Source organism: Rhizobium laguerreae (assembly GCF_002008165.1).
In the GTDB taxonomy this organism is placed as follows: domain Bacteria; phylum Pseudomonadota; class Alphaproteobacteria; order Rhizobiales; family Rhizobiaceae; genus Rhizobium; species Rhizobium laguerreae.
This window is the reverse complement of the sequence record NZ_MRDM01000012.1, coordinates 1-57,671: the sequence shown is the minus strand read 5'-3', so window position 1 is coordinate 57,671 and position 57,671 is coordinate 1. Positions and strand designations below refer to the sequence as shown.

Here is a 57,671-nt window from a genome sequence, read left to right as displayed (position 1 = left end):
CATGCCGATCTCCATCAAGGCATGGACGACCGACCAGGATTTCACGCCGCCTGTATTTAGAAGCACGCGCTTGCCCTCAAGGCGAGGTCGGTACGCTTCCAGCCTCTTCCACACCTTTTCCTCTTCTTCCGCTACAAGGATTTCCGCGCGATGCAAAAGCGAGGGGGCAGCACCCTTCTTTACAAGCAGATCGGCGATCCGCCGGAGCGCCTCCGAGGTGCCGGAGATGCCATAGAAGGAGCCCTCGAAAAACGGAATGTCCCAGCGTTCCTGCATCTTACGTGCCAACGTAACGAACGCTGTCGAACACACCGTCATCGCCGCGCGTGAGCGGTGGGCGGAGGCGACTTGCAGATATCGCGCGTCTCCGGGAATACAGGCACGGACGCGAATGCCGAGCTTATCCAAGAGCGGCTTCACCTGCCAGAACTCACCCGAGAGGTTAAATTCGCCGAGTATGTTGATGTCGCAAAGGCCCGGTTCATCGGGCTCCACGGTACCTATGACATGCTTGAGCAGCGCCTCGCCCGCTAGCTTGTTGCCGAGGTTTTTAGATCCGACAAAACCTGGCGCATCGACCGGCACCACTGGAAAGGCGAATTCGTCCGTCGCTCGCTTGCAAACAACGTCGATGTCGTCACCGATCATCGCTGTAACGCAGGTTGAATAGACAAAGATTGCCGCGGGCGCATACCCATCCTTGATTTCCCGGATCGCTTTAAAGAGCTTCCGTTCACTGTGTCCCATTATGATGTCGATTTCCGTAAGATCAGTCGTGAAGCTCGTGCGCCAAAGCGTTGGACCTGACGAGGCAGCGCCACGGTTGTCCCAGGAATTTCCCTCGCAGGCGAGTGGCCCGTGAATCAGATGTGCGACATCGGTGATCGGCTGCAGTGCGACCTTGGCGCCGTCGAAAGCGCAACCGCCGACGGCCGTTCCCGGGGCCATTGGCCTCGCGCAATTCCTTCGGCGCGCCTTAGGACCCTTGCTGCCGCTCCTTTCACTCGCTAGCTCGTGGAAGGCATCTTTGATTTTGGCGTTGAGCGAGGACATTCGTCTGCCTTCATATCTGGTTGAGAGATAGGCCGCCTGGCCGACCGCCGCTCCTAGCGAGTGAGGTCATACGAATAATCTGTCACACCCGCGTGCATTGTTTCGCGATCGAGGTTGTCGAAGATCTTGTCGAGGATCGACGTTAGAAGACGCAGTCCGCCTTGGTAGCCCATGAGGGGGAATCGATGATGATGGTGCCGGTCGAAAATTGGAAACATCAGCCGAACCAGTGGGGTACCGGTGTCCCGTTCAAGATACTTCCCATAAGAATTTCCGATCAGGAGATCCACCGGCTCTGTGAACAGTAGCGAGCGCAGTGCCCAGAGATCTTTGCCTGGCCAGACCTGTGCATTCTTCCCGAAGGGCGAGGATGCGAGGAGTTCCTTCATCTCGTCCTCCCAAGCTGAGGTGCCATTTGTGGCGAGGCAGTGGGTTGGCTCGCCGCCGGTCTCCATGATGAAGCGCGCCATCGCATAGACGAAATCTGGATCGCCATAGATCGCGTATTTCTTTCCGTATAGCCAAGCTTGGCTGTCCGCCATCGCATCGATGAGTCGGCCGCGCTCCAGACGGATCGCCTCGGGAATCTCTCTGCTGGAAATTTCCGATATCACCATCAGAAGTTCGTCGGTAGCTTCGACGCCGAGAGGGTAGTGGAAGGAGGTCGCCGCTTGTCCAACGTCTCTGCAGTAATCTAACGTCTTGCGAGTGTTGTAATATTGCAGGGACAATGTCCACTCCGCGTTCAACGCCGCCTTCACGTCATTGATGCTGGTCCCGCCGTCATACATCCGAAATTTGCCATCGGAAGGCGTATCGAACTGATCTGATGCGTCCTGGATGAACATGTAAGTCACTTGCATCAGGTCGAGCAGGCGTTTTAGTTCGCGATTGTTCCCAACGCAGAAGCCATCAAATCCAGGAATGATGTTGATAGTAGCGGTGGCTTCATTTCGCGCGGTGCCCTTCCAGAAATTCTCCAGCACACCTTTTACCATGCTGTCATAGCCATCGACATGGCTGCCGACAAAGGCAGGTGTGTGGGCGAAGGGGACATCGAAATCTCGCGGGACAGAACCTTCACTTTTGGCGTTTTCGATAAAACCATGCAGGTCATCTCCGATGACCTCGGCCATACATGTGGTCGATACCGCGATCATGTTCGGGTTATAGAGCTTGTACGTGTTGGCGAGGCCGTCGACCATATTCTTCAGGCCACCAAATACAGCGGCGTCTTCTGTCATTGATGACGAGACCACCGATGACGGCTCCTTGAAATGGCGCGATAGGTGCGACCTGTAGTAGGCAACGCAACCTTGGCTGCCATGGACGAACGACATCGTTCGTTCGAATCCCGCCGCTGCGAAAACCGCGCCGAGTGGCTGGCAGGCTTTGGCTGGATTAACGACAAGGGCTTTACGGGCCAAGTTTTTCTCGCGGTATTCCCAAGTCTTCGTGAATTCGCGCTGGTCTGACACGACCTTTTCCGGGTGTGGGCGTTCGAAGTTCAGCTTTTTCTCGGCCAACATTTGCCTGTATTCCGGCTCGCAGAACAAAGGCGCATGGTCGAGAGCTTTCTCAGCTGATTGCGGCATAGGGTCACCTCTTTCGGTCTGGCTGCGACGACATGGTGGCGATCAGAGACCTTCGGCGCGTAAGGCCTCCCGCATTTTTCTTCGAGAATATTAGGTCCTCATGCTACTGCCATCCGCCGAGGCGCGGTCATTCTTCCACGGCGCGTCGTAAAGACCCCAAACGGGATTGTTGATGGCCATGTCCATGTCTCGGGCGAAAATCGAAAAGCCGTCATAACCGTGATACGGACCAGAATAGTCCCATGAGTGCATCTGACGGAATGGAATGCCCATTTTCTGCACCGGGTATTTTTCTTTAACGCCGGACCCGACGAGATCGGGCCGAATTCCCTCAATGAATTTCTCAAGTTCATAGCCAGTCACATCGTCGTAGATCAGCGTGCCTTCTTTTACATAATGGCCAGTGCGCTGATAGTCGTCGCCGTGACCGAATTCGTAGCCGGTTCCTACGATTTCCATCCCGAGGTCCTCATAGGCGGTGACGACGTGACGAGGACGCAATCCCCCGACGTAGAGCATCACCCGTTTGCCGGAAAGGCGCTGCCAGTATTTGTCGATTACGGCCCAAACGAGGGGTTGGTATTTGGCTATGACCTTTTCGGCTTTTTCTTGGATCTCCGGCCCGAAGTGCTTGGCTATGTCGCGCAGCGAGGCATCGATTTGGGAGTGTCCAAAGAAATTGTACTCCATCCAAGGGATGCCATATTTTTCCTCCATGTGCCTGGAGATGTAATTCATCGACCGATAGCAGTGAATGAGGTTGAGTGCCGCTCTCGGCGCGCGCTCCACTTCGGCGAGAGTTGCATCTCCGGACCAGTTGCCGACCACGCGCAATCCGATCTCCTCGAGCAGGATGCGCGAGGCCCATGCGTCGCCGCCAATGTTATAGTCGCCTATGACATTTACGTCGTAGGGACCTGGATCGAATTTTATGTCTTTCTTGTCGAAGACCCAATCTCGAATTGCGTCGTTGGCGATGTGGTGGCCAAGCGATTGCGACACGCCACGGAAGCCTTCGCAGCGTACCGGCACGACGGTCGTCGCGTGTTCTTTGGCCTTTTTTCGAGCTACGGCCTCGATATCGTCGCCAATCAGGCCGATCGGACATTCTGATTGCAGGGTGACGCCATTGCTTAGCGGGAAAAGTTCAGCGATCTCATCGATGACATTTTCCAGTTTCTTGTCACCGCCGAAAACGATGTCCTTCTCCTGGAAATCGGAGGTAAATTGCATCGTCACGAAAGTGTCGATGCCTGTCAGACCGACGTAATAGTTGCGACGTTGCGACCAGGAGTATTGACCACAGCCGACCGGCCCGTGTGAAATGTGAACCATATCCTTGATTGGTCCCCAGACGACACCTTTTGAACCGGCGTAAGCGCAGCCGCGGATCGTCATCACGCCTGGAACAGACTTGATATTCGACTTTACCTCGCATTCGCTAATCGCGTTTGGGTCCTCGCCGGCGTCCTTTTCGCTCGTTGCCAGGCTAAGGTGTTTACTTCGGCGCTTCGCTGCTTTGTCCGGATATTGCGACAGCACATCCGCTATAAGCTTCGCATGTAAATCACTGTCATTGGCGTATTTGAAGGTCATTAACCCAACCCCTTGGAAAATCCGGCTGAAGCCACATCGGCGAAACCTCCCTCACGGGATGGCGGGTGCTTTGCGTGTCGCTGCGCGCTCGTGTCAGTGTGATCACTGGGCAGCTTTCAACTTGGCATCCCTGGCTTGAAGTTCGGCAAGCATCTGCTCGTCGGTCTTCATGATCCCGAAATCGAGAAGCATGTCCTCAAGCTCTTCCATGGTGATGGGGGTCGGGATGGTGCCTTTGCCAGAATTGTCATGTATTCTCTGGGCAAGTGTTCGGTACTCGGCCGCTTGCTGAGAGTCCGGCGCATATTGGATCACCGTCATCTTTCTAAGCTCGGCGTGTTGGACAATGTTGTCGCGTGGCACGAAATGGATGAGCTTAGAATTGAGTTTGGCAGCCAGCGCTTCGGCGAGGTCGAGTTCGCGATCGGTTTGACGCTCGTTACAAATGAGGCCGCCCAGGCGTACGCTGCCGCCTGCAGCATATTTCAGGATGCCCCTGGCGATATTGTTGGCGGCATAGAGCGCCATCATCTCGCCGGACATGACGATATAAATTTCCTGAGCTTTGTTTTCACGGATCGGCATCGCGAAGCCGCCGCACACAACGTCACCGAGCACGTCATAAGACACGTAGTCGACATCGTTGTAGGCGCCGTTCTCCTCGAGAAAGTTGATCGACGTGATAACGCCGCGTCCCGCGCAGCCGACGCCTGGCTCCGGGCCGCCAGACTCCACGCATTTGATACCTTTATAGCCTACCTTGAGCACGTCTTCGAGTTCAAGATCTTCAACCGAACCTCTCGTTGCAGCGAGATCAAGAACCGTATCCTGGGCCTTCGAGTTCAAGATCAGGCGCGTAGAATCGGCCTTAGGGTCACAGCCGACGATGAGGATCTTCTGCCCATGGTCCACAAGGGCGGCTAGCGTGTTTTGGGATGTAGTGGACTTGCCAATGCCGCCCTTTCCATAGAATGCGATCTGACGCAGAGCTGCCATGTTTGGCGTTCCTTCATGTGTTCGAGGCAATGCGGTTATCCCGCAACGTGGATGCGGAGGCCGTTCCGCTGCCTCGCTATAGCTCACAAGATTCGTGCCAAGCAGGCCGATAGAGATGACGAACAATAATTTACTGCGATTCCAGTTATGTGGGCGCAAAGATGCGGGATTGAGAACAGGAACGCTTGTCACGTAACCGACAAAGGTGATGACAATGTCGAATATCTGACCAGCCGACAGGATGTCTCATTTATCCATGTGTAGCTTCTAGGACCATTGTTCGAACAGCCTGTATCCCATCACCAGACCAGCAGTAACGAATTCTGATCACTTGCCGCAAAGGGCTGTTTCCGGCGATGATCAAGCGCCATGTCACTCGACTACGCCACGGCTAGCGATCCACTTCACGAGGAAGACGTCATTGACGCGGCGTCTGGGCGCGAGCGATGGCAAATGTTCATATAAGTCTCGCTCCAGAAGCACGACATTTCAAAGTGGCAGCGAACCCATCGGCCTCGTTCCGCGGCGATGCACGGGTTACCAGTTGCAGGCGTGTTGAAGTCCCCGCTGCGATAGCGGGTGATCTCCTTCAAGTTCCGTCAATTCGCCGAAGCATGTGTTCAACGTTAATCGCGTGGAAGATAAAGCCGAGATCGCTAAGCGGAGAATCGTATCGGATGTCGTCTATTGTGGCGATCAGGCGGTCAGCATCGATCAGTCCCCTTCATGCAGCAGGCAACGACGGGATAATTGATTAGTGATCTCGCTAGCACCGATAATCAGCGAGCCGGTCAGATAGTGTTCGAAATTTTCTCTTATAGAAACTCCGAAGAACCGTTTGGGATATCCAAGCCGTTCCAACATCCGGCGATGCAGCGCCTTTTCGTGCCTCCAGGCTAAAGGCAAACTCCGATAAAATCGTACGGCTTCTGGCTGGGCGAATGGGCTAATTGGCCATATGCCATGGCTCGCAAACAAAGGAGCCCGCGCGGCGTGTGCCTCCAGTACCGAGATCGGCAGAATAGGAAAGGGTGCTCGATCGCAGCTTACTGCATAGTCGGGCAATCAGTTTTTGAGTACCAGTGTCATGGCGGAGGGAAGGATCGCAGGAAGGAATGCATCGCTAATATTACGAGCGAATTGCTCGTGATTTTGCTCGAAAGCATGGGCCATTAGCAATTCATCATCGCCTGTACCAGTTGCGACCGCCCGTGGGGCTGAGGCAGTTGCGAGCGACTTCAATAGTTGATGGAGAGGCCGCTGCAGATCGGCATTGTAGGGCGCGGGGACGTAGTCGCTACTCACCTCGAACCCACACGGAACCATTGGTACCGTGTCAACACGCAGCGTTTGGTCGTGGAAGCCAAAGTGCTCGATTGCTATTTCGCGCCGCGAAGTCTGTTGACTTCGAGCTGGCCCCTCGACCTCCAAGGCATAGGTTTGCAGGGCGTCAGGATGCTGCCCCGCCAAAATGGCGGCAACGACTGCCGAATCCAATCCTCCGCTGAATTCGCTAGCCGTGAGGGCCGGCGTGAGGGGCCAGCGACGCAGCAGGGTGTCGATCAAACGGCATGCTGCGGCTGCAACATCGGCCTCATCCACAAGCGGAGTCGGGATGAAATACGGTGCCGGAGGGGGATATTTCGTCTCGATGGCTCCCGTCCTGCTGATGCAAAGTGACGCGCGCTCCGTCAGCATGAAAACACAGCGAAACATCGTGGTTGTTGCATAGGGGAGCGTCCCCACAAGACGCAGGCCGGTTCGATCCGTGTCGACGTCGGGGAGAGTCATGCCCGAATAAAAGTCCGCTATCGACCAGGAGAGCTCGATGCGCTCGCCGCTGACCTTCAGATAAAGTGGCGCAACACCTCCATGTCCGGCGCTGAAGGTCACCGTGCCGGAATGGCGATTGATCGAAATTGTCTGATAGTCCAATGGCCATTGCCCAAAAGCACAGAAATCCTGCGCTCGTTCTATCGGCCAATCCCTGAGTGCCACAAGGTGCCCATTCGCTTCGGCAGAACGCTCGCGGCAGATCAGGATGATTTGATCACTGGTGTCCCACCGGAAGCTTTCGAGCAAAGGATGGTCTAGGATCTTGATAGAGATGTTGGGGTAGGGCGGGTACATCGGGGGTTCAGCCACGTACGAGATGACCTCGGTCAATCGTTCCCTTGAACATGGTGATCGCTTAGTTGATGAAAATCTAAAGGGCCAGTGACCGCCGCCTTGGCGACGGTCACACGGATGAAACTTAAACGTCCAGTTTGTCCATGTCGCCTGGCTTGCCCCCCTTGATCATGGCAGCAATTTCTGCGGTCGAAGGGGTCGGTCCGACGCGCGGCGCCTTGGCAAACACGCTCAACTCGCTACCGATGAGATTAACGGGCTTGCGGCTAGTTGTCGTTTCCATGTTATGACTCTCCGTTGGTTGCTCTCCTCGCCGTCCCCCTAAAGGGATGCCAATTACGCGAGTGACTGAGGTACACTGACTGTCCCATGCCGTTCTAGGGTGGCATAGGCTGCGGAATCATTAGGCTGCAATCGATCCGGGCGGCTACGTGACTGGCTCTCTGACCTAAGCATTGATTGCGATGTAGCACCGCTTGTGCAAAAGAATTCCGGGCGGGGACTTGTGCGCTTCTGAGCCGGACTGGCGGCGAACTGGTGACCAAAAATTCCTGAGCCGTAAGGTTCAAACATCGAGCGGAATTTCCTATGCTAGCTAGTTGCCCTCACGTCTGCGGGGCGGACGATGGGATGACTTCGAGTGGCACGACTAATTCGTTTTCGAAAATGCTGGGCTCTGAGAGGATGTGTGTTTGCCACCCGTTGGCGCGCAAGGAGTTTATCAGCTTTGGGTGCGTCTCGCCGATGAGCGAGGTGATGCCGGCAACGCGGCAAAACTCCATCAACCCGATCATCAAAACCCGCGATACTCGAACCCCGTCAATCCTTTCGTCACCGCTTGCAACCGCCCACCGCGTCCATTCGAAAACGTCGTGCGACCTTGGCCACTTTTGGCCCCGCATGATTTGCGGGTAGACGCTTGAAAGAAGATGCGGCTGCACCGTAGGAAGGAGCCGAGAATACCCGATCACCGCATCGTTCTTGAGAACGCTAAAATGAATAGCGCAATCGTGATCAAACTGATCTATTTCCCGTCTGTCACTCTTGCGTAATGCCTGCCATCCACGTCGTTCCACAAATTGCTGGTGTCGAAACCGCCAGATTTTCTCCATGATTACGGCGTTAGCCCGAGAGTCCCCAATGCAAATCTTCATCATCGCTCCCTGACCCCCGGAGATCACTATGCGCGATCTTTCTGTCCTTGAAAATGAGTAGAAATACTCATTTCTGAGCTAGGCCGTAGTGACGATTTAATGTCTTGGGATTCCCAAGGGCAAGCAAATCAGATTCAACGCTGACTTTTGGAGGTCAGTGATGGATTGCGATGCCCTTCGGGATGATCAATGGGAACGGATCAGAGGTTTTGTGCCGGGACGGACCAAGGGCAAACGCGGTCCGCGCACGAACAATCGATTGTTTCTGGACGCGCTTTTGTGGATGGCCCGTTCCGGCAGCCGCTGGCGCGACCTGCCCGAGCGACTGGGCGACTACCGCTCGGTGAAACGGCGTTACTACCGCTGGATCGAAATGGGTGTGCTCGATGAGATGCTGGCGATGCTTGCCCGAGAAGCAGACCTGGAATGGCTGATGATCGACAGCACCATCGTGCGGGCACACCAGCATGCGGCAGGGGCGCGTAAGGTCAAAGGGGGGCGGATGCCCAGGGCCTGGGCCGGTCTCGGGGCGGATTAAGCACCAAAATCCATGCCGCGACGGAGGCGCTCGGGCTTCCGGTTCGTCTGATCGCATCTCCCGGACAGCGTAACGACATCGCCTTTGCTCACGATCTCGTCGATGGCATCCAGGCTGCCGCTACGATTGCCGACAAGGGCTATGATGCCGATCATTTGTGCGACAAGATCACTGAAACCGGTGCTGACGTCGTCATCCCGCCGAAACGCAACCGCAAGCTCCAGCGCCCCTATGACGCCGATCTCTACAAGGAGCGAAACCGTATCGAACGCTTCTTCAACAAGCTCAAACAGTTCAGACGCGTCGCAACCCGATATGACAAGCTGCTCGCAAACTTCATGGGCTTCGTTAAACTCGCCGCTATCGCTATTTGGCTCAAATAGTTAAATCGTCACTACGGCCTAGGTCGCGGATGATTAACGTCGTTCGTCGCGCTACCATGGTTTGAAATCAAACAATCCCCCGCGGCATGGGAAATGGCGGTAACGGAAAGATCGCCAAAACGGGCTTAAGAATGCCATCATCTCGTACCGCTAGAGTAAATTTGCAGAGCATACGGTGTGCGTCAAAGACGCCAGGGGCTCGATCAAGCCGCCTCTCAGGCCGCTTTTCGTTGATGGGATCACGTTAGAAAGCCATCTCGGCCGGTGCTTATCTGCTACCGACCAAATAGACTTCGGCCGCTCTTACCGTCCCGGGTTTCGGGGGCATGCCTATGGGTTAATCGTGGTCTGTCAGGGAGTAAATCTACTCATTTACGTCACCCGGAAATGATTATAGCTGAATTGGTGTCTCCAATAACACTCGCCTCAGTTGGAGCTGGGCCAAGAAGCGGTCCAAGCGATTGGATCAGTCCTGGCGTGAAGACACAAAATCAATGGAAAAGGGAGAGTTAAATGTCCTTGCATGTCAGCTACGTAGACAAGGAAATGACGGATCATGCCCGTGCATCACAGCCGGGAAGCGCAGCGCTTGCCCAAGGAACGCAATATTCGTTATTGCTGAAGAATCAATCGGCGCAACCTTGGACCTTCTATGTCTATCAAAAGATGCCTCAACCTGTTGCCAATGTCTTCTCCTTGGCATGGTTCTGCTCTCCGTATCAAATTCGGGTTGGCAATCAAATCAAGTTCACTTGGGAGCTCGCCTATAATTTCGTCTGGAGCGACACGGGACAACTGATTCCTGGCGTGGACTTTTTTGCCTCCGGGGTGGAGGACTGCAGCCCCAGCGGGAGAAACACCACTACTTTTTCATTAAGCGATGGACCTGGCCTGACCGCGCCGATCAAGGGGGATCCTGCAGGATCACTGGTCATCAACGATGCTGGCAATGTGCCAAACAACCGGTTCTCCGTGGGCATCGGCATGTCCGGAACAGGGACTTATGTTGCACAAGCGGGCACCAATCTGCTCCACACGTTCACGCCAACTCCGAGCTATTGGATTGCGGCGGGAACGAATGTCACTATCGGGTCGGTGCTCAGCATCGACACGATCACCCAGACCAGGGAAGCCAAGTTTCCCTCTGCCGTCTTCAATCTCGTAGGCGTGCTCCAAGAGGACAATACCTGGGATATCAACCCGGCTTGATGGCAGGGTGAATTGGCTTCAGCTCCGCCCGTCAGGGCGGAACTGATGCATGGGAGTGCCTGTTGTTGCTGATAATTGGCACTCCTTTCCTCACACATCAATATTGCCCGAGGAACCAACGATGTTTGCAGGGCCTCCAATCGGTGCGGTGTGTCCCTTTGCGGGGCAAGTTGCCCCTATCTCGAGCTCGGTCAATACAATCTGGAGCAACACGCCCTGCGCAAGCTCTGGCGAGGCTGCGGGTACAAATGCGGAAGCTCCTATCAGCTACGTCGAAGCCCAGGGATGGATGCTTTGCGATGGACGCTATCTCAGGGCAGCCGTCTATCCAGAACTCTACGCCGTTCTCGGCGGACTCTATGGAGAGCGGAATTCTACGGCCGATCTGGAATTTCGGATTCCAGACTACCGTGGGCTGTTCCTGCGCGGTTTCGATGCCGGTGGCGGTATGGACCCTGACGCGAAACGACGGCTAGATCCAACCGGCAATAATGTTGCGAATGTTGTTGGATCACTCCAATGCGATGCTCTGCAAGTTCACGCGCATCCCTATGAGATAACGACGCCGGCGGGAATTTCGCAGCAGGGCAATGCCGCCGGAACTTCCATCTCAAGCAAATCGACAGGTTCACCCGAAAATCCGGCACGCACAGCTCTTGAGACGCGTCCCAAGAACGTGGCCGTGAACTACCTGATCAAGTTTCGGTAACTTGAAAGGGGTGTAGGTCCTTTCATTCGATTTAGAGACATCGGTCCGGAAGCGACATCTTGCCGGCCGGCAAAAGAGGAGAACCTTAATGACTGCTACTTTGAGAGCTTTCGGATGGCTAGCTGCTTTCGCTCTGACCGTCACGTTCGCGCAGGGTGCCGCGGCTGAGGAGCAGCAAAAAGGCAAGGTGGGGGCGAAGCCCGTAGAAACTGGCGTCGTGATCCGCGGCGTCACGCTTGCCGGTCCGGTTGGAAATCCGGGAACGTCAACCGGGAAAACATGCGACTTCAGCGGTGAGCCCGTGGATCCATCGGGGCGTTTGGAGGGGGCAAGCGTCAACTGCAGGCCAAATGGCAACCAGGCGAATACAACGCCAGGGCTACCCGCACGCTTTAACGCGTATTGCATGATAAATGCGCCGGTTAAAAGTGCGCGGCTGATCCAAGCTGCCCGACCAGAAAATGCCAACCACTGCGATCTGTCGGGGATCACCCCAAAAGACGCGACTGGTCAATTCGGGGGGGCCGTCTGGCGGTAGGCGGTCATTGGACGACTTCTGGGGAAACAAATTCAAAGCACGTCCTCGCAGCCCCCCAATCGATGCTGCCTGCTCGACCTACCGAAAACTGTGTTGCGCCTGTCTATCAATTCAGACGCAGATTTAGCTCTGCATTTCAACGGGGCTACTATCTGATCATGATGGCTGTCGTGATCCAACAGGCCCGATCTTTGAAGTGGCCGAAAACTCCATATGCTTCAGCGAATGATTCTGAGACGAAAGCTTTCGGCAATCATCTGAGGTGTATTAACCACATTGAGCTTTCGCTGGATGTTCAAAATGACATTTTGAATGGTTCGATGGGATCGTCCGAGAATCGTTGCGATCTCTATTGCTGTTTTGCCTGCGGCACACCAATGGATGATTTCGCGCTCTCGCGTTGTGATCATGGGTAAGGCCTGAATTTTTCGACTGGCATCATTCCCAATTTGGGCGCGGAGCAAGCTGTGCGCGTAAGCCGCCATCAGATAGAGCGCGCTTCGGTCGCAGGTTGAGAGCTCTACCTTTTCCGCTCCAAAACTGACAATCGATTGAAACCCAGCGGCAGTGTGTAAAGGAACGCTGAAGCCGTCAATCAACTTGAATTCGCGTGCCTCATCCATGACACGACGGCTCTGCCGATCGAGTTTTTGATCTCGCAGAGCTTCCGACCAAACAAATGCGTGATCGCATGTCTTGCTAAGATGCACTATGGGGTCGGCGTGGACATAATTGTTTTCACGATAACGATCAAACCACCCGACTGACCAATTGCCCAAAACGAAATAGGAATCAATTCGCTCAATAGGCGAGGGGATGCCGGATATCGCGAAATAACTAAACCCGAAATACTGCGAAATTTTTCCAAATAAGAGTAACACATCGTCTTTGCTCTTTGCGCTGGCTGACTCTGACAGGAAATCGAACACCAGATTCGAGACCGCTGAGGATTCTTCCTTCACGACAACCTCCCGGTTCGGTGCAAGATTAACTTCCTCACATCTAAGCAGTGAGTGTCCAGTTCCGTGGGCAGCTAAACTCTGAAAACCATATTATATACCCTTGATGCATACAACCAAAAAGCGCATCTTCAGGCGGGATCGTCCTCGGCAAACCGTTTGGCGCCGCTCGTCTGAAAAACAATTCGAGCCGTCAATTTTAACCGAGTGCGTCAGCCCGATCGCCATAGCTTCGCATTCACTCGGAACCGTACGGCAGACGACTGAGAACTTCAAAGCAGGGCCTGTCGCAAATTTTGGCGCTCAACGGTATGTTGACATGGGAAGATGATTGCCGTTCCGAAAGTTGTGGAGCGAGCCGATGATTCTGAATGCTATTGCCGAAAAGCTGAAGCGGCAATCGATGGATGGTTTCAAGCGCCGGCATTGTTCGAGGCATGGCTGATCGTGCGGGCGGTTGCCTTGTATTTGGGTTTTGCTCAAGGCTTCAGACGAATTCGTCAGAAGCGAAAGTTTAGGCCCGCCTCAATTACATTATCGTTGAGGTCGGACCTTGAGCTGATGCCTCCACTCGTGGTCGGGACGGCGTTGTTAATGACGTAGTTGTACTCGATCTTTGCCGACACGCCGCCCGAAAACGCGTGCTCGACGCCGCCACCAAAGAGGTAGCCGTGTTTCCAGCTATCCGGCCCGGATTTCCATTTGTCCGATCCGGATACGAGGCGGTGGCCCTCGAACTCGGTCGTTGTGACGCCCGCGGTGCCGTAGACGAAAGTGCGATCAAAGCCCAAGCCAGCCTTCGCTTTCGCGGCACCTCGGAAGCGGCTTTCCACGTTGCCGACGGGCACACGTACTTCGTTGTTCAAGTAAGAGCCTTCCAGTTCTGCGCCGAAAACGCCCGATCCAGCCTGGAAATTGTAACCTACCTGAGCGCCCACCGCTGGGGCGCGACCATTGTTGAACGGGTTGAATTTGGAGGCCGCGACACCTCCATGAAGACCGGCGTAAGCCCCGGCCCACGAGAAGGTTCCCGGTGCGTCATAAGAGGGGGCGCTCGGAACGCTGTGGTCAGCTAGATCGGCCGCCGACGCGCCGCATGCCATTAGCATCGAGACGCCCACGGAGAAGATTTTTCTTTTAATTAGCGACATATGTAACTCGATAACGAACGAAACTAACATCCGGTGCTGGGCTGGACGCGCAAGGGTCTGCAAACCACGCCTTACTCGCGGAGAGGGCATCATGAGCTTCCATGAGAAAAGCCAAATCGCTCGACTGGATCAAGTTTCGCCTCGCGTCCGTTGGGTCTTGAGTCGACCCGACGCTCTTCGGGACATAGGAGGCGTTGTCCCTGCTGTGCTGGAGCCTTCCTCCTGGACCATAGCCCCCGACGTTCCTCCCTGCGACAGCCCTTGTTGAATATTTCAGCATTGTCATACCTGCTTTCATAAGCAGACTCTCTACAATTACCTGATTTAAGACAAGAGATGCAGAGGATATATTTAATCGTATATTCGTTTATGTTATATCAAAAATCGGTAATGGATTGATACTTCGCCATTTAAAGCAAACTTATACGTCATATATTTTCAAATATATTATAGTTTAGTGAGGATATTCAGAACATTGACGGCGTCGTCGAGACCAGTATCTCGGCGCTGTTCCTGCTGGTGATCAGCATCGCAATTTGTTCTTCCTGAGCCGTTGCGGAAGCCCAGATCGTTACCGCCGAAGCGAAGATACTCAACGCGCTCGACCCTTGCAGAGCACGGGCTTGATCGCCACTGGCGCAACGCCCGCACCCATACTCTGCACGACCCGTCCGCTGGAAGTACGCCATTTTGGGTAAGTATTTCCTGAACGGCGAGAAGCCACCGCTCCACGCCTGGAGCTGAGGTTTTCGATCTGCAAAGCACCCTGAGATCAGGTGCTCTGCAGATTTGTCTTCAGCGTATACGAGGGAAGAAGTTGTGGCCTTCGTCAACGGCCGCCGATCGTCATAGCCCCCAGTCGTTTTCATATCTGCCGGCCAACTACGAAGGGCGTGCCGTGCGGCCGAGATAAACATTTTCGCATCCGTCATTCAAATAGGTCATATCAAAACAATGGATTTCACTAATTCGCTCTTGGAAAAGATAAGGGGCACAGGCGGCGCCCGTTGCCTAATAAGGAGTATATGCGATGAATATCAAAGGCAGTGATAACGGCAGTTTTATCAAAGGATCCCCTGAAAACGACATAATCGATGGCGGCAAGAAGAACGACTGGATTGATGCCGGCAACGGCGATGATCGGATCAAAGCTGGTGACGGCCAAGACAGCATCACGGCCGGTCCGGGCCATGACATTGTCTGGGCCGGGAAAGGCTCAGACGTAATCCATGCCGACGGTGGTGACGATCTCTTGTACAGCGACGCCTCCTACCCCTTATACGTCACCGACCCTCACCGCGTAATACCGCATAGCGGCGAGGGCGATGACGTGCTCTACGCCGGCCCTGGCAGCGATATACTTGTGGCTGGTGACGGCGCAGATGTTCTGACTGGCGGCGACGACGGCGACGCCTTCGTGTTTCGGTTCCACGACCCTATGGTTGGAACAACGCACTGCTATACGAGTGTGATGGATTTCGACACGAAGCAGGACCGCTTTGTCCTGGACGCCGCAGATTTCGGTGGTGACCGGAATCTGTTTGATGCAAATTTCATCAATCATTCCAAGGGCTTTCCGGGCGAATTTGTGGACACCTTCTACAACGGCGCGGCCGAAGGCGCGCACGGCGAGCACGTCGTGGTAATCACTGATCGAGGCTTTGCGTCTGCCGCTGCCGCCGCGACTGCTATTGATCACGAAGCCCGCGGTGACATCATTGTCTTCCATGATCAAAAAACTCTCGGTCAAGATGGCGAAACTCACGGTGCGACACTAGCCTATGTCGATTCTGCGAACCACGCGCATGCCTTCGCTCATGTCGACAATCTGCACGACATGTCGGATCTTACCTCGCTTACGGCGGAAAATTTCGGCTTCATTTAATTCGATGATCCGAGGAGCGTTCCACCCTTGGGGCGCTTCTCTTTTCCAACATGGCGCAGGGAACTGAAAATAGAAACGACGTGATTTTATTGATCGACTGCACCAGTAAAGGTACGCCATTGAAACAAGTTCTCGTCGCCGATGACGACGCCGCCATGCGCCACCTGCATCCTGGGGCGGTTGCGCAAGCTGACTTTCTTCTCGCTGGCTGAGGCCAATGCCGCTATTGGCACTTGATCGCATCAACGATCACCTCATGCGTCGATTGGGTGTTTACCCGGCGGCAAGTATTTGAACGTGTCGAACGTGCTGCGCTCGCTAGCCTCCCGGGTGAAACTACGAATTCGCCGAATGGCGTCTGCTCCGTGTCTCGACCGATTATCACGTCGAGTTCAAAAGCTTCTTCTATTCCGTCCCTCATGCCCTCATTCGCCAGCAGGTCGATCTTAGAGCAACGGCGCGCACCATCGAGATCTTTTACCGCGGCAAGCGCATCGCCGTCCATCAGCGCCGCTATGGCGGCTGTCGTCATGGAACCGACCCAGATCACATGCCCAGTTCCCACCGGCGATACGCTGAGTGGACACCAGATCGCTTTCGGCGCTGGGCCGCATCCATCGGTCAAAGCATGCCGCGAGGATTTCTCCGTTGCATACCACCGCGTTCCCCGGCTGTTCGCCACGCTCGCGCTTGCAAGGGGTGACGGGCGATACGGCAGAATCCCCAAATCTATCGCCAAGACCGACCTGCTGATCCTCGATGACTAGGGACCGGAAAAACTCAACGATGATCAGCGCCGCGATCTTCTCGAGATCATCGAAGACCGCTACGAGCGTCGCTCGACGATCGTCACAAGCCAGGTGCCCCTGGATCGCTGGTGGGAAATTATTTCAAACCCAACGCCGCCGATGCGATACTGGATCGCCTCGTTCACAACGCCGAGGCATCGATCTCATTGGCGAAAGTATGCGCAAACAGCGTTCACCGATGGCGCTTGAAACACAGCAAAGCTTGACCTGACACAAAACCCGATCCAAACATCAAACAGACCCAGGATCAGCCCGAAAAATAGCCGGCTTCAAATCGGAATCGGTGGCCGGTTTCATCGGAATACGCACCCAATGCAACATCTGAAGATCGACCTGATCGGCTTGCTTAATGCCAACGAAGCGCATCGTCGGTCGCCTTGCAGCTTCTGCGATCGCCGCAGCATCGATGATGTCATTCTTGTTCGATTTTGCGTAGACTTCACTGCGCCGGGATGATGCGGACGGAATGCCCCATCGTCTGCAACTTGGCGCAAGCCATTGGGAACCCGGACGGGATTCCATTCCGACAAGCGTTCTGTTCGCTCGTTCGAAGAACTGCAGTAGCGTCTCGCGCCGGAACTATCCAGGCCGACCACGTGGAAGAGGTTCTTTCCGATATCGATGCCGAAGACGGCGCATTGGCGCAGTTGGTTGCGATCCATAATTTCAGCCCTCCTTTGCCCACCTCCGTTATGCTCTCGGGAGACAGGGCGGACCATCCCATTAGCTCTAAGCCCTGCTCGTAAGCGGGAGGTGGTGAAGGGCATGTGCCGCGATTGGACGACCTCCCGGCCGGCGCCAATACAACTCAGGCGCTGGCGCGCTAATGACTTGATCAGGTTAAACCATCCCGCATCCAGCGCTCGGCTATGGCGAATGTGCGGATTGGATGTTTGCATTTGCGGCTGCAACCGTCGAGGCCTCCCTGGGTGACGCGACTTTGGGAGCCGCAAAACCACCGCGGATTGCTACATTCAACCGCACGTGATCCTTGGCCAGTTGCTGGATCGCCGCAGCGAGGCTCGCCTGAGCGCTGGACACCTGCCTTTGCGCTTCGAGAACATCGAGGAGAGAAGAGGCGCCATCCGTGTACGAGGCCGTCGAAAGCTTCAGTGCTTCTTCGATCGTTTCTACTTGCCTGCGACGTGAGTTCTCTGTGTGAACGTCGCGTCGGACGGCTGTCAAAGCGTCCTCGACTTCCTGCACAGCTGTCAGGACGGTTAATTTCCAGCTTATGTAGGCTGCTGCGGCGTCCGATTTAGAAGTCTCCACGTTTGCCCGCAAACGGCCGCCGTCCAGAATTGGGAGGTCAAGGCTCGGCCCGAAGGACCATTTCAAGATACCCCCGTGACGGCCGCGCTGCTTGATATAGGAAGGGGTGATCGAGCCGGAGAGCGTTATCGCGGGGTAAAGCTGTGCTTCCGCCACGCCGATCTGTGCAGTCGCGGCGGCGAGATCCCGTTCAGCCTGGCGAATATCGAATCGATTGCGAATAAGATCGGCGGGAATGCCGGCATTGATCTTTCCGCGATAGACCGGCTGCCCTTCACTTTTCTGCAGTTGCTTGATCACTGTTTCCGACGGCAAAGCGAGGAGGGCCGCAATGTGATGCGCCGACACGCGAAAATTCAGTTCTAGCCTTGGTATTTCGGCAATCGTCGATCGGACAAGTCCTTCGGCTTGCAAGACATCCTGCCGGGAAGCCGCTCCCGCTTCGACTTGAAGATTCGTGAAATCGTAGGTCTCCTGGCGGGACTTCAGGTTCGCTCGGGAAATCGAGACGCGCTGCTGGTAGTACCGGGCGTCGATGTAGGAGGAAACAAGATCTTTGATTAGAGCTAGCTTTGCGGCGTCGACAGCCGCATGCGCAGAATCAAGAGAAGCCAGTGCGCTTTCAGTGCTGCGCCGGTACTGACCGAATACGTCCAGCAGCCAGGTCAACGATAGTTGCACGCTGGAGATATTCTGTGTGCTCGTGATATCTCCCCCTTTGCCGATCTCGCCGCTTGTCGTGTGTGATGCCTTGGGAAGGCCCCCGGCGCCAGCGATGGTGACGTCCGCGGCGGCGGCATTAACCCTTTCGAGCGCCTGCTGAACACTGAGGTTCTCATCCAGGCCGGAGGCAACGTACTGGTTGAGCGTACGATCTGAAAACGAATCCCACCACGCCGACACCGCAACATCGCCGGCGCTCTGTTTTGCACCCTCGGAAAACTTCTCCGGCAAAGGCGTTTCCGGCGGTGCATGGTCGGGCCCGAGCATGCAAGATGACAAAAGTAGCGGCAACACCGCAGCGGCCAGACGGAACGAATGCAATCAATCAGCCTCCATTACAGCGAAATTCAACTCAAACCCGTTTCGCCTGCCCAAAGGATGATGCCAGCGCGCAATTGCCGACGCAGCAGATCGAGAATTCCGGCGTGACACTACGAAATCGCGTGCAGCCAAAACAACAAGTCGACACCCGCTGGCGCGAGCTGGCGTCAAATCCCTTTAGGCCTGTCGTTCGGATCAAACTGAATGATAGTGATCCAATTAGCAGTGAGTGCCGGTCGGTTCTCGTTCTCGATCTCCACCGTAACCTCGTAGGTAGTCACCAGCATGCTTGCGCCGCGAAATTGACATTCAGAGAGAACGAAGCGACCGCGCACACGGCTGCCGGTCTTAACTGGTGACATGAAACGCACCCGGTCTAAGCCGTAGTTAAGGCCCATGGTCTGCTCGCGGATCTTTGGCATGCCGCTGAAGTTCATCGCCGACAGAAGCGAGAGTGTCAGGAAGCCGTGAGCGATAGTGCCACCAAACGGGCTTTCGACTGCCGCGCGTTCCGGGTGCACGTGGATGAATTGATGATCGTGTGTCGCATCGGCAAAGAGATCGATTGTAGTTTGATCGACGGTGATCCATTCGGATTTACCGAGCTCCTGGCCAATTCGCGACGGCACGTCGGCGAGCGAAAGTTCGTGCATACGACCTCACTTTTTTGATGTCTGATCAAGTCCTGGATTTTCCGGGAGGCGATTTGCGATCTAACCAATCGTCACAATCATTCGACTGTGACCGATTTAGCTAGATTCCGCGGCTGGTCCACATCTGCCCCCATAACGACCGCGGTATGATACGCAAGAAGCTGCAGCGGGAGAGAGAAGATCATCGGCGCGATAATCTCCGCAACATCGGGTAATACGATAGTGTGCATGGTGGGAAGCTTTGACATCGAAGCTCCCGTTTCGTCGGTGATCAGAATGATGCGGCCGCCGCGGGCGGCCACTTCCTGCATATTGGAGACAGTTTTATCGAAGAACCGATCATGTGGCGCGATGACAATGACTGGCATATTTTCATCGATCAGGGCGATCGGACCGTGTTTTAATTCTCCTGCCGCATAACCTTCAGCATGGATATAGGAAACCTCCTTGAGCTTCAGCGCACCTTCCATGGCCAATGGGAAACTCGTGCCGCGGCCGAGATAGAGCACGTCGCGGTAATGCGACAATTCCCGAGACAAGAGTTCGATCTCCGGCGTGATGTCGTTCAGCACCTGTCGCATAACGCCCGGCAAGGTCGCCAAACTTTGGACGAGCACCTGTTCCTCGTCGTCTGTGATCGTGCCCCGCGCCTTGCCTGCGCCGATGGCTAGCGCAGCGAGAACAGCAAGCTGGCAAGTGAATGCCTTGGTAGAAGCAACGCCGATCTCTGGCCCGGCGAGGATCGGAAAGATGGCATCTGCCTCGCGGGCCATAGTTGATTCTCGCGTATTGACGACAGCGCCTATTCTCAGACCATGTGCTTTGCAATAGCGCAGCGATGCAAGCGTGTCAGCCGTCTCACCAGATTGAGAGATGAAGAGCGCTGCCGACCGCGGCGACAACGGGATTTCTCGATAACGGAATTCAGAGGCGACATCAATTTCAACGATTAAGCGTGCGTAGCGCTCGAACCAATATTTGCCAATTAGTCCCGCAAGATATGCCGTGCCGCAGGCGGAGATCGCGAGGCTCTCAACCCCGGCGAAATCGATGTCGGTTGAAGTCGTTGTGACATGACTATCGTTGACATTGATGTAGTGACCAAGAGCACGGGCGATGACCTCCGGTTGCTCGTAGATTTCCTTCTCCATAAAATGCGGGTGATTGCCCTTGCCGACCAGGTCTGCGGTAGCAAGCGATATGTGCCGTGGGCGCGTAACGACATTGCCTTCGATATCGAAAACCTGGACACTCGTTTTGCCTACAACAGCCCAATCGCCATCGTTCAGATATGTGATGTCATTGGTGAACGGAGCAAGAGCGATCGCGTCGGAGCCTAGAAACATCTCACCATCGCCGTGGCCTATCACTAACGGTGGTCCATTGCGCGCCACCATTATGGTCGCGGGATCATCCTCAAACAGGATGGCAAGAGCGAAGGCGCCCTCGACGCACTTCAACATGGCATGCATTGCCTCAAGGCATCCCATGCCATCCCGGCGGAATTTTGTCAGGAGATGCGCAATCACCTCGGTGTCCGTGTCAGTCTGGAACTTGGTCCCTACCTCCGCCAATGCGTCCTTTAGCTTGGAGAAATTTTCGATGATGCCGTTATGAACAACGGCTACACCATCGGTAAAGTGCGGGTGAGCGTTGCATTCTGTCGGTGCGCCATGGGTCGCCCATCGTGTGTGGGCAATGCCGACAGTGCCGCTCAGGGGCGCTTCCTTCAATCTCGTTTTAAGGTTCCCGAGCTTGCCTTCCGCACGGCGCCGGTGCAATTCTCCTTCGAAGATCGTAGCAACGCCGGATGAATCATAGCCGCGATATTCCAGCCGCCCCAAGGCTTCGATCAGCCGCTCCGACACGGGCTTATGTCCCACTATGCCAACAATCCCACACATGCTCGTCACCCATGTCCCAAGAGCCCCCGACAGGTAATCAGGAGGCGGACGCCGCTCGGCGCGTGTCCTCCAGCGCGTGCTAATAAATCCAAACAGATTAGTAAAATTGATTGTTGGGATAGCTATCATCCACGATATGGATGTCGCCCACTCGGGTTGCGTCGATTAGACGCTGTAGGCAGCGCATGATGCCTTCTGCAAAGTGTCGACTGATAAGCTACGACCGGGGCGTGGGGCCTGCCTCTGAAAATGTTCGCGCCAACAGGAATTGTTATTTGCCGACGACATGCCGCCAATTGTTTTTCATCGGCGCACGGGCTGAAAGGCAATTCGTTTTTCTGCAGGTGAAGCGGTATGTGTCTGCGGGCTGACCCTAAGGCGTAGTTGCCCCTTTGCATGCAAACATGATCACGAATCGGTCAGCAGGACTGCGCAGCCGCATTTGCAAAGAGGTTGGCGTCAGAGTGAAAGTGCCGACAGTTGGAACCGAAAGGGCCATGGCGGCCAGAAGTCCGTTCGCAGAAGCAAAGAAACCAGCCCTTTACCGCCGGATTTACCCCAAGGCCTGCTTTTATGATTTCGGCAAGCGTCCACCAGCCTTGACCCGAGCTGGATTTCCCATGGCCGTGCTTCCTGCAGGAACATCTCGCGTGACCACACTACCAGCGCCAATGACAGCGTGATCGCCAATTGTCACGCCCGGGAGAATGATTGCTCCACCGCCAATCCAGGCGTGCCTGCCAATGCTGACAGGTCGTCCCAACTGCAGTCCAGCCTGGCGCTGCTCTGGATCATGTGGATGGTCCGCGGTGTAAATCTGCACAGCAGGGCCTATTGCGGTTCCGTCACCGATAGTTACCGCTGCCACGTCAAGAATGACGCAGTTGTAATTGATGTAAACCCAAGCTCCGATCCGGATGTTGAACCCGTAATCGCAGTGGAACGGAGGACGAATAACCGCTCCAAGCCCGACTGCTCCCAATCGTTCTAAAAGGAGCCCATTCCACCGCTCGGCGGAGTCGCCCAGCGTGTCATTATACCGCTTCAACCAAGCCCCGGTGAGGAGCAACTCGGCTTGGATCTCGGGGTCCGCTGCGTTGTACATTTCGCCTGCTAGCATCTTCTCTTTTTGGCTGCGTGTCATCGTATCTTCTCAGATCTTGTTCGTGGGGGTGGTCGGTGATTGCCGCTGGAATTCAACTAATAACGGCAGAGCTCACAGAGGAGTAAACAGCAATCTTTCCCCTTTGGCGGCCGGTTGAAGTCGTCTGCTCAAGCGAGGCAAATCCTGCACAAGGGGCTGACGGCACCAGCGACCTTGCGTTTCACCAGCTTGGGGAGGGCACAATCAGATGTGCGGATTCAACTTGGCAGGTTCCGTACTCAGCGGCAAGCGCCCCAAAAACACCGGACCAGCGACTAATTCGCGATCAAGCTGGCACCTGGCGGGATATCGGGTGAAGGCAGAGGTGGAATCGAAAGCAACACTCCTTATTCGCGGGCAGAAAAGGTGAGGCCTAAACTTTGGTCGCCGGCGAGCCGCGTGAGAGCTCCCGGCGTCGAAAAATAGCGGGCTCCAGCTCCCCGCGACACGTGGTGAATTCGGTGTAGCGTGAGCTTTCAGATGCCTGAGTATCTGCGGAATTGCAGCGAAGCCTTGCTGAAGGGAATCGGCGGCGCCTGGTTCAGGCATTTGCTGCTGGCCCTACAAGGGGTTCAATCGTGGCGGTCTTAACTTCATGGCACCTGCTTGAACGCAAGGACAGCATTCATGCCGCCCATGGCGAAGGCGTTGCTCATGGCCACGCGCACCTTTCGCTCCCGGGGCACATTAGGGGTCACATCCAGGTCACAATCGGGGTCTGGCTCGCGATAGTTGGCGGTGGGCGGCACGACACCTTCTTGGATCGCCATCACGCAGGCTATCATTTCGAGCGCACTTGCTGCCCCGAGGCAGTGCGCGTGAGTGGATTTGGTAGAAGAGATGGACATCGATCGAGCATGGTCACCAAAGACGCGCTTAATCGCCGTCGTTTCGATCTGATCGTTGGCCTTGGTGCCGGTGCCATGGGCGTTGAGGTAGTCTACATCCTCGGCATTTAAACTCGCATCAACAAGGCAGGCGCGCATCGCCGCCTCCGGCCCATGCACAGCTGGTGCAGCGATGTGGTAGGCATCGGCGGAAAGGCCGATGCCGGCGACCTCGGCAAGCATCGTTGCACCGCGGGCGGCGGCATGCTCATAGCTTTCCAGCACGGCCATGCCCGCACCCTCGCCCAAAACTAGTCCTTTCCTGTCGGCCGAGAATGGCCGGCAAGTATCTGGAGCGAGTACGCGCATTGCTTCCCATGCCTTAAGCACGATCCACACGAGTGGCGCGTCGCTTCCTCCAGCTAGCATAACGTCCGCCCTACCGAGCTTGATCTGATCTACCGCTGAAGCGATCGCATGGTTGGCCGAGGCGCAGGCAGAGGTGGCACCGAAGACTGGCCCCCGCAGCCCGAGGTTCATGCTTACCTGACAGGCAGCCGCGCTAGGCATTGCCTTTACCCCAGTGAATAGCTCAGTGCGAGTCGCGCCGCCCAATAGGAGGGTGCGGTAGGCCTTCTCGGTAGCGTCCCAGCCGCCAAAGCCAACGCCCACTGTCGCGCCGAAACGGTGGGCATTTCCTTCATTGCACGAAAGGCCGGCCTGTAGCATGGCTTGTTTAGCTGCAAGCACGGCTAGCAGGCTGAAGCGGTCCATGGAGATGAGCTGTTTGCGATCAATGTCGTGTTGAGGCAGCACCTTGATCTCGGTCCCGATCATCCCCTTCAGCTCATGAATCTCTGAGTTTGAGATCGGGCCGATGGCGGAGCGGCCTTCGCGCATCTCCGTCCAGATAGAGGAAGCATCGGTGCCCAGTCCGCACAGTCCGCCCAATCCGGTGATAACGACGCGCCTGTCCATTCAGACCTCCTTGGTGAGCAAGCCACGGACGGCTTCCACCACGTCGCCGATATTGTTGAGGTTCGACCAGGCATCGGCCGTATTCATCTCGATCTTAATGCCGTAGAGCTGCTCCAGATCCCAAAGGACATCGGCCAAACCCAGCGAATCGATGCCAAGTGAAGTCAACTCAGTGTCAGTCGTTATTTCGCCGAGGGCTACGCTCGTTCTTTCGCCGTTTTCAGCTTTGACGAGCTTATTGATCGCACTGATAATTTCCAGTGTGAGTTGATCAGCCATTTGTATTCCTCTCCATCATGCCTAATTTCGACAAGCCGACGGCCTTGCGAGAAGGCTCGATCTAATTGCTGCGAACATCGGAAGATGTTCCGGCTCGTCTGCGAAGTGACGACAGAAACCAATAAAACTTACCGGAATCTCGCCGCGCGGCTGCCCTGCTATGGATCATATGGCATCATTGGTAAAATTGATTGTGTGGATCAAAAGCATCCACACTATGGATTGTGGCTCGACATATTGCCGCGGCTAACTTCTCGCGCCGGCGCCGTTGCAAATCCTCAAGAACAAGTATTGCGGGATCGAAAGTAGAGCTTCGGCTACTATCCCGGGTCGGCGCGTTGCTCAATTTCGCGCAGAAGGCATGTGCGGAAGGTCGTGGAAGTCGCCGCAGCTGGATGCTGGTTTCCGCGATGGGCCGAACATAAGTTACAGGAATAAAGTTTTGAATCACTTTTGCATGAGGCCAGGGAAAGCATTACGAATCGCACCTTCTCAGATAGAAACGATCGCTCTCGGCAATAGCTTCGATTGCTAGCTGAGCTGAGGCGGCGGGGGGCCGCCTGTAACGTAATACCTCCTTTGGGAACACAGCCAATGCGTATGGATCTAATTACTGGGGCTGTGAAATGAGCCGACGGTGCCGCTTACGACGTACAACTTTCCATCTCAGATTCCATGCGCAAAGCCTCTTGGATCATAATCTCGCGCATCCAGATGTTTCCAGGATCAGTGTTGTGAAGAGCCGGCCATTGGACAGCCTCAGTGAACGAAACAAGCGGCAAAGGATGCTCAATGATTCTTAGTGGGATAGTTCGTTCGTAATGTTTGACCAGCCGCAGGGGGATGGTTGCTATTCGATTAGTGCCAGACAGCAATGGCGGGATCAAGTTAAACCCCGGGACGACGAGCTCAATACGCCTCTTGAGGCCGTGCTGCATCAATAGCCATTGCTCTACGGAAGGCTTGAGACCACGTCCGAACTTAGCCGCAACATGTCCCATGGACATATATTGCTCCAAGGAGAGCTGCCCTTGTAACTGCTCGTTCGTAGGGCAGCCGACGCACACCAGTCTCTCTTCGAAAAGCCTTGCCTTCGGATGGGCGCCGGACATGAATAAGTCCGGGAGGATCAGAAAATCGACATCACCACGGCGGAGAAGCTCCTCCGGATCGTCGTCAAGTGGCAGCAACTCGAAGCTGACTCCTGGCGCCTCCCGAGCTAAGCGCAGTATTATCTTGTCGAAGAAGACCAGTGCCATGAAGTCTGAGAGGATAATTCTGAATCGGCGGTCGGACTCCGCTGGGTTTATTGGATCCCAAGCGATAACGGAGAGCTGAATATGCAAGAGTGCTTCGCGAACAGCGGGGGCAAGTGCCTCTGCACGCGGGGTCGGAACTAGCTCCCGTCTCTGCATGATAAAAAGGTCGTCGCGGAAATAGTCGCGCAACCTAGAGATGGCAGCGCTCATGGCGGGTTGGCTGAGGTTGATGCTGCGCGCCGCTGCTGTGAGCTTGCGCTCGGTCATTAGAGCGTCGAGTGCTACAAGAAGGTTTAGATCTAGGCCTTTAAAACGCATGGGTTGAATATCCATTCCATAGATGATTGCCATCCAAACAATCAATTTTACCAATCTTTCGGATCACTTATAGAAAACCCGGAACTTGATCAATATCAGGACCAGGAACTAAAAAACGAAGCGCCGGGCAGGGGCCCGATTTGAGACTCTTACATCTCTTAACCGCTCGATTGCCTAACCGGCAATCCAACAAGTATGCGCAACAATATCGCGCAGCTCTGATCGTGGTTGGGCGACGAAACAACTTGGAGCTTTTGCATGTCTTCTGAAGTGCGATGGAAAATATGCTGGGAAAATGAGCTGGAAGCTTCCGACCACGCGGAACTCGCCGATTTTTTTTGCAAGACCTATGGGCCGACGGGAGCGTTCAATGCCAAGCCGTTCGAGACTGGCCGAAGCTGGGGTGGTGCGAGGCCCGAACGCCGCGCAATCGCATATGACTCGCACGGCGTCGCTAGCCACATGGGCTTGTTACGCCGCTTCATAAAAGTCGGTACGACTGATTTGCTTGTGGCCGAGCTAGGCCTGTACGGAGTGCGACCGGATCTAGAAGGATTAGGAATCGCTCACTCGGTCCGCGCTATGTTTCCGATTCTGCGCGAGTTGAGCGTTCCATTTGCTTTCGGAACAGTTCGCCACGCCATGCGGAATCATATGGAAAGATACTGCCGAGACGGTACCGCAAATATCATGACCGGGCTGCGTGTGCGCTCGACGCTTCCAGACGCGCATTCCGACCTGCCAGCCACGCGCACTGAAGATGTCCTCGTATTGGTGGTTCCCGTCGACCGTCCAATGACTGAGTGGCCCGCGGGCTCGTTGATTGAACGAAACGGGTCGGAACTATGAAGCGGCCCGCATATATGAGCGAAGTACCGGTCAATCACACAAGCGGCCAGGAAGCTCGCTGCGTTTACTTGACGTTCGACGACGGTCCTAATCCATTCTGCACGCCGCAAATCCTGGATGTTCTAGCTGAGCACCGCGTTCCGGCGACATTTTTTGCTATCGGCTCATACGTGAAGGATCACCCCGAACTCATTCGGCGTCTTGTGGCGGAAGGTCATGATGTCGCCAATCATACCATGACGCATCCCGACCTCGCCACCTGCGATCCCAAGGATGTGAAACGTGAAATAGACGAGGCGCATCAAGCTATTGTCTCGGCCTGTCCCCAAGCCTTGGTCCGGCACTTACGAGCGCCTTACGGGGTTTGGACTGAAGACGTCCTTTCAGCATCGGTGAGGGCTGGACTTGGAGCCGTTCACTGGTCGGCCGACCCTAGAGACTGGTCTTGCCCGGGCGTCGACGTGATCGTTGATGAGGTGCTTGCTGCTGCTCGGCCTGGGGCAATCGTGCTTTTGCACGACGGGTGTCCTCCCGATGAGGTGGAGCAATGCTCGCTTGCCGGACTCCGTGACCAGACGCTCATAGCACTCTCTCGAATTATTCCGGCACTGCATAGCCGCGGATTCGAGATTCGTTCACTTCCCTGAAACACTGGACAAACGAGAAACCATGACCCTGCTCGCAACAACCAGCATCGCCGCCATCTCGCTTTATGCAATGCTCTCCACCGTTTACAAGAGCGCGCAGGTCTTTCATGCTAGGCGGACAACGATTTCAACAACACCTGCGAAAGACATTGAAACCAACCCCGTGCCAAGCGTTGATGTCATCGTGCCGTGCTTCAACGAGGACCCAATCGTTCTTTCGGAATGCCTCGCGTCGCTTGCGGAGCAAGATTATGCCGGAAAATTGCGCATCTATGTAGTCGACGACGGTTCCAAAAATCGCGACGCGGTTGTGGCTCAGCGCGCTGCCTATGCAGACGATGAGAGATTCAACTTCACAATTCTCCCTAAAAATGTTGGAAAGCGCAAAGCGCAAATCGCCGCTATAACCCAGTCCTCTGGGGATCTCATTTTGAATGTGGACTCAGACACCACGATCGCCCCCGACGTCGTATCTAAGCTTGCCCACAAAATGCGGGATCCAGCAGTCGGTGCGGCGATGGGCCAAATGAAAGCCAGTAACCAGGCGGACACCTGGCTAACTCGCTTGATTGACATGGAGTACTGGCTTGCCTGCAACGAGGAGCGCGCGGCACAAGCTCGCTTCGGTGCAGTTATGTGTTGCTGCGGCCCATGTGCGATGTACCGTCGGTCTGCTATGCTTTCGCTGCTCGATCAGTACGAGACGCAGCTTTATCGCGGCAAGCCGAGTGACTTCGGCGAAGATCGCCATTTGACGATTCTCATGCTGAGCGCAGGCTTTCGAACTGAGTATGTTCCGAGCGCCATCGCGGCGACAGTCGTTCCAGACACGATGGGTGTTTATCTACGCCAACAACTACGGTGGGCACGCAGCACCTTTCGGGATACTTTGCTTGCGCTTCCTGTACTGCCTGGTCTCGATCGGTATCTCACGCTGGACGCAATCGGGCAAAATGTCGGCCTGCTACTTCTTGCGCTGTCGGTATTGACAGGAATTGGCCAGTTTGCGCTGACCGCCACACTGCCCTGGTGGACGATCCTGGTCATTGGATCCATGACTCTTGTACGCTGTAGCGTGGCTGCCTATCGCGCCCGCGAACTTAGGTTTTTGGGTTTTGCTCTCCACACGCTCGTGAACATCTTTCTCTTAATTCCCTTGAAGGCCTATGCCCTTTGTACCCTATCCAATAGCGATTGGCTGTCGCGCGGATCAGTCGCGATTGCGCCCACTGTTGGGCAGCAGGGCGCTACCAAAATGCCAGGGCGGGCTACATCTGAAATTGCCTATAGTGGCGAGTGATGAACGCGTCACTGCAGCTCAAAATCTGGGACAAGAAATGAACGGGCAATTAACGAATTTGAAGACGACGATCGCTGATCGGCACCAGGATCATCTCATCCTATCGGAGCGGCAGCACCAATGGAAATTTAAGGCAATGGATTCGCCTTCTGGCTCATTGTCCCCAGTCGCAATCGACCTGGCCGGCGTTTCGAAATCATATGGTGGTAAAATCGTCGTCAATGACTTGTCGTTTACTATCGCCGCAGGAGAATGTTTTGGTCTTTTAGGACCGAACGGCGCAGGTAAAAGCACGATCACCCGTATGATCCTAGGAATGACGTCGCCGAGTGTAGGCAAGATCACTGTACTCGGAGCGCAGGAGCCGGGCCAGGTTCGCTTGGCGCGCGCGAAAATCGGGATCGTGTCTCAGTTCGATAATCTCGACCTGGAATTCACGGTCCGTGAGAACCTTTTGGTATACGGCCGCTACTTCCGCATGAGCACCCGAGAAATCGAAACGGTCATCCCATCGCTGCTTGAATTTGCGCGACTTGAAAGCAAGGCGAATACGCGTGTGGCAGACCTATCGGGAGGAATGAAGCGGCGCCTCACTTTGGCGCGTGCGCTCATTAATGACCCGCAGCTACTCATTTTGGACGAGCCGACCACCGGTCTCGACCCACACGCGCGCCACTTGATCTGGGAACGACTTCGATCGCTGTTGGCACGCGGCAAGACAATTCTTCTGACGACCCATATCATGGAAGAGGCGGAGCGCTTGTGCGACCGGCTGTGCGTGCTTGAAGCTGGCCGAAAGATCGCCGAAGGCCGACCGCATGCCCTGATCGAGGAGCAGATTGGCTGTCCCGTGATCGAAATTTATGGTGGCGATCCGCAGGAGCTAAGTCTTTTGATCAGGCCAAATGCTAGGCGACTGGAAATCAGCGGAGAGACCCTGTTCTGCTACACGCCTGATCCAGAGCAGGTGCGCGCGCAACTGCGTGCATATTCGAACCTGCGCTTGCTGGAGCGTCCACCAAATCTAGAGGATGTCTTCTTGCGGTTAACCGGACGCGAGATGGAGAAGTAGACGATGGGCGTAGCAACATTACCCGCCGGCGGTTTGAACTGGCTCGCAGTTTGGCGCAGAAACTATCTGGCTTGGAAAAAAGCGGCGCTGGCATCCATTCTCGGAAATCTAGCCGATCCCGTAATATACCTATTCGGGCTCGGCGCTGGATTGGGAGTGATGGTCGGGCGCGTTGACGGCGTATCGTACACTGCATTTTTGGCGGCTGGAATGATCGCGACAAGCGCGATGACTGCTGCAACCTTCGAGACTATCTATGCGGCCTTTGGCCGAATGCAGGGCCAGCGCACCTGGGAAGCAATGTTGTACACACAGCTCACGCTAGGGGATATCGTCGTTGGGGAAATGGCGTGGGCAGCAACCAAGGCGTCGCTCGCAGGCACCGGTATTGGTATCGTCGCCGCCATGTTGGGATACACTCACTGGCTGGCTCTTCTCTATGCTCTTCCGGTCATCGCCATCACGGGCTTAGCCTTTGCGAGCCTTGGAATGGTCGTCACGGCCCTCGCGCCCAGTTACGATTACTTCATATTCTACCAAACCCTTGTCATCACACCGATGTTGTTTTTGTCAGGCGCAGTGTTTCCCGTAGACCAATTGCCCGTAGCATTCCAACAGATAGCCGCCTTCTTGCCCTTGGCACATTCGATAGATCTTATCCGCCCGACAATGCTGGGCCAACCAATCGCCAATGTCTGCCTGCATATCGGTGTTCTCTGCATCTACATAGTCGTACCGTTCCTCGTATCGACCGCATTGCTTCGGCGGCGACTAATGCGGTGATGAATGCTGCTTAACGATTCGAAGGAAAGAATCGCCTCTCCATGCCGTTATCCTATTAGGCCATGGAAACCTCGGCTCCAATGGCATCCAGACCTGCTTTGAAACTATCCCCACGCGCACAAAATTCTGACCGGGCGCGTTTGGTGGAGGAGGCGCTAGGCCGTGTGGACAGTTATCTGAGCCATAGCACGGTTGCGGCGATTGTGACGACAGCTTGGTAGTTTCGGGCGGTTTTCTCGAAGCGCGTGGCGACCCTTCGGAACTGCTTGAGTTTTGAGAAGCAGCATTCGATCAGATGGCGCTGAGCATAGAGGTCCTTGTCCAGCGGATATTTTTTGGCACGAGAAGGATTGTTGGGGATGACGGCGACTGCGCCTTTTCCGGCGATTTCGGCGCGCAGGCGATCGCTGTCATAGGCGGTATCACCCATGACGACCTTGGCGGGAAGTCCCTCGATCAGGGCATCGGCTTGCGGCGCATCTCCTTTCTGGCCTGCGGTGAGTGTGAAGCGAACCGGGCAGCCCAACCCGCGCACCACCATGTGGATCTTGGTGCTCAGGCCGCCGCGAGAGCGACCAAGGGCCTGATCTTCAGCCCCCTTTTTGCGCCGGCAGTTCGTGCTGATGGGCGCGGATGATGGTGGAGTCGATGATCAGATATTCAAAATCTGGATCGTCTGACATCGCCGCAAACATGCGCCACCAGATACCCTTCTGGCTCCAGCGGCTAAAACGGCGGAAGACACTGTTCCACTCGCCGAAGACCTCTGGTAGGTCACGCCAGGGCGAGCCAGTGCGTACGATCCAAAGCACGGCCTCCACAAACATTCGGTTGTCGCGGCCTGACGAACCGCGCGTGCGCTCGTCACCAATGATGTGGGGAGCAATCCGCTCCCACTGTTCATCCCGCAGCACCAATCGATCCAAAACACCCATGACTGCCTCCAAAAGACAGACTTGAATCTGATTTGCTCAAACTTGGGAATCCCAAGAGTCCACGCCTAGTCCATGGTCACTGATAAAACTAGTCGGGACTACGTGCGGCCAGAGCATCGGGTACGGATATCCTCCATTGAGCTTGATTAGGTGAGCATCTGCATCAATTCAGCATGCGGAGGTAGAAAGGTTGGTCGCTCGTCGCCGGGAAGGAGCCGAAGACCTTGGTGATAGTGGCCTGCGTTTGCTTGTTCGAAAGATTCAGCGTCGCCGAAAGTTGGGTCGACGAGATGCTAAATTTCTCCGATTTTCGGCCCTCCGTTACATTCAGGCACGTGAGATAGAGGTGGATTTCAGCCGTGTCGGATTGATCCAGAATGAGGCAGTTGAACGCTGTCGGTTTCCCAAATTTTCCCAAGTAGGAGCCAATGGATTTCGCCAGTGTGGGCCGATGGCTTCCACTGACGGCTCCGGTGCAAAACATCGCAAGGTTGCCCGGCAAACCCCCGAGCGGCATTATGCAGTTCACCGTTTGCGACGTTGTCGCACTTTCTATCTGATCAGGGACCATCTGCACGGCGTTCTGCCAGGTTCGGGCATCCAGATTGCGGGAGGCATCTTCCGACAGTTTCTGGATCAAGCCTGAACAAATCCTCTCTGCGTCGAGGGGGCTATTGCTCTCAGGGCCGACCACGAGGAAAAGACCCGCAACTGTTTTGGCGAATGGGTTCATGTCAGTTCCTTTCCGGAGCGCCGCGGAGATCACGAAATCTGACGACCCGACAGAGCATCCCCGTTGCCCTGTCGCTTCCTTGGAGTCGATGCGTTCGTCCTAAGCCGAACTTTTGTCGGGTGAGCCGCAATGCGCCGACCCGGTGTCAGACTTGCGGCTCGATGTCGTGTTGCGGCGTCGAACCGCCGTTGAAGAAGTTCTGAGCCTTCCTGAACTGCTCGGTGGAATTCTTGTTCACCAGTTCCTGAAATTTCTCGTAATCCGGACCGCCTTTTCGGATGCGCCGGGTTTGAACGATATTGGTGACCTCAGTGTAGCTCATGTCGATGTTGACGTATTGCGTCGACGAGCAGCAGGATTTCAGCTCAAGGAAATGTTCCTTGATCTCGATCTCCCGCAAGACGATGGCGCCGTAGTCGAAGTATCCCCCGCCGCCGTTGCCGAGAAGATAATTCTGATAGGTGCATGTCACCGCTTTGTAATGTGGCGTCTTGCGGTTGGCACTGAAAGTCAGGTTGCTCATCGCGGTCAAGAACGACTGAAAGTCCGTCATCAGAGATGCCCCGTCGGTAACGATGGCCTTTGCGATTAGCGAGAGGAAAGTGCCGGAGACGGATGTGCCGGCAACTTTGTTGGAATAGCTCTTCTGTTTCTGCGGTCCGGCCGAAAGGTTGGGAATGTGGCCGACGACGTTCGTCCAGGTATTAATGTCGAGCTTTTTCGAGCCAATATCAGGATAGTTGGTGTGCATATAATCATGGATGAGACCGCCGATTGCCAGAAGATTGTCCTGGTTTTCATTCATGATGCCGCTGTATTGCGGATCATCGGTCTTCTGGCCGATGAGGTGGAACTGTACCGTCCCCTGATCGTTGGCTACTGTATCGTCGCTTGGGGCAGCGGCATCGATCTGTGCCAGCAACAGCGGCTTAGCGTGAAAAAAGGCACGTGCGATGTCGTAGTCCTTATTTGAGTAGCATTGGTCATGTTCCTGGATACGGGCCATGTCTTTCTCTCCTGCTTGAGATCTGAACATTGCTGCAAGGCAAGTCATGTCAGAACCACTGGGGACGAATGCCGTTACAAGCTGATGATTAGGGCTATTGCTTGGATTACCGATACGGCCCGTGCCGAGGCTCGCCTTGCCGCGTTGGATGAAGATTGAAGAGCGCCCTCCGCCGACTGCTGTGCAATCGCTAGCAACCCAGTTTCTCTTGGATCAGCGAGCATGTCTCCTATCTCCCTGATTTGCATGAAAGCCTGTCCGAGGTTGAAGCGAGTGCTCTGGAATTCAGGAGTGCACTTCACCTTGCTGTCGGGTGTATACGAGGTGCGCATCCCGAGGCATCGGCAAGTTCGTCGGCATTCGCCGGCCCGATCTTCAGTGTCCTGTATAGCCCGAGTGCATCTCCGATCCGTACCAGTGGCACGCTAAACGCTCCGCCAGTATCGTCAAGGATGCGGCCAACGAGGCCTTTGAGCGTTGTTTCGTTGAGTTGCGTCATATCGGATTCCGCCTGATTTACGAGCGGCCTCTTGCCGATGGCCGCCTTCAAGGGATCGGGAACTCGATGCCCCCTATTTGGCGTGTATGCAGCTTGCCCTTCGCATCGACGCTCATCTATCAACCTGCGCACATGCTAACTGGATAGCCTCCTCGCGTCGACAGTAACGGGCAGGCGCCTGTTCTGCGATAGGTCGGGGAGGGCTATCCGCCATCCATTTTTCAGCAAAATTAAGCCGCCCCATAGGTTTTTGTGCTCAACCGAAATGATCGGTTCCTCAAGGTCTTTCTTGTGAATATAGACCGATAAGCCGACGTCAGTTCTGCTGATTGTCACTCTCATGCATGTCCCTTCTCGCTGCGGCGGCTTTGGAGCTCCGGAAGTCGAGCGCTATCAAAGCCTGCTATTTTAGTACGACATATGCGCAGGCCGATATCTCCGGCGTGGCTCTGTCTTTGCGCTTTAGTCCGGTGGCGATCAGGCAGGGACGCAGGTCTTCGGCATCGGACACACCGAAGCGCATTGTTGCGTGTCAAACTCACCCCTGCACTCGGTACATTTTTTTGGATCCACAACATATCCCTCACCTTTGAAACTGATCGCATCTGAGGGACATTCAAATTCGCAAGCGCCGCACTGGGTGCATTGGGATACAATGATCTTGAAGGCCATGTTTTAGCTCCTGATTCAATTAGAGGGGCCTAAAGCCGTCGGCATTGCCGGTTTGCCGCCAAACTCGGCGGCGTATAGCGCGCCAATCGCAGACTCGATGTAATCATAGGAAAATGCGTCACTGGCTCGCACGCCAGTTTCTGCCAACCGCTTTTTTGGGCAATCGCCGATTTTGGAAGAAAGCAGAATGTCGATGCCGTCGAGTGCAACGATGGTGTGATCGAGAGTGGCCTTCTCGCCTATACCACCGAGGCAATACTGCTCGACCTTGCGGTGTCCCACCAAGTTGATCCCCTTTAGTGAGACTGCATACACTTGGAGTTCCCTTGCCTGACCGAAATGTTCGTTGATCCGGCCGCCACCTTTAGTCGCCACGGCAACTGCAAGGGTTCCCGAAGAACCCAGTGACTTGACTGCTTTGTTCGCGTCCAATTTTGCTGCCAGTTGATCCCCTCGCTCATGCTGGACCAGCTTGCGATAGGCCTCGCGCTTGCTGGTGTCGAATTCAACTTTGGTGGAGATCTGGTCGAGGGCAAACTCTCGCTCGCGATCATCGCCCAGCAAACCGATGGCGTCGGCCCGGCATTGTTGGCAGTGGCGCATAAGCTTAATGTTGCCATCGAGACAGTCTTGAAGTGCCTTCAGTTCGAACGGCTCCGGGCAACGTTGACCCGTAAGACCGTAATAAGTACCATGCGAAGGCTTGGAAATCAGGGGCACCACATTGTGCATGAATGCGCCGCGGTCTCTGATCCATCGGTTAACTTCGACGAGGTGCGTGTCATTGACGCCTGGAATCATAACCGAATTGATTTTGGTGAGGATGCCGCGCTTGGTCAGCAATTCCAAACCCAACATTTGGCGCTCGTGAAGGATCCCGGCAGCTGCTATGCCAGTGTATCGACGATGTCCGTGAATTATCCATGGATAGATCTTCGCCCCTATCTCCGGATCCACCATGTTGATAGTGATCGTCACGTGATCGATATTCATGTCAGCTAGCTCATCGACATGATCCGGAAGCGCCAATCCATTGGTGGAGATGCATAGTTTCATGTCAGGTATTTCTCTCGCAACTCCTTCAAACGTCGCGACTGTTTTCCTCCAGTCGTAACAAGCGTCGCCCGGTCCGGCAACGCCGATTACGGAAAGCTCCGGCACTTTGCTGGCGACGGCAAGCACCTTGCGTAGTGCCTGGTCGGGAGTTAGCTTTACTGATGCGACCCCGGGACGGCTTTCGTTGGTGCAATCATATTTGCGATTGCAGTAGTTGCACTGGATGTTACAGGCTGGCGCGACCGCGACATGCATGCGAGCGAAATAGTGGTGGGCTTGCTCTGAAAAGCAGGGATGGTCTTTGATTCTCTCCCAGATCCGCGCATCTATGTCATCCGTCACCGAAAGGCCATGGGACGAAGATGCGCGGCCGCCGGGCATAGAGGGAGCCATCGGCGCCCGGTCGAAGAGGGCACTGCTGGTCTTCCCGACCTTTATCTCCGGTTCCGACATTGCACTGTTCCACTGGTGAGGAAAGGTTAGATCTCCAAAAGCAAGAGAGATTTCGAGCGATGAGATATTATTGTTTCAGCTCTTATGTCGCCTTACCGCCCGTTTCCCCGCTTGCTGCCGGAGATGTCTTGTAGAAATGAATAGCTCGCCCCCGAAGTCGTTGTGCCACGCTTACGGAGCTCTTGGCGATCGCGGTCACTCCTTCTTCACATCGATACGAAACCGGCGTAGCGCATAGCCGACCTGCCGCGGCGTTTTACCCAGGATACGAGCTGCTTTGGCCTGCACCCAACCAGCCTTCACCATTGCATTGATCAGTCGATCACGCTCAGTGAGACCCGGTGCCTCCATTGTGGCTGTGGCACCGCTGGGGGTACCTGCGTAGAGCCCCAGTCCGCTCGACATTGTATCTCGCGGGTTGAGACTATGCACCGCGTCGTTGTCAATGCCATCGCGGCCGTCTTTCCAGAGGAGCGCCGAAGAACACTGGCCTTGCTGACAGGCAAAATCTGATGAAGCGATCGTATTTGAACTGGCGAGAGTAGCGGTCCTTTGTACGCAGTTGTCCAGCTCGCGAACATTGCCGGGGAAGGCGCATTTCGACATAATGCCTATTGCCGACGGCGCGAAGTCGAAATTTCGATCATTTGCCTTGTTGAATTGCTCGAGGAACACTTGCGCTAGAAGCGAAATGTCACCGTCGCGCTGCCGAAGTGGCGGCAAAATGATGGGCACCACATTGATCCGGTAATAGAGGTCGGCTCTGAACTCACCTCGAAGGACGGCCACTTCAAGGTTTTTGTTGGTGGCGCATATGACTCGAACGTCTACTTTCAATGTCTTCGTTCCGCCGAGACGTTCGAATTCGCCTTCCTGTAACACGCGCAATAACTTTGCCTGGAATTGTGGCGATACATCGCCAATTTCATCAAGCAACAGCGTTCCGCCATTGGCCAGTTCGAAACGTCCAGCTCGTTGAAGGAGAGCGCCGGTGAAAGCGCCCTTCTCATGGCCAAACAATTCGGATTCCAGAACGGTCTCCGACAGCGCGGCGCAATTCAACTTAATAAACGCCTTGCTTTTCCGTATCGATAACGCGTGTATTGCTCTTGCAAAGCATTCCTTGCCAGTGCCGCTCTCTCCTCTCAAGAGCACCGCGGAGTTCGTCGCGGCCACGATCTTGGTGGTAGCTAATACCCTCTTGAGCGCGAGGCTCTCCCCAACGATCCAGTCGATTTTATCGACTTGGGTGGGATGAGACTTCGGCTTGATTTTGGGAATCTGTCCTGCTTGTTGTTCCTCGGCGACTGAGCAGCCATCGCTGCACAATTCGCGATAGCGCTGGCAGGCTAAGCCGATCAGGACGGCAATCATTGCCAGAAGGCTTTCGTCCTGAGCTCCGCTTTGCTGAGCGAAATCTATCCATAATGCGCCGATTGCTTTCCGGTTCACTTTAACGGGGAGAACGACAGAATTTTTCCCAAAGTGCTTTTCCCCGCTAGCGATGACACGATTTATTGTGTCCGCCTGTTCAATCGTAAGAGAACGTGAGCGAACGTCGTGCCCAATGGGAGCCCGTACGTTTATCCAGGGCTCTCCTCCGGAGCCGTGAATCACGATTCCGCCATCGCGCAATCGCAGATGCTCGGCGAGGGCGTTCATCGCAGCCTTCAGGACGTTGTCTAGAGGAAAAGAAGAGATAAGCTCTTTGGATATGTCGTAGAGTATATGGAGCCGCGCCTCTGGTTTAATCATGCCTACAAACAGGGGAGGGTGCACTGCTTTTTACCCTGCTGCACGAAATATGCTAACGCATATTCCTAAGTTAAAAATAGGTGTTATCGACGGCGCAAAAATTAGCCTTTCGAAAGGTTGAGTGGATGCACATTCAATCGCCGCCGCTAATGCAGCTGGATCGGTCGCTGCTATCCCGCCGGAGGTAGGGACTCCTCATCCGAATTTGAAGAGGACCCCGAACCCGCCCCGGGGATAATTCCACTTTATGTCGCCACTAGCTTCGCACAACACTCTGCATGTGCCGCATTCCAAGCAGCCATCGGGAACAATCGCCACCTGACCAATTTCGTTCAGCTCGTAGCATTTGGCCGGACAGATTTGCGTCAAGGCGAGCAGGTTCGGGCTTGGCGACCGGTGCGGTCGCACTGTTATATGCGGACGTCCAGTGTCGACGAGATATCGGTTTTGGTACAGCTTGTCCTCAATGCGCTCAATGATGGTCGCCTTCATCGAATTTTCCTTTAACGCCAAGATACGGCGGAGCGGACCGCGTCGCTAATCAACCCCCAACGGGATCGTGCCTTGATAAAGGAGGCGGCTGTGGCCTTCTCCCTGTTGATTTTAGGTTCACCGTCGACGCGCACAAAATTTTGCGCTGCCTGAGATATAAGCGTTGGATACGTCATGAAAAAGTTGTGACTGTCAGTGTGGAGGAGGCTTGGAAGATCTTTGTGTTTTATCAGATCTTTCATGACGAACGACTTATCCAGCATGCCCTTATATAGAGAGAGATTGCGCTTCGTCATCAAGCCGCCACGGCTCTTTATCTGACAGATCGCTTCGCCGGCCATGAGGCCTGATGTCATCGCGAGGTTTGATCCCTCCCTATGCACGGCATTGTTTAGTTGCGCCGCATCGCCCACGACCACCCACCCGTCGCCAAAGAGTTGCGGGATTGCCTTGAAGCCCCCTTCGGGAATAAGATGCGCGGCGTATTCTTTTATCTCTGATCCGGCCAGTAATGGTCGGATCGAGGGATGTCGCTTGAAGGCGTCAAGAAGGCGGTACGGATTTTCCATGCCTCCCGCTAAACCGGAGACGAGGCAGCCGATCCCCACCGAGATCGACTCCTTGTTGGTATAAAGGAAGCCCAGTCCGGCCATTCCGCGTGAGATCGTGCCGCCGGCTTCGATCACACAGCCTTCGCTACCGTTGAGGCCGAAGCGCTCTGCGATGACCTCTTCCGGCATGAAATGCATTTCCTTGACAGCGAGGGCCACATTTTCTGGCCTCGGTATATCGCGTAAGCCGGCTCGAGTTCCAAGCAGTCCGTTTACGCCCTCAGCGAGGACGACCACGTCCGCGAGGATCACACCGCCCTCCCGGTCCGTGTGAACGCCTACTACTTTACCTCTCAGGTTCCGAGCGAGCCTAGTCGCTGTCGTTTCACAAAGGATTGTGCCGCCGGCATCGCGCACCTTGGATGAGAACCACTTGTCAAACTGGGCGCGGATGATCGTATACCGGTTTGGCTTCAGTTCGTTAAAGTCATCAGAGCGATAGTGCACGCCCGTGTGCGACGAGTCATCCATTAGCCAGAATCGTTGCTCTACCAGATGCCGTTCAAGAGGAGCGTCATCGCGGAAGTTTGGGATAATCGCCTCCAACATGTTGGCGTACAATATAGCCCCTTGAACATTTTTAGAGCCTGAATGTTCTCCGCGCTCCAGCTGCAGCACTTTTAGACCGCGACTAGCCATCGAATACGCTGCGGCGTTGCCGGACATACCGGCGCCAATGACTATCGCGTCGAACTTACCCTTGGTCATCTAGCCTTCCTCGGTCCATAACCTTGATAGAGTTGTGCGGTGGCATTCGCTTGGCGAAAGCTTCTGTCAACGCCGGCAAGAACTCCAGCGCGCATGCGACAACGCCGATGTGGGCGAAGTCAAAGATCGGAGCGTTCTCGTCAAGGTTGATAGCCACAATCAGATCGGCTCCTTCGACGCCAACGCGATGTTGGACCGCGCCAGATATTCCCGCCGCGATGTAGAGCTTGGGTCTAATGGTATGGCCGGACTGACCAATTTGTCGATCAGCAGGCATCCAGCCTTTTTGGACCAGTGGGCGCGAGCACCCGACTCCCCCGCCGATCGTCGTTGCCAGGTTTCTCAAGTATTGAAGGTTTCCTGCAGCGCCGAGGCCGAGTCCGCCCCCAACCACGATGTCGGAGTTGGCCAGATCGGATTGCTCAGACCCGCTGTTACAAAGGAACGCGAGCACTTTGGTGACGATCTCCTCCTCAACCATCAGGAGTTGATGTTGGATAACGCGTCCAATTGGCTTATCCGAGCGTTGTGGCGTCGCCATGACCCTGGACCGCACCGTTGCCATTTGCGGCCGGCTGTTCAGCGTGTAGATCGTGCACAACAAGGACCCGCCGAAAGTTGGCCGCGTCGCTGCGAGTGAACCATCTCCATCAACATCCAGCTCGGTGCAATCAGCCGTGAGCCCTGTTTGTAAGGTCGTTGCAACAGCACCGGCGAGGTCGCGGCCGAGCGTAGTCGCGCCGAGAAGGAGAATTTCTGGTTTGTGAGTAGTGACCAGATCCGTCAAAGCCTTGGTGAAGGGTTCGTTTCGATAGTTGGCGAGGAGGGGCGACTCTACCAGATAGGCGACATCAGCTCCGTAAGCGAAGGCCTCTTCGATCGCCGGCTTGGTGCCCACGCCTTCAGACGAACCGAGGATTACCCCGGCCAGTTGGACACCCAGTTTGTCAGCTAGTCTGCGGCCTTCGCCGAGGAGTTCAATCGATACGGGATGAACATTGCCGCCCTCAAGTTCCATGAAGACCCAGACGTGCCGGTGATCTTCGAAACACTTAAGCAGCTTTTTCCCTGAGCTGGCGCGGCCGACCGCGTTTGACGGCGTTTCATTTTTTCTAGCGACCAAAATCTACTCCTCGCTGCTCACCGATTGCCATGGGACGTGAGCTTGCGTTCCAAAACGGGCTGGCGGGCAAAAATTGCAACGACCGTGTCCGCGGCGACCTCGGCCAACGTTTTGTCGTTAATGTCCACTTGCATAGCTTTTTCGGCGCGCGGACCAGGAGCGAATACTCGCTTCACGACCGTCGGCGATCCTCGTAGGCCGCATTTGGTCAACTCCCCAATGCCGGCGTCAGCGGCCCCCCATTTAAGACCCTGGCTTCGCGCTGCACGGAAAGCATCATCGAGAGAGCCCCGGCGGATAGCATTGACACCTTCCAGCACGGTGATGAGACATGGCAACGTGCTCTTCAGCATCTGCGTGCCGCTCTCCGCGTGCCGTTCAACCATGAGCTCGCGCGAAGTGGGATCAATGGAGACAATCTTCGTTACGTAAGTCAGTTGCTGGAGGTTCAGCCTCTTTGCAATTCCGGGTCCGACCTGGGCCGTGTCGCCGTCAATTGTCTGCTTTCCCGTAAAGACGATATCAGGCCCCCCATAGCTCTCGCCAATCTTCGCTACTGCTTGAGAAAGAGCATACGAGGTCGCCAGCGTGTCAGATCCGGCAAAGTGGCGGTCGGTCAGAAGCACTGCGCGATCTGCGCCGTGGGTAAGGGCTTTGCGTAGCGCTTGCTCAGCCATGGGCGGTCCCATCGTTAGAACGGTCACCTCGCCCCCATAGCGGTCACGAACCTGAAGTGCCTCTTCGAGAGCAAACAGGTCGTATGGGTTAATGATGGTCGGTACGCCTTGGCGCATGATCGTATTTGTCACCGGGTGGACGCGTATCTGCGCTGAGTCCGGCACTTGTTTGATACAGACCACGATGTGCATCGTCGTTTAAGCTCCCAATCGGATTCGGGCTTTAGGGACCCGGCTAACTCTGAGCACTGCTCGTGCCAATCAGGTTGCGCCGGTAAGCCTTCGAGATTGCACATGTTTCGTTGTCGCTATGCGAAGGGGTTTTGTAGGGTTGCCGACATGTCGTGTCGCAATCCGCCCCGATCACCACCGCGAGTGGAGGGGCGGTTCGATAGCCTTCAGGTCGGACAAGTCCATGATAGCTGCGCCACGAGTTGGAAGATTTCAACGCCGAATAATCCCCCGGGAGATAGCACGGGGACTGAAGCTCTGGTGCGGTGGGCGTGTATCGCGCTTCGGTTTGCCGTTGATAATCTGACTAGCGACACCGTATGCGCGATCAGAAGCACAGCGATCGAGAAAATAACGCTGCGGGCGCCTAGTGAGGCTTGGACAAGCGGTTTAGCTGATGTTGCGGGCGTGAACAGGATGATTGCCAGAAGCGTCGAGTAACCCTTGCTGGAAATATCAATCGAAAGCCGTCCATAAAAGCTGCTGCAGCGCGTCGAGGTCTTGGCTTTTCTCCGCCTCAATCGTTACATCAACGCCGTTCTGATCGGTTGGGCGAGCTACCGCATAACCAAAGCCGAAGCCACTTGATCTGACGCGCCTTACTGCTGAGCCAGCGCCAGCTTGTGGTCCTTCAGACGCATACAACAATTTGCGACATTGTCATCACCTTTGTCGTTTACGTGACAAGCGTTCCTGTTCTCAATCGCGCATTTTGCGCCCACATAACTGGAATCGCAGTAAATATTGTTCGTCATCTCTATCGGCCTGCTTGGCACGAATCTTGTGAGCTATTGCGAGGCAGCGGAACGGCTTTCGCATCCGCGTTGCGGGATAACCGCATCGGTTCGAACACGTGGAGGAAAATAAATGAGAAGGAGGATCGGGTGCGGCATTTAACACCCCACAGCACCTGAAACGTGTCGCAGATCAAACAACAGGAACGAAACATGCCACGCCGACCAGCCGTGAGTATCTCACAAATCGACTGTTGCACGTAAGTGCAAAATCCCTCAGGCAGAAGGGTTGCCGACATGTCTACAATGCTGACCATCAACGTGAAAAATTGCGAACCCCAGACGCAAACCTTCTACTTCTTCCAGCAGCCGGCCATTTATACCGGCGGGGGGAGAGTCTATTCGAATAGCCTTTTCTCGCAATCGCTCGGCAACTATGACAACACGGGCGCGATCCTGACCTTCCAGGTTAACCTGCAATATTATGCCGGCATCCAGCCGGCGAACACACAGCCGCAAATCGGCGCCTCTTCCGGCTACTCGTCAGCCAGCCGCGCCATCGATCTTGCTACGAGTTCCGGTAGCAGCGGCAAACCGAACGATTGGACGACCGCGACGGTTAATCCGCTCGGACTATCCTCGCCGATCTACGGGGAGGGTGTGCAGCCTGGCGCCTTCCGCATCACCACGCCGGTCTTCAACGCGCCGCCCTATTTCAATGTCGGCTCGGCGGTTGCCGTCAATGGCGGCATCGTGCTCTCCAACTTCGTGCAGGCAAACCCCGCCAGCAATACCGATTGCCAGCCGATCCTTAAATATTATGTCCAGACCGGCGCCTACACGCCAGGTGTCGTGATGAACTTCACGCAATCGAGCGTGAACGCGGCGCTTTCCGATTTCACTGGCGGCTATTCCGTCTGCAACGTCAGCCTGAAATCTGACGGCACCTGGACCACGCAGCTCCAGTAAGCCTTGGCACCCATGCAGGTGAAGAACCGTCCCCTCTTCACCTGCGCACCATCCTCGCGGTTGCCGCCGCCGCCCGGGCGCGGACAGGCTGGATCTCTAAGGGGATTGTCACACGCAATGACCAGTTCGTCCTACCAGATCATCGTTCGGAACTTTTCGCAGACGACGCAATATTTCTATGTGTTCCAGAAGCAGGCCGCATTTCCGTTGCTGCCCGAGCCCTGGTCTCGTCTTCAGCGGCAGTCTCGGCTGCCAAAGCATCGGCAATTACGCAAGTTCGGGAGCGCAAGTCAATTTCGGTTTGGACAGTCAGGTCTATGCAGGTGCATTCAGCACCAAACAGGCGGCGTCGCCCTCGCAGCTGATCGCGCTTCTCTCGCTCAATGCCGCCACACTATCCGTGGTCGGTAGCACATCCGCGTTCCGACCGGTTACGCTCACCACGGTTGACGGTTCGCCGGACAACTGCACGACCTTGACGCTCGATCCGCTCGGACTTTCCGCGCCCGCCAATCAAGCCGGAATTGCGATCGGAGGGTTTGGCATGAACGTGCCTTCCTATACCCCGTTGCCGCATCCCGAACTCTATTGCGGCGTCGTCGCCCTGAACAACAATCAGGCGGTTATACTCTCGAGCTTTGTCGCTCCTGTCCCCAACGCCGTCATGAACTGCATACCGAAGCAGATCTTTTTCGTGAAGATGGGCTACCAGCCGGTCGGAAGCACCGTCGCTTATGACGAGAGCAACTCGGCATGCTGCGATTTCACCATGGGCTACGCGGCCTACACCGTGACTTACAAAGCTGACGGAACCTTTTCGGCGACAGGAGGACCATAGACCCAGAGATCCGGATCATCACTGACGCTTGAGCAAGCCAATAAACCCTTGAACAAAAGGAATATAGCAACGTTACGTATTACATTGAAATCCGCTGACCAAACAGCACGTCGCGGTAAAATCGCTGCCGGGCTTGCCATTGCCACCGTCTCTATCCTCGCAACAGCGCTGCCCGACGCGGCACAACTCGTATTTTCGTCCGATTCCCGGAACTAGCAGGCCATTGCGGTCGCACCGCCGAACGATGCGATCCTGTTCACCAAGCAGCCGGTGCCCCATCCGAATGGAACGGCCTCCGTCTTTGCGATCGTCGGAGCGGACACCTATGTCATTCCGGCTGGGGCCAACTCCTGCATCGTCGCCGCACCTCCCGCCGATGAATTACTGCTTCATTGTCCGTAACGACAACACGATCGACGGCGTCGGTTTTGCCGCCATTCGAAATCCGGGCGGCCTGACCGCCTGCCAGTAAGGGGTTTCCTACACCCACAATTCTCTTCTGGTCTTGCGCGAAGGTTGAGGCGGAAAGTCGAATATCCACCTCCGCCCGCTGTCGCGCGCTCGTCACCCTGAGGCCCCAATTCTGCACGCTACGAAGCAATCGGCGGATGAAAGAAACTGCAGCTAATGAGCAGTTCATAGGCGGTGGCCGGCGTGCATGTAATCTTGCCTGCTCCGAGGGTCTTGTTTACGGCGGCCGCGACAGCGGCCTCCGTCGGTCAACCAGCCCTTCGTCATGCGCGCCGCCCAGACGCTGACGATTTGCATTCCCGCCAGCATTGGGCGGCCATAAAGCTTAGAATAGAATAAAGCTGGCAGTGATTTGAGTAAAAGTTCTCATAAGAACATTGTAAGGATCTCTAAGAGCCTGACCGAAAAAGAGTTGAGTTAAATCAGCCAGTTGTGATTCTGTTTGTTTGCTTAGGACGAACGGAGACCACAATGGGCTGGACTGATTTCACCCGTCGGCAATATGCCCGACGCGCAATGCGGTATGCAAGCGATCTGACGGACCGGGAATGGGGATTGATCTCGCCTTGCCTGCCCGAACCGAGGCGGCTGGGCAGGCCGCGTAGCACCGATCTTCGCGAGGTCGTGAATGCGTTGCTTTACATCGCCACGACTGGGTGCCAATGGCGGATGATGCCCAAGGATTTTCCGCCTTTTACAACTGTGCAGTCCTATTTCTATGAATGGCGAGCGACAGGGTTATGGGGTCGGATCAACCATCATCTTGTGATGGAGGCGCGTGAATTGGAAGGCCGGGAAGCCTCGCCGTCTGCGGGCGTGATCGACAGTCAAAGCGTAAAAACCACGGAAAGCGGCGGCATTTGACGCGGGCAAGAAGATCAAGGGACGCAAGCGTCATATCGTCGTCGACACGCTTGGACTGATGGTCGGCCTGGTGGTTCACAGCGCCGATATTCTAGGTGAAACATAAAGACGACCATTGTCAAATTCGAAGAGTCGAGTTTTCGAGATCTTTGTCATTACGCTCGAGTTGTTCGGCATTTAGCTGAGTTGCGGTGCAGGAAGAAATAAGATTATCGCCGTGGTCAGCGCAATGTCTGGAATGACCGACAAGCTGAAAGCAACATGCTTCCGGCAATCCAGAGAACTGATCCACCAGCAAAACGCGAGATCGAACCAAGAACACCCTGGGTGACGGTATGACAGTCGGAATGTGCCAACGACTTAAGACGCGTAGCGCTGTCCCATTTACCGGCCCTCTCGTTGACGCAGATCAAGGCGCAATTTGCCGCTTCATGACAGTCCTGGCGAGAAAGACGGCCGCGACGCGGTCGTCGGCGTACTGGGGACGACATCATGAATTACACAACGGAAACGATGGTGATCGCGGTCGCGGCGTTTCTAGCGCTGCTACTAGCCGCATTCGCGCATGATCATCTCTTTGCGGTCCATATGGGGATACTTTGCTTCTGCCTTGCCGCGGGCGCTGCTGTCCTGATCAGGAGAGTTGATTTTTCGCCGGCAGGCCAACGGCGGAAAGTCGATATATCAGGCTATTTCGACGAGGTGATACGGTATGGCCTGATCGCCACGGTATTCTGGGGCGTAGTCGGCTTCCTGGTTGGCGTGGTCATCGCGCTGCAACTGGCCTTTCCCGACCTCAACATCGCCCCTTATCTCAATTTCGGAAGGCTGCGGCCCGTTCACACATCGGCGGTCATTTTCGCCTTCGGCGGCAATGCGCTGATCATGACGTCGTTCTACGTGGTGCAACGCACCTGTCGCGCGCGTCTTTTCGGCGGCAGCCTGGCCTGGTTCGTATTCTGGGGTTACCAGCTTTTCATCGTGATGGCTGCGACCGGATACGTTCTCGGAATCACCCAGGCCCGTGAATATGCCGAGCCCGAGTGGTACGTCGACCTCTGGCTGACCATCGTCTGGGTCGCCTATCTCGCCGTGTATCTTGGAACGATCCTGAAGCGCAAAGAGCCGCACATCTACGTGGCAAACTGGTTCTACCTCGCCTTCATCGTCACCATCGCGATGCTGCACGTGGTCAACAATCTTGCAGTGCCCGTCTCGTTCCTGGGATCGAAGAGCTATTCTGTCTTCTCGGGCGTTCAGGACGCGCTGACCCAATGGTGGTATGGCCACAACGCCGTCGGCTTCTTCCTCACCGCCGGCTTCCTGGGTATGATGTACTACTTCGTGCCGAAGCAGGCCAACCGACCCGTCTATTCATACCGGCTCTCGATTATCCACTTCTGGGCGCTGATCTTCATGTACATCTGGGCCGGCCCGCACCATCTGCATTACACGGCGCTGCCCGACTGGGCCCAGACCCTCGGCATGGTCTTCTCGATCATGCTCTGGATGCCCTCCTGGGGCGGCATGATCAACGGCCTCATGACCCTTTCGGGAGCCTGGGACAAGATCCGCACCGATCCGATCATCCGGATGATGATTGTCGCCATCGCCTTTTACGGGATGTCGACCTTCGAAGGCCCGATGATGTCGGTGAAAACCGTCAATTCGCTCAGCCACTATACCGAATGGACGATCGGCCACGTGCATTCCGGCGCTCTCGGCTGGGTGGGAATGATCACCTTCGGGGCGATCTACTACCTGACGCCGAAGCTATGGGGACGCGAGCGTCTCTACAGCCTGCGGATGGTCAACTGGCACTTCTGGCTCGCGACCCTCGGGATCGTCGTCTACGCCGCCGTGCTTTGGGTTGCCGGCATCCAGCAGGGGCTGATGTGGCGCGAGTACAATTCCCAGGGCTTCCTCGTCTATTCCTTCGCGGAGACGGTCGCGGCAATGTTTCCCTACTACGTGCTGCGCGCGGTCGGCGGAACGCTTTACCTGGCGGGCGGTCTCGTCATGGCCTGGAACGTGTTCATGACGATCCGCGGCCACCTGCGCGATGAAGCTGCAATCCCAACCACTTTCGCGCCCCAACTACAGCCTGCCGAATGAGGTGAGACATGGCATCGATACTAGATAAACATCAGATCCTCGAGAAGAACGCGACGCTTCTTCTCGTCGGTTCGCTGCTCGTCGTGAGCATCGGCGGCATCGTCGAAATCGCACCGCTGTTCTACCTGCAGAACACGATTGAAAAGGTGGAAGGCATGCGGCCGTATACGCCGCTCGAATTGGCCGGCCGGAATATCTACATCCGCGAAGGCTGCTACCTCTGCCACAGCCAGATGATCAGGCCGTTCCGCGACGAGGTCGAACGCTACGGCCATTATTCGCTCGCGGCCGAGTCCATGTACGATCATCCTTTCCAATGGGGATCCAAGCGAACCGGGCCGGATCTGGCCCGTGTCGGCGCACGTTACTCCAACGAATGGCATGTCCAGCATCTCGCCGATCCACGGGCGGTCGTGCCGGAGTCGATCATGCCGAGTTACGCCTTCCTCAAAGAGCAGAGGGTGACGGTCAAGGACGTGGGAATGGACCTGAAGGCCAACGAGGACGTGGGCGTGCCCTATAACGACGACATGCTGGCGAACGCGGAGGCCGACATGAAGGCCCAAGCCGATCCGAACGCAGATACGACGGCCCTGCTTTCCCGCTATCCGAAGGCGAAGACCGGCGATTTCGACGGCGATCCTGCTGCGCTGACCGAAATGGATGCCCTGGTGTCCTACCTGCAGATGCTCGGAACGTTGGTCGATTTCTCGACCTACGACGACGCGACCGGCTACCGATGAGGTGATCCATGGAAACCTACACTGCAATGAGACACTTCGCCGACAGCTGGGGCCTTTTGGCCATGGCGGCATTCTTCGTCGGCGCGGTTGTGTTCACCCTTCGCCCAGGCAGCAAGCAAACCGCGAAAGAAGCCGCCGATATTCCCTTGAAGGACGATTAAGATGTCGGAAAAACATATCGATGAATTTAGCGGCGTCGAAACGACCGGGCATGAATGGGACGGCATCCGCGAACTCAACAATCCGATGCCCCGCTGGTGGGTGTGGACCTTCTACGCCACCATTGTCTGGGCGTTGGGCTATGTGATCGCATATCCCGCGATCCCGATGGTTACCGACGCCACCAAGGGCATGCTGGGTTTCTCCAGCCGCGCCGAGTTGCAGCAGAATCTGGATCAGGCCAAAGTATCGCAGACGACGCTGCGTGATCTGATCGCCGCCAAGACGGTGCACGAGATCGATTCCGATTCTGCCCTTCGCGAATTCGCGGTCGCCGGCGGCGCGTCTGCATTCAAGGTGAACTGCGCGCCGTGCCATGGCTCGGGAGCAAGCGGCGGTCCGGGATTTCCGAACCTCAACGACGACGATTGGCTGTGGGGTGGAGACCTGGATGCCATCCAGGCGACGATCGCGCATGGAATTCGCTTCAACGAGGATACGGACACTCATGCTTCCGAGATGCCGCCCTTTGCCGATGTTCTGGATCCCCTCCAGACAAGGCAGGTCGCGGCTTACGTCTGGGGACTGACCAATACACCGTCGGACCCCGGCCTCGCAGAGGCCGGAAAACAGGTCTTCGTCGATAACTGTGCCGCATGTCACGGCGACGACGCCAAAGGAAAAGCCGAAATGGGCGCGCCGGATCTCGCCGATGCGATCTGGCTGAAGGCACGCGGCGAGGATGCGATCACCCGTCAGGTGGCCGCTCCCAAGCATGGCGTCATGCCTGCCTGGGCAGGGCGCCTCGGCGATACGACGGTCAAGGAACTTACGATTTTCGTCCATTCGCTTGGCGGCGGGACGTGAGGAGAAAAGCCATGGCAGCTCACGGCCACAACCCGATCCTCGATCTCTATGGCACGCCGCGCGCCACCATACGATTGCGTGTGTCGGCGAGCGCCAAGGCCACGCCGCCCCCTTCCGATCAGGACGACCCGGCAAAGATCGGCAGTTCGATCGTCAGTTTGAGCTGCCTCAAAGACCACGAGCAGACAAGCCGCTAGAGCCTCGTCGAGGACGTCCCAGCGGTAGTTGTTCCCCCGCAGCTCCTGCAGGCCGCGCCCTCTGTCCAGGGCGTGGCCTTTTCCTTTCGCGGGAAGGCCTTGTCTCTTGATCTGCATCAAGGAACGGATGCGCGGCAGATGGGACAAAGGCGGGTGAAATCGGACAGGTCCCATGAACCTCTACACTGCACCATATCCCGATAACATCGAGCGGCTCAATGTCGAGCCGGTCAATGCCCGTCGCAACCGGCAACCTCTCTACGCACCTCGGAGGAAGGTCTTTCCCAAGCGTGCAGAGGGACGATTCCGTCGGATCAAGTGGATCGTCATGCTGGTTACGCTCGGCATCTACTATCTCGCGCCATGGATTAGCTGGGATCGCGGTCCTTACGCGCCTGACCAGGCAATCCTCATCGACCTTTCCTCACGGCGCTTCTTCTTTTTCTTCATCGAAATCTGGCCTCAGGAATTTTATTATGTAGCGGGCCTGCTCGTCATGGCGGGGTTCGGGCTGTTTCTCGTCACTTCCGCGGTTGGCCGCGCATGGTGCGGCTACACTTGTCCGCAGACGGTCTGGGTTGATCTTTTTCTCGTCGTCGAACGTGCGATAGAAGGCGATCGAAACGCGCGAATGAAGCTTGACGCTAGCCCTATGAGCTTTGCCAAGCTGAGGAAGCGTGTCGTCAAACACTCGATCTGGCTGCTGATCGGCATCGTCACAGGCGGAGCGTGGATCTTTTATTTTGCCGACGCGCCGAGTCTGCTTGTTTCGCTGTTCACCGGCCACGCTCCTGCAGCCGCCTACACCACCGTCGCCATCCTTACTGCGACGACCTATGTGCTCGGCGGTCTCATGCGAGAGCAGGTGTGCACCTATATGTGCCCGTGGCCACGCATCCAGGGTGCGATGCTCGACGAAAATTCTCTCGTCGTCACCTACAATGACTGGCGGGGCGAGCAGCGGTCGCGTCACGCCAAGAAGGCTTTAGTCAATGGCCTATCGGTCGGGGATTGCGTGGATTGCAATGCCTGCGTGGCGGTGTGTCCGATGGGAATCGACATTCGCGACGGACAGCAGATGGAGTGCATCACATGCGCTCTCTGCATTGACGCCTGCGACGGTGTCATGGATAAGCTCGGAAAGCCTCGCGGCCTGATCGCCTACGCCACGCTGAGCGAATACTCAAGCAACATGTCGCTTGCCACCGACGAAGGACGAACGGCCGTCCAACCCTCCAGAGTTCGAAACGAGGATGGGACCTTCATTCCGGCGATCCGGCATTTCAACTGGCGGATCATCTTTCGTCCGAGAACCGTGTTTTACGCAGTCGCCTGGGCGTCGGTCGGCGTGGCCATGCTCGTCCATCTCACCTTTCGGGAGCGCCTTGAACTCAACGTCGTTCACGACCGAAACCCCCAATATGTTCTGGAAAGCGACGGCTCGCTGCGGAATGGCTACACGCTTCGTATCCTGAACATGGTGCCGACGCCTAGGGATGTGAACATAAGCCTGGTCGGGCTGGAGGGGGCGACGATGCGCATTCCCGAGTTCGGCAAGGAAGACGCTCGCAGCTTTACAGTCCATGCCGAACCCGACGCCGCCACGACGCTGAAGGTCTTCGTTACGCGCAAGCCTACCGGAGCCGCGATCAATGAATTTCTGTTCGTTATCGAAGATACCGAGCATGCCGACCGGGCAACCTACCGCGCGGCGTTCAATGCACCGGGAGACATCAAATGAAGACCTCCGCTCAAGGTTTTACAGGCTTGCACATGCTGCTTTCGACCTCGGCATTCTTTGGCGTGGTGATCGCGGTGAACGTCACCATGGCCTTCTATGCCTCTTCCAGCTGGAGCGGTCTGGTCGTGGAAAACACCTATGTCGCCAGTCAGGAGTTCAACCGCAAAGCGGCGGCGATGAAGGCAATGGCCGCTTCCGGCATCGAGGGCAACCTCTCCATAAAGGGGCACGAGATCCGCTACGATATTCACGACAAGAGCGGATCGCCTGCGATCGTCGACGACGTCATTCTGAATTTCAAACGTCCGGTCGGAGACCACGAGGACTTCCTCCTTACGCTCAGGAAGACAGCCGCGGGGCGGTTCGAAGCGGAGCATGATCTAGCCGACGGTGACTGGATCGTCGAGGCCATCTCGCGAAACGGCGGCGTGGTCGTCATGCATGAGGCAAAACGCATCGATACCGCGGAGTTAGGCCAGTGAGCTGCTGTACCATGGACGCAGAAAGCGTGCTTGCCCTCAGCACGACATCATTCAGTGCCGAAGAGGTTCGCCTTGCGAGCCAGCCGCTCGGCGAAGGATTGCGCCAGCTGGACCTGAGCGTCCCCGACGCCCACTGCGGTGGCTGCATTTCGACCATCGAAAGGGCGTTGTTGGCGCTTTCCTTCGTCAAGACAGCGCGAGTCAATCTCACGGCTCGAAGGGTGAGCTGCGTCTACCAGGAGGAGATAGAGACACGCGCAACCGATCCGTCCAAGATCCTGGCAGCGATCAACTCGGCCGGATATCGCGCGCATCTCTTCACGCCCTCAGCTCCCGAGAACGACAAGACCAGAAATCAACTTCTCCTCGCGATCGGCGTGTCCGGTTTTGCCGCTGCCAACATCATGTTGCTCTCGATATCGGTCTGGTCGGGTGCAGATGCTGCGACGCGCGACATGTTTCATTGGATCTCGGCGATGATAGCAGCGCCCGCGCTGGTCTATGCGGGGCGCTTCTTCTTCAAATCGGCCTGGAATGCGCTGCGGCACCGGCGCACCAACATGGACGTTCCGATTTCGCTCGCCGTGACGCTCTCCTATGCCGTTTCATTGTGGGAGACCGTCCATCACGGCGAGCATGCGTGGTTCGACGCTTCGGTCTCGCTGCTCTTCTTCCTGCTGATCGGCAGAACCCTCGATCATGTCATGCGCGAAAAGGCTCGGGCGGCGATCAACGGACTCGCAAGACTGGCGCCGCGCGGATCATTGCTGATCAATCCGGACGGGTCGCGACGCTACATTGCGGTAGATGAGATCGCGGCGGGGGATGAAATCTCGATAGCCGCAGGCGAACGGGTTCCCGTCGATGGCATAATCGTCAGCGGAGAGAGCGACCTGGACCTCTCCATCGTCACCGGCGAGAGCAGCCCGGTCGCCGTCGCCAGCAACAGCGAAGTGAGTTCCGGGGCGATGAATCTGACCGGCTCCCTCGTGCTGCGGGCGACAAGAATTGCCAAGGATTCGCTTCTCTCGGAGATCATCGGCCTCATGGAAGCCGCCGAGGGCGGAAGAGCTCGCTATCGAAGGATCGCCGATCGCGCTGCGACGCTCTATTCTCCGGTCGTGCATCTGCTGGCGCTGGTCTCCTTCCTTGCCTGGGGCCTCCTGGGCGGAGACTGGAAACAGGCCATGCTGGTCGCCGTTGCGGTGCTGATCATTACCTGCCCATGCGCATTGGGTCTTGCCGTACCTGTGGTCCAGGTCGTCGCCACGGGCGAACTTTTCCGGAAGGGCATCATGGTGAAGGACGGCTCAGCACTCGAAAGACTGGCCGAAACCGACACCGTGGCCTTTGACAAGACGGGCACCTTGACGATCGGCAGTTCGCGCCTTGTCAGAGTGGATGCCATGGACGAGAGCGCCACCGCGATCGCCCGTGGATTGGCAGCGCATTCACGGCATCCCCTTTCTCGGGCCCTGGTACGGGACACCGAAACCGACCTCATGTCCTTCGACATCGTCACGGAAATCCCCGGCGGGGGACTGGAAGCCAGGAACGGAGCAGATGTCTATCGATTGGGCAACTTGGCGTTTGCCTGCGGAACCAGCATCGTGCCCCGCACCGCCGACAGTCCGTTCTCGGAAGTGGTCCTGTCGAAGAATGGTGTCGATCTTGCTCGCTTCTTCTTCGATGACACGCTTCGTCCGGGTGCTTGCGAGGCAATCGACCGGCTCGATGCAGCCGGCCTTGAAACGCTGATCGTGTCCGGAGACAGGCAGACCGTCGTCGACAATACGGCGCATGCCCTGGGTATCGACAGGGCTTTGGGCTCTCTGACGCCGAAACAGAAGGTCGAGGAATGCCAGAGGCTGAATGGCGAAGGTCGTCGCGTGCTCATGGTTGGCGACGGGATCAACGACGCCCCGGCACTTGCAGCCGCGCATGTCTCGATGGCGCCGGCCACAGCCTCCGATATCGGAAGACAGGCGGCCGACCTGGTTTTCTTCAACGATCGCCTTGACGCTGTTCCGGAAGCGATCGCCGTTGCGCGACGATCCGCCAGCCTCATCCGGCAGAACTTCGCTCTCGCCATCGGTTACAACGTTCTGGCAGTGCCGATCGCCATCGCCGGATTGGCGACGCCGCTGATAGCGGCGGTGGCAATGTCGACATCCTCGATCATCGTCGTGACGAACGCCCTGCGCCTGAACGCCTTCGGCAAGCGTCGGGATATGCACATTCGAGGGCGGATCGGCAGGAGTGAGGAGGTCAAAGCCGCATGAACATGTTGATCTATCTCATACCGATCGCGCTGTTGATGGGAGGAATAGGGCTCCTGGCATTCCTTTGGTCGCTAAAGAGCGGCCAGTATGACGACCTTCAAGGCGCCGCCTGGCGGATCCTCGCCGAGGACGAAACCGATCAACGAGAACCCTGACCGCAGTGGGTCCAAACACGAAAGGAAGATGGATGCTTGCGAAAAATTCTATGCTTCTGCAGTCTGACCTGTTTGCTGGCTTGGATCAGGCGACTGTGGAGCAATTCACCGGAACGGCTGAGTTTCGAACCTTCGCCGCTGACGAGAAGATCGTAGCCGAGGGCCAGCAGGAATCGTTCGTCTACTGCGTCATGAACGGGTTTGTGCGACTTTCAAAATCGGAATCCGCCGGGCGCGAAGCGGATATCTGCGTGTGCGAGCCGGGCGACACCTTTGGAGAATATCTACTCGCGGGGGGCGGCTCCTACGCTTATAGCGCGCGGTCCGCCGACGGGGCCGAGGTCGCGCTGTTTGCGCTTGCGGAGTTGCAGGCGTTCGCCGACCAACATCCGGTCGTACACAGGAACGTCATGCGCATCATGGGCAGGCACCTGCTGGGCGCGATGGATTGTATTGCCGGAGACCGCTTGCTCACAGCCGCGCAACGGGTGGCAAACTACCTTATGAGCCGCTGCCCCGCCTCGGCGGCCACCTCGCGGGTTACGTTCCGCCTTCCTTACCGAAAGCGAATCCTGGCCGGCAAACTGGGACTGGCGCCGGAAGCCCTTTCCCGCGCGTTTGCGGCGCTCGCCCCGTCGGGGGTCGAAGTCAGAGGCAAGGTCGTCCTCGTCGATAGCGTCGACCTGCTGCGGGAGGCATGTTAACCGTTGGATCACCGGGCCACATGTTGAAGTTCGCCGCGCTGTTCCTGCCATTAACTACCATGTCAATGGGGTACCTGTTCGCCGCAGACTCAAGCCTCTCAAGGCCTCCACACACTACGAGTTCATTTGCAAAGCATGGGCTTCATAACCCGAGCGCTTCACCAGATTCGCTCTATCTAATGCCAGGTCTAAACATCCAGCGCGTGCCAATCATTTTATTATCTATCGCGGAGTTCGGGGAACCGGAAGAATCCGACTAGCCCAATAGTGTCGATCCTATTAGTAACGCAATGATGCGGGCATTTATTCCGACATAGGCTTTAAATGCTCGAGCCGAGTGCTTCAGATTACGGCGATATCACAAGCTTTTCGCGTGCCCAGGAAGCCCTGTTAACCCACGTTCGTTCACCTCTTGTACGACCCTTGGGACGGCATCGCGTTCTAGGTCAAGGTGGTTCATCAACGCGGACTCCACCAAGTTTGTCGCGGCGCCTAGTTCAGACATTGCGGCAATTAATTTCTCGAGGCTTTCGACAAATGCGGGCCTAAGTTCCGACGCAGTTATTTCCATTCGTAGAGGGTGAGTGCAAAAACAGAATCGTTGAACGATTTTACATGCCTCGCAATTCGATGCTTCTTCGGCGATTCTAGTAAATATCGCTTCTGCCGTTAGGGCGAGTTCGTCGGGGGACAATTTATCTGCCACGGCCCAGCTCTCTGGGATCTGCGGCCGCTTTCGATTCAACGCCGAGATTAGCGTCTCACTTCCAACAACATAAAAATCTAACAGAGTACCCTCCAACATCGGCCTGGTGAAAAAGCCCTTCTGAGGGATGTATTGGATCTTCCCTTCAGCTGCTAGTCGCTGAAGTGCTTCGCGAATTGGTGTTCGACCAAGATCAAGATTAGACGCCAGATCCTGTTCCCTGAGATGTTGCCCCGGCACACGGCCGTTATTGTGGAGAATTCGTCGAATAGCATCGTAGGCAATATCGGCCTTTGCAGGTTCTGGTTCAGTAGAAAAGTTTGTGTCAGCCCCACGCTGTGGGGGCGCGTTCTTGCAACACCGCATTTGATGGTTTTCCTCTGTCGATGTCCTTCGGGGACCCTACAGGAGCTTATTCATTGATATCGGGCGGCGTTCCGATTCAAGCCCGAATTAATTGGCCTCACCATATCGGCACGCGTTTTAACCCAGGCGAGATTCGGGACCTTTATAACAGCCGCGGCCGCAGCTGGCCGCTATCGCACTCTCTCGCCGCTGAGTTCAACGGAATGGGGCAAGAGGAAGCTGTCACGTTCTCCATCTAAGAGGGCGATCTTCATCTCTGGCCTGTCGGATCTGATTTTGTCTGGGTGCATGTTGTCACGTCGGTTCACCTAAGCCTCCCGTCGCTGACCGGGGTAGACCCCCGTGCCGCTTGTTGACCAGATCTAGACGGCGCTCCGCGATATATCAACACATAACATTGATATTTTTTTTGATATATTTTGGCCTATCGCGCCACCTTAACGTTTTGTTTTTTCTGCTGTTGGCAAAGAACTCAGGCAGCGTCTAATTTGTGACGCATTATCCAGCCCGCTGAAAGGTTTGCGCGGATTTCCGAGTTGGCGATTCCGGTTGGCGGATCGAAAAAGCTCTGGGTGTTTAGTCCCGGCATTTGATGGTGCATTATTTTCGTTAGAATGGAGGGAGGCACTATGGGCCCTAGTAGCCGAGACGAGAGGAGCTAGCAGACTGGATGCGCGACCGACCCAGTCAGCCATTACGGATCGCGAGATGTCTATCCCTAACCGCTCGTACATCTCGGATAGGCGATAGAGGGGAATGTGATCGTCGAATTTAGCGATCATGATATGGGCGAGCAGTCCCGGCCCGGGTTTGCCGCGCTCGATCGGCAGGGTAGGCATCTCGCCAGCTACCGTCGTATCGCCATCCCTGCAGATCATGCGCTTTTCGACATGGCGGACAATCTTAACCGACGCCGGCACGTGCTCCAACACCTGGACCACCCTGTCGGCCGCCTTCAGGAACGATGCGCCACCACAGGTCGGGCAGATGTCGACGTTCCGCGTCACTTCACAGCGGCGTCACCGTCGGCTTCGTTTTGTTTCTGTTGATTGAACAAGAATCGTGATCGCCCGCACTTCCTACCAGGCAAACCGCCATGCATACCGCATTGTCGGGGGAACAACCTAGTTCCATAAATATGCTTACGCCTCAAAAGCTGAGATGCGTCCGCACCTTAGGCGGTTCCTAAGGGAATCAAATGTGGGTGTCGCAGGTTCATATCGGTTCAAGGCGATAGAGCCAGCATCCTATCTTGCGATCTATCCCCTCGACCGTTATACTGTTTTTGAAAAA

The 57,671-nt window shown here is 55.9% G+C and carries 52 protein-coding genes and 7 pseudogenes (1 of these 59 running past the window's edge); 28 read left to right on the top strand and 31 right to left on the bottom strand.

Annotated elements, in window-relative coordinates; genetic code table 11:
- The 7 genes from nifE to BS630_RS15190 all read right to left on the bottom strand — a co-directional run.
- On the bottom strand, positions 1–1,053 hold the 5' portion of the coding sequence (gene nifE / locus BS630_RS15215) for a nitrogenase iron-molybdenum cofactor biosynthesis protein NifE (RefSeq protein WP_011654202.1). Its footprint begins 369 nt before the window's first position; only the first 1,053 of its 1,422 coding nucleotides appear in the window; the start codon lies at positions 1,051–1,053; its stop codon lies beyond the left edge, outside the window.
- 53 nt (positions 1,054–1,106) lie between these two features.
- Positions 1,107–2,648 carry a nitrogenase molybdenum-iron protein subunit beta gene (nifK, locus tag BS630_RS15210; protein WP_011654203.1) on the bottom strand — a complete coding sequence of 514 codons (1,542 nt, stop codon included), beginning with the start codon at positions 2,646–2,648 and terminating at the stop codon, positions 1,107–1,109.
- A 90-nt stretch (positions 2,649–2,738) separates the two neighbouring features.
- Positions 2,739–4,244 carry a nitrogenase molybdenum-iron protein alpha chain gene (gene nifD / locus BS630_RS15205; protein WP_011654204.1) on the bottom strand — a complete coding sequence of 502 codons (1,506 nt, stop codon included), beginning with the start codon at positions 4,242–4,244 and terminating at the stop codon, positions 2,739–2,741.
- A 102-nt stretch (positions 4,245–4,346) separates the two neighbouring features.
- Entirely contained in the window at positions 4,347–5,240 is an 894-nt protein-coding gene (gene nifH / locus BS630_RS15200; protein ID WP_011654205.1) for a nitrogenase iron protein, read from the bottom strand.
- 1,065 nt (positions 5,241–6,305) lie between these two features.
- Positions 6,306–7,406, bottom strand: coding sequence for an asparagine synthase-related protein (locus BS630_RS15195; protein ID WP_245310408.1), 1,101 nt, complete (start codon positions 7,404–7,406; stop codon positions 6,306–6,308).
- Between the two features lie 88 nt (positions 7,407–7,494).
- Positions 7,495–7,653: a hypothetical protein gene (locus tag BS630_RS37360; RefSeq protein ID WP_020048084.1), complete on the bottom strand. Its 159-nt coding sequence runs from the start codon at positions 7,651–7,653 to the stop codon at positions 7,495–7,497.
- A gap of 322 nt (positions 7,654–7,975) precedes the next feature.
- Entirely contained in the window at positions 7,976–8,527 is a 552-nt protein-coding gene (locus tag BS630_RS15190) for an acyl-homoserine-lactone synthase (protein WP_011654208.1), read from the bottom strand.
- Between the two features lie 157 nt (positions 8,528–8,684).
- Between BS630_RS15190 and BS630_RS15185 the strand changes: the two genes are divergently transcribed.
- From BS630_RS15185 to BS630_RS15170, 4 genes are all read left to right on the top strand, one after another.
- Positions 8,685–9,445 (top strand): IS5 family transposase gene (locus BS630_RS15185; protein ID WP_122330915.1). Its coding sequence is split into 2 segments (ribosomal slippage): positions 8,685–9,024 and positions 9,024–9,445, totalling 762 coding nucleotides; the frame shifts between segments, so codons are not numbered across the junction.
- A 513-nt stretch (positions 9,446–9,958) separates the two neighbouring features.
- Entirely contained in the window at positions 9,959–10,654 is a 696-nt protein-coding gene (locus BS630_RS15180; RefSeq protein WP_011654211.1) for a protein RhiA, read from the top strand.
- A gap of 121 nt (positions 10,655–10,775) precedes the next feature.
- Complete coding sequence (locus tag BS630_RS15175) at positions 10,776–11,363, top strand: tail fiber protein (RefSeq protein ID WP_077978095.1); 588 nt, start codon at positions 10,776–10,778, stop codon at positions 11,361–11,363.
- An 88-nt stretch (positions 11,364–11,451) separates the two neighbouring features.
- Positions 11,452–11,901, top strand: coding sequence for a protein RhiC (locus tag BS630_RS15170; protein ID WP_011654213.1), 450 nt, complete (start codon positions 11,452–11,454; stop codon positions 11,899–11,901).
- Positions 11,902–12,119: 218 nt separating this feature from the next.
- Here the strand turns inward: BS630_RS15170 and BS630_RS15165 are convergent, their stop codons facing one another.
- The gene (locus BS630_RS15165; protein WP_003551769.1) at positions 12,120–12,863 is read right to left on the bottom strand and encodes a helix-turn-helix transcriptional regulator; all 744 of its coding nucleotides are present in this window, start codon (positions 12,861–12,863) and stop codon (positions 12,120–12,122) included.
- A gap of 358 nt (positions 12,864–13,221) precedes the next feature.
- Here BS630_RS15165 and BS630_RS36510 point away from each other — a divergent pair.
- Positions 13,222–13,364: pseudogene (locus BS630_RS36510) on the top strand (IS6 family transposase); the annotation flags it as partial.
- Here BS630_RS36510 and BS630_RS15160 read toward each other — a convergent pair.
- Positions 13,361–14,011, bottom strand: a complete 651-nt coding sequence (locus BS630_RS15160; protein ID WP_026264773.1) for an outer membrane protein — start codon at positions 14,009–14,011, stop codon at positions 13,361–13,363. The pseudogene BS630_RS36510 and the gene BS630_RS15160 sit on opposite strands and share 4 nt — an antisense overlap.
- Positions 14,012–14,563: 552 nt before the next feature.
- Between BS630_RS15160 and BS630_RS15155 the strand changes: the two are divergent.
- The 4 genes and pseudogenes from BS630_RS15155 to BS630_RS15140 all read left to right on the top strand — a co-directional run.
- Positions 14,564–14,755, top strand: a pseudogene (locus BS630_RS15155) (SfnB family sulfur acquisition oxidoreductase); the annotation flags it as partial.
- 286 nt (positions 14,756–15,041) lie between these two features.
- On the top strand, positions 15,042–15,896 hold the full coding sequence (locus tag BS630_RS15150; RefSeq protein ID WP_011654216.1) for a calcium-binding protein: 855 nt from the start codon (positions 15,042–15,044) through the stop codon (positions 15,894–15,896).
- Positions 15,897–16,254: 358 nt separating this feature from the next.
- Complete coding sequence (locus BS630_RS38660) at positions 16,255–16,599, top strand: Mu transposase domain-containing protein (RefSeq protein ID WP_371316936.1); 345 nt, start codon at positions 16,255–16,257, stop codon at positions 16,597–16,599.
- Positions 16,520–16,916: pseudogene (locus tag BS630_RS15140) on the top strand (ATP-binding protein); the annotation flags it as partial. The gene BS630_RS38660 and the pseudogene BS630_RS15140, both read left to right, overlap by 80 nt.
- Before the next feature lie 92 nt (positions 16,917–17,008).
- Here BS630_RS15140 and BS630_RS38655 read toward each other — a convergent pair.
- The 8 genes and pseudogenes from BS630_RS38655 to BS630_RS15100 all read right to left on the bottom strand — a co-directional run.
- Positions 17,009–17,367 (bottom strand): annotated as a pseudogene (locus BS630_RS38655) (IS110 family transposase); the annotation flags it as partial.
- 205 nt (positions 17,368–17,572) lie between these two features.
- The gene (locus BS630_RS15130) at positions 17,573–19,021 is read right to left on the bottom strand and encodes an efflux transporter outer membrane subunit (protein WP_011654218.1); all 1,449 of its coding nucleotides are present in this window, start codon (positions 19,019–19,021) and stop codon (positions 17,573–17,575) included.
- 167 nt (positions 19,022–19,188) lie between these two features.
- A complete protein-coding gene (locus BS630_RS15125) occupies positions 19,189–19,674 on the bottom strand; it encodes a MaoC family dehydratase (RefSeq protein ID WP_011654219.1) in 486 nt (161 codons plus the stop codon).
- A gap of 77 nt (positions 19,675–19,751) precedes the next feature.
- Complete coding sequence (gene glmS, locus BS630_RS15120) at positions 19,752–21,578, bottom strand: glutamine--fructose-6-phosphate transaminase (isomerizing) (protein WP_011654220.1); 1,827 nt, start codon at positions 21,576–21,578, stop codon at positions 19,752–19,754.
- 571 nt (positions 21,579–22,149) lie between these two features.
- Positions 22,150–22,722, bottom strand: a complete 573-nt coding sequence (nodL, locus tag BS630_RS15115; protein WP_003551796.1) for a nodulation O-acetyltransferase NodL — start codon at positions 22,720–22,722, stop codon at positions 22,150–22,152.
- A gap of 593 nt (positions 22,723–23,315) precedes the next feature.
- Positions 23,316–24,527: a beta-ketoacyl-[acyl-carrier-protein] synthase family protein gene (locus BS630_RS15110; RefSeq protein WP_003551798.1), complete on the bottom strand. Its 1,212-nt coding sequence runs from the start codon at positions 24,525–24,527 to the stop codon at positions 23,316–23,318.
- Positions 24,528–24,806 (bottom strand): acyl carrier protein, encoded by a 279-nt coding sequence (locus BS630_RS15105; protein ID WP_011654221.1) that lies wholly within the window; start codon positions 24,804–24,806, stop codon positions 24,528–24,530.
- 644 nt (positions 24,807–25,450) lie between these two features.
- The gene (locus BS630_RS15100; protein WP_003551803.1) at positions 25,451–26,383 is read right to left on the bottom strand and encodes a LysR family transcriptional regulator; all 933 of its coding nucleotides are present in this window, start codon (positions 26,381–26,383) and stop codon (positions 25,451–25,453) included.
- Positions 26,384–26,641: 258 nt separating this feature from the next.
- On the opposite strand from BS630_RS15100, the gene BS630_RS15095 reads away from it, so the two are divergent.
- The 5 genes from BS630_RS15095 to BS630_RS15075 are packed head-to-tail and all read left to right on the top strand — an operon-like array spanning position 26,642 to position 31,034.
- Positions 26,642–27,232 (top strand): NodA family N-acyltransferase, encoded by a 591-nt coding sequence (locus tag BS630_RS15095; RefSeq protein ID WP_003551805.1) that lies wholly within the window; start codon positions 26,642–26,644, stop codon positions 27,230–27,232.
- Positions 27,229–27,879 (top strand): chitooligosaccharide deacetylase NodB, encoded by a 651-nt coding sequence (gene nodB / locus BS630_RS15090; RefSeq protein ID WP_011654222.1) that lies wholly within the window; start codon positions 27,229–27,231, stop codon positions 27,877–27,879. Before BS630_RS15095 ends, nodB begins: the two co-directional genes overlap by 4 nt.
- 22 nt (positions 27,880–27,901) lie before the next feature.
- The gene (gene nodC / locus BS630_RS15085; protein WP_003551808.1) at positions 27,902–29,179 is read left to right on the top strand and encodes a chitooligosaccharide synthase NodC; all 1,278 of its coding nucleotides are present in this window, start codon (positions 27,902–27,904) and stop codon (positions 29,177–29,179) included.
- A 37-nt stretch (positions 29,180–29,216) separates the two neighbouring features.
- Positions 29,217–30,251 carry a nodulation factor ABC transporter ATP-binding protein NodI gene (gene nodI / locus BS630_RS15080; protein WP_011654224.1) on the top strand — a complete coding sequence of 345 codons (1,035 nt, stop codon included), beginning with the start codon at positions 29,217–29,219 and terminating at the stop codon, positions 30,249–30,251.
- A 3-nt stretch (positions 30,252–30,254) separates the two neighbouring features.
- On the top strand, positions 30,255–31,034 hold the full coding sequence (locus tag BS630_RS15075; RefSeq protein WP_011654225.1) for an ABC transporter permease: 780 nt from the start codon (positions 30,255–30,257) through the stop codon (positions 31,032–31,034).
- A 172-nt stretch (positions 31,035–31,206) separates the two neighbouring features.
- Here the strand turns inward: BS630_RS15075 and BS630_RS15070 are convergent.
- The 12 genes and pseudogenes from BS630_RS15070 to BS630_RS15015 all read right to left on the bottom strand — a co-directional run bounded on the left by BS630_RS15070 (position 31,207) and on the right by BS630_RS15015 (position 41,946).
- Positions 31,207–31,969 (bottom strand): IS5 family transposase gene (locus tag BS630_RS15070; RefSeq protein ID WP_122330916.1). Its coding sequence is split into 2 segments (ribosomal slippage): positions 31,207–31,638 and positions 31,640–31,969, totalling 762 coding nucleotides; the frame shifts between segments, so codons are not numbered across the junction.
- 163 nt (positions 31,970–32,132) lie between these two features.
- Complete coding sequence (locus BS630_RS15065) at positions 32,133–32,702, bottom strand: hypothetical protein (protein ID WP_020048093.1); 570 nt, start codon at positions 32,700–32,702, stop codon at positions 32,133–32,135.
- 145 nt (positions 32,703–32,847) lie between these two features.
- The gene (locus tag BS630_RS15060; RefSeq protein ID WP_011654229.1) at positions 32,848–33,708 is read right to left on the bottom strand and encodes a hypothetical protein; all 861 of its coding nucleotides are present in this window, start codon (positions 33,706–33,708) and stop codon (positions 32,848–32,850) included.
- 319 nt (positions 33,709–34,027) lie between these two features.
- Positions 34,028–34,207 (bottom strand): annotated as a pseudogene (locus BS630_RS38535) (hypothetical protein); the annotation flags it as partial.
- A 135-nt stretch (positions 34,208–34,342) separates the two neighbouring features.
- Positions 34,343–34,549, bottom strand: a complete 207-nt coding sequence (gene nifT / locus BS630_RS15050) for a putative nitrogen fixation protein NifT (RefSeq protein WP_020048095.1) — start codon at positions 34,547–34,549, stop codon at positions 34,343–34,345.
- 135 nt (positions 34,550–34,684) lie between these two features.
- A complete protein-coding gene (locus BS630_RS15045) occupies positions 34,685–34,879 on the bottom strand; it encodes a 4Fe-4S binding protein (protein WP_003551816.1) in 195 nt (64 codons plus the stop codon).
- 15 nt (positions 34,880–34,894) lie between these two features.
- Positions 34,895–36,388 carry a nitrogenase cofactor biosynthesis protein NifB gene (nifB, locus tag BS630_RS15040; RefSeq protein ID WP_011654231.1) on the bottom strand — a complete coding sequence of 498 codons (1,494 nt, stop codon included), beginning with the start codon at positions 36,386–36,388 and terminating at the stop codon, positions 34,895–34,897.
- A 195-nt stretch (positions 36,389–36,583) separates the two neighbouring features.
- The gene (gene nifA / locus BS630_RS15035; protein ID WP_011654232.1) at positions 36,584–38,143 is read right to left on the bottom strand and encodes a nif-specific transcriptional activator NifA; all 1,560 of its coding nucleotides are present in this window, start codon (positions 38,141–38,143) and stop codon (positions 36,584–36,586) included.
- A gap of 195 nt (positions 38,144–38,338) precedes the next feature.
- Positions 38,339–38,635: a ferredoxin family protein gene (locus BS630_RS15030; RefSeq protein WP_011654233.1), complete on the bottom strand. Its 297-nt coding sequence runs from the start codon at positions 38,633–38,635 to the stop codon at positions 38,339–38,341.
- Between the two features lie 11 nt (positions 38,636–38,646).
- On the bottom strand, positions 38,647–39,954 hold the full coding sequence (locus BS630_RS15025; protein WP_011654234.1) for an NAD(P)-binding protein: 1,308 nt from the start codon (positions 39,952–39,954) through the stop codon (positions 38,647–38,649).
- Entirely contained in the window at positions 39,941–41,077 is a 1,137-nt protein-coding gene (locus tag BS630_RS15020) for an electron transfer flavoprotein subunit alpha/FixB family protein (RefSeq protein WP_011654235.1), read from the bottom strand. Before BS630_RS15020 ends, BS630_RS15025 begins: the two co-directional genes overlap by 14 nt.
- Positions 41,078–41,094: 17 nt before the next feature.
- Complete coding sequence (locus BS630_RS15015; RefSeq protein WP_011654236.1) at positions 41,095–41,946, bottom strand: electron transfer flavoprotein subunit beta/FixA family protein; 852 nt, start codon at positions 41,944–41,946, stop codon at positions 41,095–41,097.
- Positions 41,947–43,016: 1,070 nt separating this feature from the next.
- On the opposite strand from BS630_RS15015, the gene BS630_RS15010 reads away from it, so the two are divergent.
- From BS630_RS15010 to BS630_RS14950, 14 genes and pseudogenes are all read left to right on the top strand, one after another.
- The gene (locus BS630_RS15010) at positions 43,017–43,688 is read left to right on the top strand and encodes a hypothetical protein (RefSeq protein WP_011654237.1); all 672 of its coding nucleotides are present in this window, start codon (positions 43,017–43,019) and stop codon (positions 43,686–43,688) included.
- Between the two features lie 301 nt (positions 43,689–43,989).
- Positions 43,990–44,526, top strand: a complete 537-nt coding sequence (locus BS630_RS37975; RefSeq protein WP_245310407.1) for a hypothetical protein — start codon at positions 43,990–43,992, stop codon at positions 44,524–44,526.
- A gap of 325 nt (positions 44,527–44,851) precedes the next feature.
- On the top strand, positions 44,852–44,998 hold the full coding sequence (locus BS630_RS37970) for a hypothetical protein (protein WP_155247461.1): 147 nt from the start codon (positions 44,852–44,854) through the stop codon (positions 44,996–44,998).
- A gap of 470 nt (positions 44,999–45,468) precedes the next feature.
- Positions 45,469–45,952: pseudogene (locus BS630_RS15000) on the top strand (IS5 family transposase); the annotation flags it as partial.
- A 401-nt stretch (positions 45,953–46,353) separates the two neighbouring features.
- Positions 46,354–47,976: a cytochrome-c oxidase, cbb3-type subunit I gene (gene ccoN, locus BS630_RS14995; protein WP_020048098.1), complete on the top strand. Its 1,623-nt coding sequence runs from the start codon at positions 46,354–46,356 to the stop codon at positions 47,974–47,976.
- Between the two features lie 8 nt (positions 47,977–47,984).
- Positions 47,985–48,719, top strand: a complete 735-nt coding sequence (gene ccoO, locus BS630_RS14990) for a cytochrome-c oxidase, cbb3-type subunit II (protein ID WP_020048099.1) — start codon at positions 47,985–47,987, stop codon at positions 48,717–48,719.
- Positions 48,720–48,727: 8 nt separating this feature from the next.
- Positions 48,728–48,880 (top strand): CcoQ/FixQ family Cbb3-type cytochrome c oxidase assembly chaperone, encoded by a 153-nt coding sequence (locus BS630_RS14985; RefSeq protein WP_003568501.1) that lies wholly within the window; start codon positions 48,728–48,730, stop codon positions 48,878–48,880.
- 1 nt (position 48,881) lies between these two features.
- Entirely contained in the window at positions 48,882–49,745 is an 864-nt protein-coding gene (gene ccoP / locus BS630_RS14980) for a cytochrome-c oxidase, cbb3-type subunit III (RefSeq protein ID WP_020048100.1), read from the top strand.
- A gap of 11 nt (positions 49,746–49,756) precedes the next feature.
- A complete protein-coding gene (locus BS630_RS14975) occupies positions 49,757–49,942 on the top strand; it encodes a hypothetical protein (protein WP_020048101.1) in 186 nt (61 codons plus the stop codon).
- A gap of 172 nt (positions 49,943–50,114) precedes the next feature.
- On the top strand, positions 50,115–51,683 hold the full coding sequence (ccoG, locus tag BS630_RS14970; protein WP_011654242.1) for a cytochrome c oxidase accessory protein CcoG: 1,569 nt from the start codon (positions 50,115–50,117) through the stop codon (positions 51,681–51,683).
- A complete protein-coding gene (locus BS630_RS14965; RefSeq protein WP_011654243.1) occupies positions 51,680–52,165 on the top strand; it encodes a FixH family protein in 486 nt (161 codons plus the stop codon). The genes ccoG and BS630_RS14965 overlap by 4 nt, the downstream gene beginning before the upstream one ends.
- Positions 52,162–54,447: a cation-translocating P-type ATPase gene (locus BS630_RS14960; RefSeq protein ID WP_020048102.1), complete on the top strand. Its 2,286-nt coding sequence runs from the start codon at positions 52,162–52,164 to the stop codon at positions 54,445–54,447. Before BS630_RS14965 ends, BS630_RS14960 begins: the two co-directional genes overlap by 4 nt.
- On the top strand, positions 54,444–54,602 hold the full coding sequence (ccoS, locus tag BS630_RS14955; RefSeq protein WP_003549679.1) for a cbb3-type cytochrome oxidase assembly protein CcoS: 159 nt from the start codon (positions 54,444–54,446) through the stop codon (positions 54,600–54,602). The genes BS630_RS14960 and ccoS overlap by 4 nt, the downstream gene beginning before the upstream one ends.
- 32 nt (positions 54,603–54,634) lie before the next feature.
- Positions 54,635–55,306 carry a Crp/Fnr family transcriptional regulator gene (locus BS630_RS14950; protein ID WP_011654245.1) on the top strand — a complete coding sequence of 224 codons (672 nt, stop codon included), beginning with the start codon at positions 54,635–54,637 and terminating at the stop codon, positions 55,304–55,306.
- A gap of 358 nt (positions 55,307–55,664) precedes the next feature.
- On the opposite strand, the gene BS630_RS14945 is transcribed toward BS630_RS14950, so the two are convergent.
- The gene (locus tag BS630_RS14945; RefSeq protein WP_003549684.1) at positions 55,665–56,378 is read right to left on the bottom strand and encodes a GntR family transcriptional regulator; all 714 of its coding nucleotides are present in this window, start codon (positions 56,376–56,378) and stop codon (positions 55,665–55,667) included.
- A gap of 617 nt (positions 56,379–56,995) precedes the next feature.
- Positions 56,996–57,364 (bottom strand): annotated as a pseudogene (locus BS630_RS14940) (IS66 family transposase); the annotation flags it as partial.
- Positions 57,365–57,671 lie beyond the last annotated feature (307 nt).

Bases quoted from the DNA above. Each gene is read 5' to 3' on its own strand.
- BS630_RS14950 (WP_011654245.1), top strand. From the start codon at position 54,635: ATGCTTGCGAAAAATTCTATGCTTCTGCAGTCTGACCTGTTTGCTGGC.
- ccoO (WP_020048099.1), top strand. From the start codon at position 47,985: ATGGCATCGATACTAGATAAACATCAGATCCTCGAGAAGAACGCGACG.
- BS630_RS15170 (WP_011654213.1), top strand. From the start codon at position 11,452: ATGACTGCTACTTTGAGAGCTTTCGGATGGCTAGCTGCTTTCGCTCTG.
- BS630_RS15105 (WP_011654221.1), bottom strand. From the start codon at position 24,806: ATGGCTGATCAACTCACACTGGAAATTATCAGTGCGATCAATAAGCTC.
- BS630_RS15030 (WP_011654233.1), bottom strand. From the start codon at position 38,635: ATGAAGGCGACCATCATTGAGCGCATTGAGGACAAGCTGTACCAAAAC.
- BS630_RS15010 (WP_011654237.1), top strand. From the start codon at position 43,017: ATGTCTACAATGCTGACCATCAACGTGAAAAATTGCGAACCCCAGACG.
- BS630_RS15160 (WP_026264773.1), bottom strand. From the start codon at position 14,011: ATGTCGCTAATTAAAAGAAAAATCTTCTCCGTGGGCGTCTCGATGCTA.
- nifD (WP_011654204.1), bottom strand. From the start codon at position 4,244: ATGACCTTCAAATACGCCAATGACAGTGATTTACATGCGAAGCTTATA.
- ccoN (WP_020048098.1), top strand. From the start codon at position 46,354: ATGAATTACACAACGGAAACGATGGTGATCGCGGTCGCGGCGTTTCTA.
- BS630_RS15060 (WP_011654229.1), bottom strand. From the start codon at position 33,708: ATGGCCCGTATCCAGGAACATGACCAATGCTACTCAAATAAGGACTAC.
- ccoS (WP_003549679.1), top strand. From the start codon at position 54,444: ATGAACATGTTGATCTATCTCATACCGATCGCGCTGTTGATGGGAGGA.
- BS630_RS37360 (WP_020048084.1), bottom strand. From the start codon at position 7,653: ATGGAAACGACAACTAGCCGCAAGCCCGTTAATCTCATCGGTAGCGAG.
- BS630_RS15015 (WP_011654236.1), bottom strand. From the start codon at position 41,946: ATGCACATCGTGGTCTGTATCAAACAAGTGCCGGACTCAGCGCAGATA.
- BS630_RS14965 (WP_011654243.1), top strand. From the start codon at position 51,680: ATGAAGACCTCCGCTCAAGGTTTTACAGGCTTGCACATGCTGCTTTCG.
- BS630_RS14945 (WP_003549684.1), bottom strand. From the start codon at position 56,378: ATGCGGTGTTGCAAGAACGCGCCCCCACAGCGTGGGGCTGACACAAAC.
- BS630_RS15025 (WP_011654234.1), bottom strand. From the start codon at position 39,954: ATGACCAAGGGTAAGTTCGACGCGATAGTCATTGGCGCCGGTATGTCC.
- BS630_RS15075 (WP_011654225.1), top strand. From the start codon at position 30,255: ATGGGCGTAGCAACATTACCCGCCGGCGGTTTGAACTGGCTCGCAGTT.
- nodI (WP_011654224.1), top strand. From the start codon at position 29,217: ATGAACGGGCAATTAACGAATTTGAAGACGACGATCGCTGATCGGCAC.
- nifB (WP_011654231.1), bottom strand. From the start codon at position 36,388: ATGTCGGAACCGGAGATAAAGGTCGGGAAGACCAGCAGTGCCCTCTTC.
- BS630_RS15175 (WP_077978095.1), top strand. From the start codon at position 10,776: ATGTTTGCAGGGCCTCCAATCGGTGCGGTGTGTCCCTTTGCGGGGCAA.
- BS630_RS15190 (WP_011654208.1), bottom strand. From the start codon at position 8,527: ATGATGAAGATTTGCATTGGGGACTCTCGGGCTAACGCCGTAATCATG.
- BS630_RS15045 (WP_003551816.1), bottom strand. From the start codon at position 34,879: ATGGCCTTCAAGATCATTGTATCCCAATGCACCCAGTGCGGCGCTTGC.
- nifK (WP_011654203.1), bottom strand. From the start codon at position 2,648: ATGCCGCAATCAGCTGAGAAAGCTCTCGACCATGCGCCTTTGTTCTGC.
- BS630_RS15125 (WP_011654219.1), bottom strand. From the start codon at position 19,674: ATGCACGAACTTTCGCTCGCCGACGTGCCGTCGCGAATTGGCCAGGAG.
- nodL (WP_003551796.1), bottom strand. From the start codon at position 22,722: ATGACACGCAGCCAAAAAGAGAAGATGCTAGCAGGCGAAATGTACAAC.
- ccoP (WP_020048100.1), top strand. From the start codon at position 48,882: ATGTCGGAAAAACATATCGATGAATTTAGCGGCGTCGAAACGACCGGG.
- BS630_RS15100 (WP_003551803.1), bottom strand. From the start codon at position 26,383: ATGCGTTTTAAAGGCCTAGATCTAAACCTTCTTGTAGCACTCGACGCT.
- BS630_RS14975 (WP_020048101.1), top strand. From the start codon at position 49,757: ATGGCAGCTCACGGCCACAACCCGATCCTCGATCTCTATGGCACGCCG.
- nodB (WP_011654222.1), top strand. From the start codon at position 27,229: ATGAAGCGGCCCGCATATATGAGCGAAGTACCGGTCAATCACACAAGC.
- nifT (WP_020048095.1), bottom strand. From the start codon at position 34,549: ATGAGAGTGACAATCAGCAGAACTGACGTCGGCTTATCGGTCTATATT.
- BS630_RS15180 (WP_011654211.1), top strand. From the start codon at position 9,959: ATGTCCTTGCATGTCAGCTACGTAGACAAGGAAATGACGGATCATGCC.
- BS630_RS15095 (WP_003551805.1), top strand. From the start codon at position 26,642: ATGTCTTCTGAAGTGCGATGGAAAATATGCTGGGAAAATGAGCTGGAA.
- nifH (WP_011654205.1), bottom strand. From the start codon at position 5,240: ATGGCAGCTCTGCGTCAGATCGCATTCTATGGAAAGGGCGGCATTGGC.
- BS630_RS15110 (WP_003551798.1), bottom strand. From the start codon at position 24,527: ATGGACAGGCGCGTCGTTATCACCGGATTGGGCGGACTGTGCGGACTG.
- glmS (WP_011654220.1), bottom strand. From the start codon at position 21,578: ATGTGTGGGATTGTTGGCATAGTGGGACATAAGCCCGTGTCGGAGCGG.
- BS630_RS15150 (WP_011654216.1), top strand. From the start codon at position 15,042: ATGAATATCAAAGGCAGTGATAACGGCAGTTTTATCAAAGGATCCCCT.
- BS630_RS15065 (WP_020048093.1), bottom strand. From the start codon at position 32,702: ATGAACCCATTCGCCAAAACAGTTGCGGGTCTTTTCCTCGTGGTCGGC.
- nifA (WP_011654232.1), bottom strand. From the start codon at position 38,143: ATGATTAAACCAGAGGCGCGGCTCCATATACTCTACGACATATCCAAA.
- BS630_RS37970 (WP_155247461.1), top strand. From the start codon at position 44,852: ATGTCATTCCGGCTGGGGCCAACTCCTGCATCGTCGCCGCACCTCCCG.
- BS630_RS14985 (WP_003568501.1), top strand. From the start codon at position 48,728: ATGGAAACCTACACTGCAATGAGACACTTCGCCGACAGCTGGGGCCTT.
- nodC (WP_003551808.1), top strand. From the start codon at position 27,902: ATGACCCTGCTCGCAACAACCAGCATCGCCGCCATCTCGCTTTATGCA.
- ccoG (WP_011654242.1), top strand. From the start codon at position 50,115: ATGAACCTCTACACTGCACCATATCCCGATAACATCGAGCGGCTCAAT.